This is a genomic window from Methanolobus vulcani, assembly GCF_006546655.1.
GTDB classification, from domain to species: domain Archaea; phylum Halobacteriota; class Methanosarcinia; order Methanosarcinales; family Methanosarcinaceae; genus Methanolobus; species Methanolobus vulcani_A.
The window spans coordinates 288,137-345,807 of sequence record NZ_VIAQ01000006.1 but is presented as its reverse complement, the minus strand read 5'-3'; the positions used below and the strand labels follow the sequence as shown (position 1 = coordinate 345,807).

The following is a 57,671-nucleotide window of genomic DNA, read 5'->3' as shown; positions in this document are numbered from 1 at the left end:
AGCACGTCTTATGGTCTTGAATGTTCATGATAACATGGAAACCGATGTCTCTATAATGGAGATCGAAAATGAGATGTCGGTCAGGGAAATAATGTCAAAGGATACCTTTGGCATTGATACCAATGCCAGTGTTCTCGATGTTGCGAACAAAATGGCAGAAAATGGTACTGGCAGCATTATCGTTACAGAAAATGGTGACAGCATCGGTATCATTACTGAGCATGACATTCTGGTAAAGACCGTAGCAAAGAATGTGCTGCCCTCTGAGATGACAGCTGGAAAGATAATGTCATCCCCTATCATAGCAACAAAGCCTACGACAAATATAATCGAGGCTGCTGAAATGATGGTCAAGTCTGAAATCAGAAGGCTTGCTGTGATGGAAGGAGATAAAATAGTGGGAATGATAACGGACAGAGATATACTAGCCATAGCTCCGGGTCTGAACACTATTCTGGAAGAAATGATCGAACTGCATCATGAGAACAACATACATCAGGAACCCGAACTCGAACGTGGCATTTGCCAGCGTTGCGGAGCTCTGGTAGACAGCCTGACCAATGTTAACGGATTGATGCTTTGCGAAGACTGCAAAGAGGAAGAAGGTTACTATGACTAGTTCAGACTGGTCAACTGATAAAGGACACTTCAAGTTGGTGAAACAAATGTCTGTCCCGATATATCCTAAACGAAGAAATGTATCGATCTTCAAAGCAACACCTGTGTTTCGGCCGGGGAAAATAATTAGTTCCTGGTATTTCGTGTTAGCTGGACTAACTGTTACTTCAGACAGGCACAGAATATTACCTGTATTTTGAGAAGAAATTCGCTATATCAGCAGGTAAGATATCGTTAACCAAGAGTTTGGAATGTCTTTCGCAAAACATCTGCACATTATTATTGAATGCTGCCAGTAATTTTGCGATGTTAAGGAGCACAGTGGTTTAATTGGAAATAAAATATCAGGTCGTAGAACCAGGGAGAATACTCCCATCCTATATAAGAGACCAAAAAACACAATACTCCAGAGCTGAAGCTATGCCTTTGGTAATTATAAACAGCGTACATGAAAATGTTGCTGTATCAGTTGACGCTAATTATTGATCAGGAGGTGGAGAAGAAAACCCGATACCAGCGGGAATACCACTTAAGGTGGTAATCAAAAACAATGGGCTTATTCCTTTCGGAAAAGACCATATTTAGGGCAGAGTTGAGAACAAGGAGCAATAAAGGCCAAAGAAAGGGCTGTGCTCTTTGCAGAATAGAAATAAGAAATATCCTGCAGGTCTGAACAATTGAGGTTCAGACTTTCAATAAGGAGGAACAACATGAATGTGAAAGACATTATGAGTTCACCGGTATACACCATTGCACCGGAAGAAACCGTAGCACATGCAAGAAAGCTTATGCTTAAGCATAAGATTAGCACCCTTGTGGTAGCTAATAAGGAAGAGATGGTCGGTATTGTCACAAAGACAGACATCGGAAAGAGGCTTGCACAGGCCGAACCAATGTGGAGAAGGAGACCAATTGACAAAATACCGGTGAGCATGGTGATGCAAGAGGACCCTATTACGATTTATCCTGGAGCTACACCCGCCCAGGCATGTGAACTCATGATAGATAATGGAATAAACTCACTTGCTGTTGTGAACAGAGAAGTGCTTGGAATAGTTACAGGAACGGACATTATGAGGTATTACTCCGAGCAGGATATTAAAGCCAAGGTTTCAGAAGTAATAACAGATGATATTGTGTTCGTTCACAGGCACCACACAATAAACCATGTGATCCATGAAATGGAAGAAAACCAGACCAATTTCGTCATTGTAAATGATGATGCTGACGAAGCGGTTGGAATGATCACAACAGCCAGCGTGGCATTCAACCTGATGTCTGATAACGAGGGAAATCTTCCATCAAAGAACATTAAAATGACAAGACGCTCAACACCTGCAGGAGTGAAAGAGTATCGCTATGTAAAGGAAGTGCCTCTTGTTGCAGAAGATATTATGACAGAACTTCCTCATATAATCGACACAAATAACAAGGCAACAAATGCAGCAAAGATAATGCTCTCAGAGCATACAATTGCCCTTCCGGTCTCTAATGGAGGGAACATTGTCGGACTCATTAGCAGACGTGACATAATAAGGGCAGTACAGCAAGAATAAAGCAGACCATGGAAACAGAACAAAGAAGAGGAATTGATATGGAAGTTAAGGAAATTATGGCAGAGCCGGTAGCTGTAGATAAGTCAGATACTATTTCCCATGCACTTGACATTATGGACAAGAAGGGAACAAGACGTCTTCTGGTAAAACACGATGGAAACCTGCTTGGGATACTCACAATGAGAAACCTTACAAAGGAACTCGGAACACGTAAGAAGGGAACAAAACCTGCTTCATCCCTGCATGTTGCAACCGCTGTATCCGATAATTTCGTAAAGGTACTCCCGGAAACAAAAGTCACCGACGCTATAACTCTCCTCGTAAAGAACGGGGGAGTAGTTGTTGTGGTTGAGAATGACCAGATAGTAGGATGGGTGACACCTAACGAGATACTTAAGAATAACAATTTCAGCGGATTTGCCGGAGAGATTATGCAGAAGAATCCGATTGTTGCAGGGCCTGCAGACCGTGTTATTCACGTAAGGAGAGTAATGCTGGACAACGACATAGGAAGAGTTCCAATTGTAGAAGGAGACAAACTTGTAGGAATTGTAACTGAAAAGGATATTGCAAAGGCAATGCGTTCTTTCCGTGACCTTGTGGAAGGAAGTAAGCAGGAATCCCGAATCAAGAACCTCATTGTTGAAGACATCATGAAGATGGGTGTTAAGACCGTTTATACCAATACGGCTACAAATGATGCGGTCAAAATGATGCTCGATGAGAATTTTGGAGGAGTTCCGGTAGTCAATCTGGAAGGACACATGGTAGGACTTATCACCAGAAGGAGTATAATCCAGGGAATGGCAGAATAATAACCCGGGAGTTTGGTGATGAAAAACTGCGAAAGAACTGAACTGGATATTGAAAAGGCGGCAGAGTTCCTGGAACTCCCGCCTTCTAAGGTTTCAGAACTTATTGAAAAAGGAAACCTTAAGCGCAATTGGGATGAATACTACGACATTTACAGGTTTCAAGGGCATGCACCCCATATGGAAGATGGAACAGTACTCATCGACCACCATGGAAACTTTGAACTGGTGCGTGGTTTCCCAAAGATTAAAAGAGCAATGCTCCTTGAGTCGGCTGTGCTGAATAATTTTCGGGATATTCCTTCGGTTGCAGTTGAAGAGAAAATGAACGGATATAATGTCCGTGTTATAGAATTCAGAGGAAAGCTCATTGCTTTTACCCGCAGCGGTCATGTGTGTCCTTATTCTACTGAACGCGTGCAGAATTTTTTGAAACCGGATTTTTTCAGGGAACATCCTGACCTTGTATTATATGGAGAAATGACAGGGCCTGAAAATCCGTATGTCCAGAAAGAAATCTATGGAATCGAATCACTGGATTTCTTTGTCTTTGACATACGTTACAAGAATACAGGCGAAGCTCTGCCGGTTCATCAACGAAGAGAACTTGCTGATGAATATGGATTCAACCAGGCTAGGCTCTTTGGAGATTTCAGCATCAATAGCGCCTATTCCAGGATAACGGAAATTATCAGGGAACTTGGAAAAGAAGGACGGGAAGGAGTTGTTATCAAAGATCCAGCAATGGTATTGCAACCAGTAAAATACACGTGTTCCGAAAGTAATTGTTCTGATCTTAGGCAGGCATTTAAATTCTACAATGAAGCCGGAAGAGATTACCTGTACTCAAGAGTCATACGCGAAGGTTTCCAGTCACATGAATGGGCGGAAAGTGAAGATGAATTCAGAGAAAGGTGTCTTAGACTTGGGGAAAGCATACTTCGCCCTATGAAGAAAACTATCGAACAGGTAGAGAGTGGAGAGAGAATATCCGATGAATTCCGTATTCGTGTAAAGGACAGGGAGACTATTTTCAAATTCAGAGACTACCTTGACAGGTTCGGACTCTATATTGACCTGGGTGAAATTGAGAGAATTGGGGACGAATATGTGGCTGAAATCAGAAAAATGAATAAAAGCACAAATGATAAGACAGTTGCAATGCTAGAAGGTCAGTTGTGGTCATGAAAAAGACATATATCTGAATAGATTAATTCGTAAACCACAACAAAGGTGCCTATATGACAAAGATTGCTATCATCGGAAGTGAGAAAAGCGGTAAGACCACTCTTGCCGGAAAACTTGGAAAGAAAGGAAACGTTACTGACGTAACAATGTACGATTATGCCAAGAACGACAGCATACTCACAACCATTGATGCCACCGGCTATCCGGTATCTGTTAAACCTCTTATCACAGCACTTAATCTCTCAGACATTGCACTGTTATGCATTCCTCCTGAAGGACTTGACCCACAGGCAGCAGAATGTATCATTGCACTTGACCTTATGCAATACAAACATGGTATTGTAGTTCTCACAAAGGCAGATGCCACATATCCATTTGCTGTTGACGAGCTGAAAGCCAAGCTTCAGAACATTACAAAGGGAACAGCACTTGAGAACTGGGATTATATGTCAATTTCCACAACTTCCTTTGAAGGAATGGAAGAACTCAAAGCGCTCATTTTTGAGATCGGTGCTAAAGTTGACGAGGAACAAAGGGAACTTGATGGGCTTAGCCCCAGAATAATGATAGACCAGTCTTTCAACGTGACAGGTATCGGTTGTGTTGTTCTGGGTGTTGTGGACCAGGGAACTATCAATATCAAAGATAAAATGATTGCATACCCCACAAAAAAAGAACTTGAGATCAGGTCAATTCAGATGCATGATGTTGACGTAAAATCTGCTCCTACTGGTGCCAGGGTAGGACTTGCACTGAAAGGCATCCAGTCCAAAGACATTGACAGGGGATTTGTAGTCTCAAAGGAAGAGACAGTTGCAACAGACTTTGTGCTAAGTTGCAGAGTTTCACCTCTTGCAAAGTCATTTAATGCAAATGATATGTTACATCTTTACGTGGGACTCCAGTCCTCACCTGTAAGAATTGTGGAAATCACTGAAGGTGGAAACACAGTTGAAACCGCAAATCCTGGAAAGGAATACACATTAAAACTTGAGGGAACAAAGGAAATTTCCTATACTAAAACTGATAGGTTCATCCTTTCTAACCTGGATGAAAAACAAAGGTTCATTGCCTACGGGCATGAACAATAAATTTTTTCGAATATATTACTTCTTTTTAGGTGTCAGATGCTTTGGCCCTTCCAAGAATGATGGTCTTTCCACAACTTTAGCTCTTTCTACATTGCCGGGAAGATCCACAAGCGTGGGCTGGCTTGTCATGTCTGATGAACCGGAAAATGAATAATCGACATTATTATAGCCGGACTTGATATTGGAAACGGTGGACTCAGCTGTGGTTCTTTCAATGGTGATATTTGCAGGAGCTTCTGGTTCCACCTTACTGCTTCCCATTCTGGAAAGTCCGGATTTTGTATCACGGTCTTTTGCCTTGGAACCCTCTTCTTTTCCATTATCATAATATTCTTTTACAAAATCCCGGAGACCATACTGATCGGCATAGCTATATAGCTGAACCAACTTCTCGCGGACCCATCCTATTTCTGAATGCCGATGGTAGCCTACTTCAAAACCTAGCCTTCGTGAAGCATCTGCAAGCTGGACTTTTCCGTCATGAGGAAGGTCTTTCTTCTCAGCATCCTGTTTTTTGAATATCCTTACCATAACAGACAACCGTCATTCAAGATAGCCTTCTACTTTCAATCCTTTTTCCGAAAAAGAAACACTTCTCATATTACAATCATGCTTTGTTCCACGCATCTTGATTACCTGTACAGCACGGGTCATAGTCCTGTCATAAAGGAAATTATGCATGAAAATAACACCATGTGCAGCGAACTGTTCTGTAGAATAGGCAGTCGGATCAGTCATTTCAGAAAGAATCAGTGTAGTACAACCTAATTTCTTGAGATTGCGTATGAACCTGCTCATTTCTTTTTCCTGAAGCGATAGGTCCCTTGTTGTGAAACGGATAGCTGACATTGAATCAATAACAAGCCTTTTCACATCATATTCTGAGACATACGCAGCTATTTCTTTAAATACAATTGAAGGAGAAGGAGCCTCACTCTCAATTGAACTTGTCCCTACATCATAATCTGTGGTTATGAACTCGTTTACTTCATCCATATAACCATATTCCATACGAGGACCAAGATCTGCAAACAAGAGCTTTTTCATCTTGATCAGACCGGCAACGTTCATGTCGTAATTTGACATGTCATTGATAATGTTCTGCGGAGATTCCAGCAGAGTCACATAGAGTCCGACTTCCCCGGCACTTGCACCGCTGGCAAGGAACTGAGTCCCAAAAGTTGTTTTTCCACTTCCGGGAGGGCCACTAAGTACGTAAACCCTCTCTGTAAGCAAACCGCCCTGTACAAGGTCATCAAAACCCTCTATTCCTGTAGGTATTCGCATCTATATACTTCCCAAACGTAATGAATAGTAATATACTAGTATAGTAATATAGTAATACAATTATATAATACATAAAGTATTTCAATGCATCGATTATTTAAAAACTGGTAAAAGTGCTGCACATGAGAAGTGAAGGAAACAAAAACATGAACAAGTTCAGTATCGGTGCAAAGGATATCGTATGGACATGCAAAGTATTTCTGTTATCTGCATTTTCTGCATTCGTCCTTGCCATGATAGCTTATGTCCTGACATTCATTTTTGCAGAACATGAACCTGTGAGCGAAGTTATCATGAACACCGCTTCTGCTGCAACCTCGAAAGTTGAAGTGACCTCGAATTACATTAACCCCATGTGGGCGATATTTTTCTTTAACAGTATTGCAGCGTGTTGTGCAGTTATCGGTACAGGTCTTTTCATGATGGTGCACAAACTATTGATAGGTGATATTGCCATGAGACCGAAGAACAGGTATTATGCCGGTCTTTCAATTCTCATGGAAAAAACAATGATGCCTATTTACAGATTACTTATTCGTATTGCATCGGCACTTGACCCCGACATGTCACAAATAAAAAATGAGAACAATGAAAATGCAGGCACCATCTGGCAGTATTGCGGATATGGAAAATACGAATATCGTATGTTCTCATATATGCTCCCTTACACAGTCCCTCTTTTGATACTGATAGTAAATGGAATGCTTATGGGAATTCTACTTGCATTCTTTACGTTCAACGGAGCATTAACTGGCTTTGAATTATTTGGTGAAAAAGGAATCATTATTGGATTGTTCTATAATATTGTCTACTTCAGTATCTCAATAATACCTCATGGAATCATAGAAATCCCAACAATTCTTGTGGCAGCAGCAGTTGGATATCATTTTGCGTATAGCCAGGCACATGATGTTATCAGAAACAAATTTTTTACCGGTGATGAAATCGAGAGCCTTCTGACCGATTCCGGGCACATTTTTAAAACAACAAAAGATTACCTTCTTTCAGCATATACATGGAAAATGGTAGTGCTGATTATTCTGACACTTCTTCTTGCAGCTTATATCGAGACCTATGTCACACTTGGAATTGTGGATAAAGTGATGATGATAATTGATGGAAGTCTTGAACCATTTCTTGCCTGATTTGTCACGATTTATATTTTATAGGTATAAAATTAGGTATTTATATTTGGTTTTACAAATTACACCATAGAACATTTAATATGGTGGTAAAATTGGATAGGTATATAAAAACATTTTTCACACTAATAGCGGTGAGCATGATGATTATTGGAACAATGGCACCTGCCATGGCTGTCAGTTCCAAAGCGTATAGTTTTGAAGATAATCTTGAAATCGATGTACTCGATGCTTCTGACGAGCAGTTGTATGTGCCGGGAGAAATACTGGTTAAGTTTAGTCCCGGCGTATCTGAGGCAAAGATAAAAGACATAAACTCAAAGAATGGCGCAACTGTAACCTATACAAGTCCTTATGCAGGCTTTAAGAAACTCAATATCCCAAAGACGAAGTCTGTGGAAGAGATGGTGGAGATCTACAGTAAGAATCCTAATGTGGAGTATGCGGAACCAAACTATATCGCATCCACATTTATGGTGCCAAATGATCCATATTACAATCTACATCAATGGAATCTCGATAACGACGATTATGGAGGAATCAATATGGAGGCTGCATGGGAGATTTCTAACGGAACTGGAGTGATCGTAGCAGTACTGGACACAGGTGTCGCATATGAGAATCTATATGAGGAAGTGAGATTCCGCAATAAATATATTGAGAAACTGGTTTACGGACTGGCTCCAGATCTTGCAGAAACTAATTTTGTACAAGGCCACGATTTTATCAACAATGATGAACATCCAAACGATGATGAGGGACATGGAACACATGTTACAGGAACAATTGCTCAGAGCACAAATAATGAGTTAGGAGTTGCAGGAGTTGCATATAATTGCTCAATAATGCCTGTAAAAGTGCTCGATAGCCATGGCAGTGGTAGTTATGATGATATTGCAAACGGGATTTATTATGCAGCGGATAATGGTGCACAAGTAATAAGCATGAGTCTTGGAGGAAATGATAGCAGCACAACTCTGGAAGATGCGCTTGAATATGCCTATAATAAAAACGTCACCATAGTCTGCTCTGCAGGTAATGAGTATAATGCAACGATTGGAGGCAATTATCCATCCTATCCTGCAGCCTATGATGATTACTGTATCGCGGTTGGTGCTACCAGGTATGACGAAAACCGTTCCTATTATTCAAGCATTGGTTCCTATCTGGATATAGCGGCACCAGGCGGGGATTTAACTGTGAACCAGAATGGAGACAGTTATGGAGACGGCATACTACAGCAAACATTTGGAGATGATCCTACAGATTTCGGTTACTACTTCTACCAAGGAACATCCATGGCCGCCCCACATGTATCAGGTGTCGTTGCTCTCTTGCTTGCTACCCCTATTCCATCAGAATATGACACTAACAACAACAACGAGTGGGAACCTGCCGAGATTAGTCAAAGATTGTACGACACATCCGATGACATTGGTGCAGAAGGTTGGGATGAAGAATATGGATGGGGACTTTTAGATGCTTATGCAGCCCTGAACTATGTACAGCCGGAGCAAGAAAACCAAGCACCTGCAGCAGTAATGGATATGCCTTATGTTGCCTATATTGGTGAAACTGTCAATTTCAATGCTTCAGATTCAACGGACCCTGATGGTTCAATAGAATCATATTACTGGGAATTTGGAGATGGAACAAATGCAACAGGAATGAATGTGGAACATGTTTATTACGATTTCAATGACTATATTGTGAACCTGACAGTTACAGATGACAAAGGTGCAACAGATACTGTTACCGAACCAATTGCAATAATCCCTCCAAATGAGGCACCGATAGCAGTAATGAATATACCCGGAAGTACAAATGTAGGTGAAATGGTCAATTTTGATGCTTCAGGATCAGAAGACCCTGATGGCGGGATCATGGACTATAGCTGGAATTTTGGTGATGGCAGTTTAGGAAACGGCATCATTGCAACGTATACCTACAATATTGCTGGAAATTACACTGTAGAACTGACGGTCACGGATTATGAAGGAGCATCTAACACCACTTCAGCATCAATTGCCGTAATTCAACCAAATAGGGCACCTGTAGCAGCAATGGACATGCCTTCAAGTGCATATATAGGTGAAACGGTCAATTTTAATGCTTCGGGTTCGACAGATCCTGACGGAGACATCTTATCGTTCTCATGGGACTTTGGAGATGGAAGCAGCACAACCGGTGAAAATGTGACATATGCCTATGATGATGAAGGAACTTATGAGGTAAACCTGACAGTTTCCGATGGTGAACTAATGGATACCATCACAGGATTTATTGAAATAACTGTGATGCCAGTAAACAATCCTCCAGATGCTGACGCAGGTGGCCCGTATGACCCGGTTAATGAAGGTTCTACGATAAGCTTTAATGGAAATGATTCAGTCGACTCTGACGGAAGCATTGTTTCATACCAGTGGGATTTTGGAGATGGAAACACATCAGAGGAAATGAATCCTGAATATGTCTACGCAGATAATGGAACCTATACAGTGACACTTACAGTAACAGATGATAAAGGCGATACAGGAACCAATACCACCGATGTGACTGTGAATAATGGTGCACCAGTTGTGGATGCAGGAGAAGACCTAACCGCCGAAAAGGGTACACAAGTCTATTTCTCCGGCAGTTTCGCAGACCTGGGTGCAGCAGATACCCATACGATACTCTGGGATTTCGGAGACGGAAACACAATTCTTGGTTCATTGACACCCACATATACATATGCACTTGAGGGTGAGTACACTGTGATGCTCACAGTAACAGACGATGACGGTGGCATCGGTTCAGACACTATAAATGTAACTGTATATGACCCAAAGACAGTTTATGTTAATGTTGAAATAGAAGAACCAGAAGTGTCTAAAACAGCAGGCAAGAATGTTTTCGCTGTTGCAACAGCGACAATTACTGTAACCGATGCAAACGGATATGTAGGAAACGCATCTGTCATTGGTCACTGGGAGGGTTTAACAAGTGATACGGATACTGCGACAACAAATGACTCTGGAATAGCTACTGTTGAGTCAGATCTAGCAAAGTATCTAAAAGGCACAGACCCGGATTTCAACTTCCATGTTGACTCCGCACATGTTAATGGCACACTTTGCACAATAGTACTTCAATAAAAATAGTGTCCTTCGGGACACTAATTCTTTTTTTCGTGTGTTTGCTTAAAAGTCAGTTATTCAATAAAATCTGCGCTTGCTAAGATTTATTACAGAATCAATTCCAGAATATAGAATTGCAGACATGTTTTTAGTGAAAGAGTCTGATTAAACAGACTGCTTATTGATATCTATATTCTAAAAATCAGATTTTATGGAAGAAAAAAAGAAGAAATCGCTGTAATCCATCTGGATAATCACAAATAAAACGTGAGCTTTCCAAATATCTTACAACCCTTTCCTGAAATCACTCATTCCCTTTGAAACATTACTCAATAACTGAGCAGCTATCTCCTGGGAAGGCCAGGCTCCAAGACCACAGTCCGGACCTGCATACTTTATGGATTCTTCGAACATGGAATATGCCTTTGAAAGTCTCTTTGAGATAATATCCGGGGTTTCCATATCATTTATGATCTCAGGGAAATACCGGGTTTCTTTCCAGACATTTGTGTTGTATTTGTCGTTAAGGACAGAAACAAGATTGAAAATGTCTGTTCTTGCAACTCCAACCCTGAGATATGAATCTGCATCTTCAAGTTCCTTTTTGTCTATAAGATCAAGATATGATGGAGTAGCTGCTGATTCAACACCTATGACACTGATATTCTCTGTCTTGCAGGCAAGTTTGTAGTGCAATGGTGAATGTAAGTGGATTTCTACATCACAGCCAGCTTTTTTAGCTGAGCTGCATGCAATGTCCATGGCTTTTATGAGATCATTATCTGAGAACATTACCTGAGGATTTATGCCTATACTGGGTTCGTCAATTGAAACGGTCTTAATATTGAAATCTTTGGCAACAGAGAGTGAGTTCTTCACAAAGCGGTCAACACTTTCTCCAAATAGATTCAATATGTCCACATATTCGGTTCCTCCAAACTCCTTAAGATAGAGTTCCAGAGGACCGGTTACACATACACGGACATTGAGCTTTTCACCGTTCTCTTCCCTGTAGGCTTTTGCAACTTCAGAGATGGCTTCGAGTTCAATAATACGGGCATCTGATAATTTAACCTTGAAAGGTTCTTCCGTACAATTTGAATCCCTGATGATAGAAAGAAACTGCTCATTCATGTCCTGGTACTGCGGATATGTTGGTACCTCAACACCAGCTTCCACTTTCATCATGAAAGCATCATTTATGACCTTGAACAGGTCTGCATCACTTTTCTTCTCCGAGAACTTTCCAGCCATCCACTCTTTTGATAGTCCCGCTGGAAGAGGAAAACTACCAATATCATCAAATATTATCTCTGCCATGCCAATATTATTAGCCTGTATTTAACTTATAAGTTTTGAGTGCAGCTCGTAGAAACTGAGTTTACAGCGGCAAGTAAGCTACTGAAATGGAAATAACAAAAAAAGGAAATGAAACTGAGTAAAAGTCAGTTACTTTTTGATAGTAGCAGAGATCTTTGACACGTAATAATTGATGCACATCTGGGAATAATCCATGGATTTAGATGACATGTGAGAAATAATCTCATCTGCATCTCTTTTTGGAGCTTGGCTGCTACCTGGCATTCCATACATTTCACGGTGTTTGGAAACTTTTTGCAGCATTATATTCTGGAAATCGATTACATCAATCTTTTCTTCTGCATTGAGCTCTTCAAAGCCCTTCTTCAGGGAAGTAAGCTGTTCCCTGTTATCTTCGGTCATTTCAATATCTAATATAGGGTTTTTTAATTCCATTGGTACCACAATAAAACATATTAGAGTAACGTTAGATATAGTTTTGGTAATTATAATTATTTAATATATACGAAGTTAATATTTACAGAAGATGCTGATTTTTGAAATAAACTCAATAATTGAGAAAAAAATAATACATAATGTACAATAAAAGAATAAATCAATCTGTTAGAAAAAAATAATTGCTTCGGATAAAAATACCGAAGCTCAAAGTTCTTATTTTAGATTTAATTTTCTGCTGGCAATGTCAACAACAATCCAATGTTTGCAAATGCCTCTGCAGCCTGTTTGAAAGCAATAAGGAATTCCTTTTCACTCAAATCTATGTCAGCTGCCATTGGCTCTGCTGCAAACCATATCTCCTTTTCACTGTCTCCACGGGTAAGTGAAACACAGGAAAGCATATCAGCCCTGGTGAGCCTGTACACAGAATTCCTGCCTGTTGGAGTTACCCAGGATGGGTGAATGTTCTTGAGTTCATTTACAAACTTGTCCCAGTTAATTGTTGCAGATGCTTCCAAATTGAGTTTGACAATTGCACGGTCTCCTGTAACTTCCTTTTCAATAACCTTGACAAGCTTCTTGTATTCCGGATCAGACTCATCAACAACCATAGCCTCCTTCTCAAGTTTCTCTGCCTCGTCTGCAAAGAACGGAGCAAGGTTTACAGTATCAGATGGTTTTGTTGCCAGTGACACACCAAAGAAAGCTACTCCACTAAGAAGCATTCCTAAAATAACTCCATGGTTTGAAAGTACCGGATGCAAGGTTGTAAGGTAAGGTAATGCAAATGGAGGGGTGTTTGCAAGATCAACGGCTGTCAGTCCAATCTGTACTACTGCACCAACAATAAGTCCTGCAAGAGCACCTTGCTTTGTTGCACGCTTCCAGTACAAACCGCCCATAAGAGGGAAGAAGTAGGCTGCACTGGCGATGAAAGTTGCAATGTGAATTACATCGATAATACTGTCAATGTAGAATGAAAGAACAGTTGCCAGTGCTACAATAATGAGAACACTGATCCTGTTTATTGTCATCATCTGTTTCATCGTTGCATCAGGTTTTATGTATCTCTGGTAAATGTCACGTGAAATACATGAACCACCTGAAGTTGCAAAAGTATCGGCAGAAGACATTGCAGCTGCTGCAAGACCAACAGCACAAAGACCGACTGCTACTGGTGAAAGTGAGCTTACAATGTATACAAGAAGAGCTGGTTCTGCATCAGCCATTGCACCCATTCCTATCTCTGCAAATGAAGCCGGGATCTCAGGATAGATATGATTGAGACTAATGGCTATTGCTGTACATGCAACTCCGAAGATCAAAAAGATCAGGAATGAACCAAGTATCATACCGTTCCTTGCGGATTTTTCATCCTTAGCTGCCCATATTCTTTGCCATGGATCCTGCTCTGTGATCCATCCTGGAATAATAGCAAAGATAGCAATCAGGACTGCCGGAACACCAACAGATATTGGGTTCCACCACCCGGAAGGCACATCACCAAATAGATCTGAACTTGTCATGGCAGATGTATCCGCAGTGCCTGTTGTTGCTGCACCCACAAGCACAAATGCGATGATAAGTGAGAATGTAGCAAGCATGATGAACTGTATCATATCGGTCCAGATAACTGCTGAGAAACCTCCGAGTGTTACGTAAACTGAGATTGCAAGGGCCACAATTGCTGCTGCATAGATCGGTTCAAGACCAAAGAATATGCTGAGTACAAGTGAGAAACCTTTGATATCCGCAACAGCGAAAAGAGCCATTACGATTGCGATAACAATGGCAACCGGTGCACGTATTGAACTGCTGAATCTCTGTTCAAGCAGTTCAGGCTGTGTGATTGCAGGCAGGTGTTTTATCTTACCTACAAGCAGTGCGATCAAAAGCAATGCAAGAATGTTCGGGGCTACAAAGTCCCAGATGGAACCCATTCCAAGCAGCATGTAAAGAGCAATGACCGATAGAATTCCACCGGCTGTCATCCATGAAGATGCTGCTGAAAAACCAATACCAATTGCACTGATTTTACGGCCCGCAAGCCAGAAATCAGTTACAGACTTCTGTTTTTTTGTGAAATATAATCCTATACCTATCAGTCCAAGCAAATAGACTGCCATTAATATAAGGAATATCTGATAACTTTCCATAATAACTACCTCTAATAATGATTAATAGACTCCGACAGAAACTATCGAAGGCCTTTATATATGTAATTACTACTCTTATTATGGTAAGTATATAAGGGTTTTCAAAAAATGTACTTTATGTTTAGTCAATTTTATTTACTAATTCTAATTAAACATAATCTGTTGATATCTATTTTAGCTGAATTATTCCAGGATACAAAATTAAGTTGAGTTAAGAAAATGAGATTTTTTTCACATGAATAACTACAATTAATACTCAATTCAATGCTCAATCCAAAATAATATTATCATTCAGATACTATTTCCTAGCATGACCCTTGAGCCGGTTCACATAAAAGAGATACATGAAATCGTCGACCGCATCGATAAATGTTTCAAAAAAGATGAGAACGACAGCGATGATAATGAAAAAGTGAGGAATATACTTGATAGGCTCAGGAAACTTGAATTCAACGATAAAGTAGTTTTAAGGTCAATAGGACCTGTCAGACGTGGAAAAGCTAGCATAGAGAGAATGCTGCAGTCTGAAGACCCGTATCCTGTCTCCTACTCATGCGACAGTGGAAGTACCACTGCCAAGACATTTGATAATGGACTATACATCGATTTCTGCCATTGTGCAATGGCATGTACACCTACTGACCTTGATATTCACAGCAAAAGGACAATTGTTGCAGCAGCTTATACTCTGAGTGATAAGGTCTATCTTAATACCAGCCACAACTGGGAATCTTTTGACAGAGGTTGCGGGAGAATGAAAATAGTTCGAGTACAACCCGGACTGCTCAATAAAAAGGTCACTGATATTTTACATGATATTGCTCTCTATCTTTCAGAGTCAGAGCACATACTCTGGATGCTTGACAGCATCGGGAAGGATGATTTTTTCATAATGGATGGTCCCATTTATCCTAAAAGGATAATGTACTGGATGGTGGTGAATTCCGAAGACGTGGACATTAGCATCGACCCCAGCAGCAGGAAGATCATTCAGAATTACATCGACATAATGGACCATCATATTGAGAATATGAAGCCTCTGGTGGGTTTTGTAAAGAACCCTGAGGACATGCAAATTATGCTGGCACTGAGGAAGCAGGAACCTGAACTTGACCTCCCGTGGCTTGTGGATGCACAGTTCTTCAAGAACGCACTTTCGCTTGAAAGGACCGGGATGAAAAGGCGGGAAGCTGAGAAATATATCACTTACACTAACTGGTTCATGCAGCCAAACCAGTTCTATGAAAAGATGTTGAAATCAACATCACCTCTTGTAGCTGAACTTGCCAGCAGCAAATTCGATGCAGAGGATTATGCGCTCAGTTTCTTCATGGCATATGTCCCAAAGCTTAACACAATTTTTAAAATCGAATCACCTTACGGACTTGTGAAGAACGAAGAACTGAGAAACCGGATGACAAGAAAAGTGCTCTATGACCTGGCACTTAACGGAATACCAAAGACACTTTCAAAAGCTGATTCAATAGCAAAGATACCGGTGTCTGAAAGGAAAAATATCATTGACAGATTCAGGAATTCAAAAATTGATACTAATTATAACAGCATAAGATGGGATGAAAAGAATGAGAGATAAGGACATACTTTCTTTTGCAGGCGACATGGACGATGAGCTGGATATTGAGATTCCGGCAACTGACGAAAAAATGAGTACAAAGGAAGAAGATGATTTTGAGGAGCTAACATTTGAAAATGATAGCAAAGGACAAAATCCAAATGGAGTTTCAGATGATGCATTCGGTATAATCACCACAGGAATAGACCCGCTAGAGATCACAGAAGCCGGAGCAAGAATTACCGGATATATTACAACATCACACCGCCAGAAAGTGAGACTTGGAACCTATGTCATGGTTCCATACGGAGATGAAGACCTGTTCGCAAGAATATGGAAACTCCAGTACCTGCAGGAATATGCTGTTGACGATGCAACTGAGATTCACTCACGCAGGATGCTGCAATCCAATACAACAGATGAGGTTGACTACAAGTTTCTGGCTTATCTTGACCCAATCTGCATCCTATACGAACCAAGGGGAAAGGGAATCCTTGACAGGAGAATGAGCGACAGGATTCCACGTCCAAATACTCCCATTTTTCCTGTAACTGATAAAAAGAAGATACAGACAGGGCTCAATATTCCGGAGGAAGGAATCTTCATGGGACACCTGAGCGTTGGTGGAGAACTTGTCAAGACACATGCGGTTCCTCCTACAGTTCCATATTACCTGAGAAATGACTATTCAATGGGTGACCCTTTGATTTTCAGGCATATGCTGGTCTGCGGAAGTACGGGTACGGGAAAGACTTTTCTGACAAAGAACCTGCTGCGCCAGTTCATGAGTGAGAATAACCGTTACAAACTCCGTGGTTCTGAGGAAAGGAGAAATCCATGTCTTGTGATTATGGACCCGCAGGACGAGTATTCTCAGCTTTTTGAAGACAATCCTGAGATCACAGATGATGACGATTTCAAATTCAGGGCTGAAAAAGTTAATTTTGGTGCCTGCAAGAACACCAAGACTTTTGTTGCAAAAATTAATGGTGAAGCCTACACTGGGAGGTCCAGAGCAGAGCAAATAGAGTTCACAATTCCTTTTGAAATGGTAAAGGAAAACTCGTGGCTCATAGCACCAGTAGGCATGACCGAATTGCAGTATGTAGGAGTTGACCTACTGCTTGAGGATTACTTCAAGAAAACCGGACAGCACACTTACAGCGGTTTCATGGACTTTATCGACAACGAAGATAGCAGAGGAAAATATGTTGATAGCGGCAAGATACACGAATCATCCTATGACGGTATCGTGCGCAGAGTAAAGAACCGTGCTCTTGCCAGGGTGTTTGATCAGCCTGCAAGACCAATAAGTGAGATTCTCGAACAGATATTCAAACCGGGACAGATTAGTGTTTTCCCTACCGAGTATATCACTAACTCACGCATACGTGACATTATTACTCTCACTTTGATGAGTACTATAGTGGACAATAAGCTAAAAACCTCAATAACTGAATCAGGAGAAGCTGCTGTCAAGGAAACTCCGATAATCCTGGGACTTGATGAAGCTCACCGCTATCTTGCAAAGGCAGGGGGAGAACATTCAAGGAGACTCATCTCCAAATTCGCTGATGCTGCTCGCCAGGGAAGAAAGGAAGGACTGGGACTTTTCCTTATAACTCAGGACCCACAGGATATTGATGATACCATCTTCAAGCAGATCAACACGCGCATAATTCTTAATCTCAGTAACGATGCGGCAATCAGCACAATGAAGGTTAAAAAAGAATTTGAGAAGCGTATTCCTTACCTGAAAAAAGGACAGATGATCGTGCAGAGTCCTGATAATAGTGATATGGTTGAGATAATGGGACTCTCAAGGTGTGTTGTGAAGCATGTTTGATTTTCATGTCAAACTGCTTTTTACCGAAACGTATATATGAAGCTAGTACGTATGGGTGTCTCGCTCAACTGAGCATGACAACGCGGGCCGGTAGCTTAGCCAGGCAGAGCGACGGACTCTTAATCCGTAGGCCAGGGGTTCAACTCCCTTCCGGCTCGCATTTTACAATCTCTTTTAATTGTTCTAATTCTTCTGATACTTCTAAAAGATTAAATGCCATCAGATTAATCTATCTTCGTCTCAAAGGTGAAACCATGCCAAAAGTGAGTGTTGATATCCCCCAGGAACTTCTTGATGACTTGAACCAGCACGTAGGTGACAATAAGAAGTTCGTTACACAGGCCGATGCCATAAGGACAGCTCTGCGGAAGATGCTGGACCAGCTTGACGATATAGACCGCAGGCATGGCAGGCTGGACGAGTAAATTTAAAAAATTGATTTTAATTTTGTGTCTAAACGACACTTTTCAGATTAGTGCTCAGAGACTTTTCAAATACTCAATACACTGCCTGCCTTCGTCGACACTTCCCATTTCGGTGACCATGAGTCCCTTGTAACCGGACAGGCTTTCCATAAGCTTTTTCCAGTCGATATTGCCCTGTCCTATTGGAAGATGTTCGTCGTGTGCTCCGTTGTTGTCATGGATATGCATGTGTGAGAGTTTATCCTTGCACTTTTCCACAAACTCATCCAGAAGTCCCATGGTGTTAGCATGTCCAACATCAAGGGTCATACCCACATTAGCCCTATCCGTCTGTTCAAGTATATCCAGCATCTCGTCGGGATAGCGACCAAATATCTTTGGGAAATTGGGCATGTTCTCAACGGCTATTGTAATTCCCATATCTGCCGAGTGTTCACAGAGGATTTGAATTGACTCTATACATGTATCCCATGCCTTTTCAGGCAATTTGGAACCGTATGGAGACAGGTAACCCGGATGCAGCACAGCCACTTCAACAAAACCTGATGCCATACTGAGGTAATGTTTCATCTGCCTCATGACCTCTCCGTGAATACCGGGATTCAGGCCTGCAAGGTTCATATCTGAAAAAGGAAGGTGCATGCTTAGTTTCAGGTTAGTGGTTTCCTTGATATCCATGACCTTTGGAAGATTATCTTCTGTCAGGCACTGTGAACCCTCCTGAACTATCTCCCAGCCAGTGTACCCGACATCTTCAAGGCTGTAAGCCCACTTAAAAGGGTCCTCCAAAACTGCACGTGATGAAAAACTCAGGTTCCTGATATTCATATTTAAACATCCCTTATATCCATTTCAAAATCAGGAACACCATCTTCTGTTGGTGGTGTCAGCCAGTCGAAGAACCTTTGCATTTCTCCTTCATTATCGGCTGTTACGGTGACATTGATAGAACCAAGTGTTTCTTCCTGTGCAGGATAATTCAGGCGACCGACACTTGCAACCTGCTTGCTGATGATAAAAGAAGTTGACAGTCCGTCCTCTGACCGACCGACATTAAGTCTTGTGCGTGAAGTGTCAATAATCTCCTCCTCTCTTATCTGGAAGTGAATCTTTTTCAGCGCATAGATGTCGCTCTCACCGGTGAATTTCCCGCTGTACTCTGAGCTTTCCTCGCAATCAAAATCAATCTCAGGGAAAAGCTGCTCCAGAGCTGAGAAGACTTTGTCCTTGCTCTCTGTTGGATTCACGACTGCTGAAACTGTAACTTTTATCATGGTAACTTTCCTGCCGAATATTACTGCAAGTTTTTACGGAATTATTTCTAAAAACTATCCCTTATAATTGTTCCTTACTTCACAAGTGCCATGATCTTGTCCCTGAACTCATCAAGGGTGTCATTGTTCTCAACAACAACGTCTGCAATTTCCATTGCTTCACCCATTCCCCAGCCAAGTTCACGCTCATCCCTTACTTTAAGCTCACTTATATCCTTCATGTCATCGCTTCTCTTACGTGCAAGCACACGCTCAAACCTTATCTCAAGAGGAGAATCCACGGAAACGAGAGTAAAATCTGAACCAAAGGCTTCTTTGAACCTTTCAACTTCAGGAACGCTGCGAACACCATCGATTCCGATAAAGTCTTCATTTGCAGCCTGGATCTTTGGGATACATCTCTTTGCAACAGCGTCCCTGCCTTCCTTTTCACGCAGGTCAGTGCCCACACCGCCGGTGTTGACATCGGTTGGCTCAAGTCCTCTGCGTACAACCTCTTCCCTGATGACATCTCCCATATTGATAACAGTAATACCTTCCTGGCGCAGAACAGATGCTGCCTCTGATTTGCCTGAGGCCGGCATTCCAACAAAAGCTAAAATCTTAGTCATAGATGAACCTGTCTTCTTTTATTAAGTTAGTAAAGGATAAGTGTAAAAACTCAATTTCTGGTGATTTTAATAGATTTTTCCATACATCCTACTTATATATTAGTATACCCTTCGATAGGACAATTCCCATGAAAATTGCTGACATCAAGATTCCCGGAAATATCCTGCTTGCACCAATGTCCAATGTGACAAACCTGCCGTTCCGTCTCATGTGCAAAAAATACGGTGCATCACTTACATATTCTGAAATGATAAGCGCGGATGCGGTCATCTATGAAAATGAGAAAAGCATTAACCGGGGAATGAGCTGTGAAGAAGAACGGCCTCTTGGGATTCAGATTTTTGGTAACTCTGCTGAAAATATGACAGAAGCGGCTCTTAAGATAGAAGAGATCTACCAGCCTGAGATAATAGACATCAATTTTGGATGTCCTGCAAGACTCCTGACAAAAGACGGCTGCGGATCTGCACTTCTAAGGTCGCCTGATCTTATTCATGAAATAGTTACAGGACTTGTAGACAACCTGTCAACTGCTGTGACCGCAAAGATACGCATTCTTGAAGACATGGAAAAAACTCTGGAAATCGCACACCTGATAGAAGATGCAGGAGCAGATGCTTTGACAGTTCATGGAAGGACAAGGCAGCAACAGTATTCCGGAAAAGCTGACCATTCATACGTGAAAAGTATTAAACAGGAACTCGGTATTCCTGTTATTGCTAACGGTGATATTATTGATGAAACATCAGCCCAGCAGGTGTTGGATTATACTGAATGCGATGGTATAATGATTGGCAGAGCTGCAATGGGTAACCCTTTTCTTTTCAGGAGAATTTCTCACTACCTTGAAACCGGGGATATGCTGGAATATAATGAATGCAGCCAGAGAATTGCAGACCTGAGAGAGTATTTTGGTCTTTTAGATGAATATGATTTGATGCATACTGTCAACATAAAGGCGCAAGCACAATGGTTCACCCGTGGGATGAGAAATGGCAGACATATAAGGAGAAGTATTGCCAGCTCAAAAACTATCGCTGAAATTATTCAAAGTTTGGATGAAATGTGCAAACATGCCGATTGATACTATTTATATAGTAATTTAAGCGACTTTAATATGTGTATTTTTATTAATATCCAGCACATTAACGGTGTAAATTACCGAAAGACTAAATAGTAATTAATCGATTCTACACAATTAAACATTGCATTTAACGTCAGTTGACGAAAAATTTGATGCTTTTTAGTATCTATTTTCGACACTGTACGCGCGATGTTTACCGATAAAAACGTACATGAAAATCGGATTGATTTGTTATATCTATTATTACACATGGTTTATGGAGAATTCTAGATGAAAGAAATACGCATACACGGTCGAGGTGGGCAGGGCTCTGTCACAGCTGCTGAGCTTCTCGCCGTTGCTGCTTTTGCAGATGGTAAATTCAGCCAGGCCTTCCCCGCATTTGGTGTAGAAAGAAGGGGAGCACCGGTCCAGGCATTCACAAGGATCAACAATGAACCAATCAGGCTCAGAAACCAGATCTACGAACCTGATTACGTTATTGTACAGGATCCTACACTCCTTGAAGTGGTCGACGTTGCGAGCGGTCTCAAGGAAGATGGCATACTTATCATTAACAGTGACTTTGATGCTGACAAGTTTAACCTTGACACCAAGGCAAAGATAATGACTGTCAACGCAACAAAGATCGCATTGGACATTATTGGAAGACCTATCGTTAACACCGTCCTTTTGGGCGCTTTTGCAGGGGCAACAGGCGAAATCGAGCCAAAATCAATTATGGATGCTGTAAAGGAAAGGTTCCCTGGTAAGGTAGGAGAAAGGAACGCTGAAGCTATCCAGGAAGCATACAAGATGATGAAGGAGGCTAAGAAATGAAGATTCTTCCAGGTGGAGTCTGCGAAGCAGGCACAACCAGAGTAAACAAGACTGGTGGATGGAGAACTTTTAAGCCGGTTTACGATTACGAAAAATGTATTAAATGTAAATTATGTGAACTCCTTTGCCCTGATAGTTCAATACATCCAAAAGACGATGGGTTCTTTGAGTTTGACTATGATTTCTGCAAGGGATGTGGAATCTGTGCAAACGAATGTCCAAAGGACGCAATCACAATGGTTCTGGAGGAGAAGTAAATGACACCGGAAAACAAACTTGATAAAAGCAAGATGGTTGTTGTCGAAGGTTCATATGCAGTCGCACATGCTGTAAAAGTCTGCAGGCCAAACGTAATTTCAGCATACCCAATTACACCACAGACCCACATTGTTGAGGATCTCTCACAATTCATGGCAGACGGTGAAATACCAAACTGTGAATACATCAATGTAGAATCTGAGTTCTCAGCACTCTCAGCACTTGTCGGTTCTTCAGCTGCAGGAGCAAGATGTTACTCTGCAACAACCTCACAGGGTCTTGAACTCATGCACGAGGTACTTTTCAACGTATCCGGTATGAGACTTCCTGTTGTAATGACCATTGCAAACAGGGCAGTCAGTGCACCAATCAGCATCTGGAATGACCATCAGGATGCTATTTCCCAGAGAGACACAGGATGGATACAGATCTATGCAGAAAACATCCAGGAAATCTCAGATATGACCGCACAGGCATACAAGATTGCAGAGGATAAGGATATTCTGATGCCTGCAATGACCTGTATGGACGGTTTTATCCTTTCACACGTTTACGAACCTGTCGTACTTCTTGAACAGGACCTTACTGATGAATTCCTGCCTGCTTACGAACCAGAGAACATTCTTGATCCAAAGAACCCACTGAGTTTCGGTGCATTCGCAGACCCTAACTACTACACAGAGTTCAGGTACCTGCAGGAGCAGGCAATGCAGAAAGCTCTTAAGAAAATAGAGGATGTAGCAAATGAATTCTACGACGTATACGGAAGATACTACGGAGGACTTATTGACGAGTATCGAACAGACGATGCAGATATCATCATCATGGCAATGGGATCCATTGTCGGAACCATTAAAGACGTCATTGATAAACTCAGGGACAGGAATGTAAAGGTAGGTCTTCTCAAGGTCAGATCATTCAGACCATTCCCTGTTGAAGCTATCACAAATGTACTCAAGGATGCAAAGGTTGTTGTCGTACTTGACAAGAACATTTCACTCGGACTTAACGAAGGTGCACTCTTCACCGAAACAAAGTCCTCACTCTACAACACAGACATCAGAGTACCTGTAGTAGGATATATGATCGGCCACGGTGGACGTGACATCAAGATCGATACCATCGAGAAGATCATCGATGAAGCGACAGAGGTCATGAAGACAGGTATTAAGATCGAAAGCCAGTTTACCGATGTGAAGGAGGAACTGATATGAAATCATTGTTAGCCCCGGGACACAGAGGATGTGCAGGTTGCTGTGACGCAATGGCTGCAAAGTTCACACTTATGGGCGCCGGAGAAGACTGTATTGTCGTCAACCCTACCGGATGTCTTGAAGTTATGACTACCCCGTTCCCTGAAACTTCATGGGAAGTACCATGGGTACACTCACTTTTCGAGAATGCAGCTGCAGTAGGTTCAGGTGTTGAAGCTGCCCTTAAGGCACTCGGCAAGAAAGGAAACACAAAGATAGTTGTTATGGGTGGAGACGGTGCATCGCTTGATATCGGTATGCGCTCCATTTCAGGTGCCTTTGAGAGAGGACATGACCTCACTTATGTCTGTATTGACAATGAGGCTTACATGAACACCGGTGTGCAGAGAAGTGGTGCAACACCATTCGACGCATCAACCACAACAAGCCCTGCAGGAAAAGTTTCTTTTGGTAACCCAAGACCAAAGAAGAACATGCCAGCTATCATAGCTGCACACGGTTCACCATACGTTGCAACAACCTCCATTGGATACCCAAAGGATATGATCAACAAAGTCAAGAAAGCAACTGAAATTGAAGGTCCAACTTACATCCACGCACATGCTCCATGTACAACCGGATGGGGATTTGACACCTCAAAGACAGTAGAAGTTGCAAAGATGGCAGTTAATACCGGTCTGTGGCCACTCTATGAGATGGAGGACGGCGAGGTCACAAAGGTCAGGAAGCTCGGCAAGAACATCAAGCCTGTAGAGGACTACCTCAAGATGCAGCGCCGTTTCAGGCATCTTTTCTCCATGGAAGGTGGAGAAGAAGAGATCGCAAAGATCCAGGCTATCGCTGACAAGAACATTGAAGTTTACGGGCTCTAAACCCGTATCTCTTCTTTCTCTTTTTTAGTACGTTTCTTATCCGTAATCCTTATATTCCAATAATCCTTTTTGAGGTAATAACTATAGCCTTTTCAGATAACATACTGGACATGTCAGTGTACGTAGATACACATCTCATATTTATTAAGCTGAATTGTATTAATAGCAATATATTGAGATTTAATTATTCTTGAGAAAATATTGTTCTTGCTATTATTTTTAGTTCGAGTGGAAACACTGGGGTTAACAATAAAGCTAAAAAGTATCGTACCGTAATCCTGCCCATGGCCACAATACCTCCTGTACCTGACAATACTGAAAATTTCAATCATGTATTCAAACTTCTGCAGGGGGAGTATCCAGATGCCGAGCCGATGCTCCATTTCAAGAATCCGCTGGAACTGCTTATAGCAACGATACTTTCGGCCCAGTGCACAGATAAGCAGGTGAACAAGGTCACACAGGTTCTCTTCAAAAAATACAGTAGCGTGGAGGATTTTGCCAATGCCGACATCAATGAACTTGGAAAAGACATCTACACCACGGGATTCTACCACCAGAAGGCAAAGCACATAATTGGAAGTGCACAGCTCATTCTTACAGAATTCGGTGGAAAAGTGCCTGATACAATGGAAGAACTCCTGAAACTTCCCGGTGTTGGCAGGAAGACAGCCAACATAGTCCTTGCCAGAGGTTATAACATCATAGAGGGGATCGCAGTGGATACACACGTTACACGGCTATCACAGAAACTCGGCCTCACCCAGAACAGTGACCCAGGGAAGATAGAACTCGACCTGATGGAACTTGCAAAGAAGGAAGACCTTGAGAACCTTTCCATGACTTTGATATTGCACGGAAGGAACGTGTGTATCGCAAGGAGACCTAAGTGCGGTGTTTGTGTTGTGAACAAATTGTGTCCTTCGAGTGAAGTTTGAAGATTTAAAAACTCTTTAACAGCTTTTATTTTGCTGTTAAAGAGCAGTATTCATAATTACTTTTCCAGCAAATCTAGCTGCTGTTGATTGTATTGGTTTATTTGCTGGAGATACATATCAAGTGGAATAAGAGGACGAGACACAATGTTGAGAGTTTCCTGTGACATCTTACCTTCAGATGCAAGTTGCCTGCCTGCATCCTTTGCAGCTTCAAATACATCATCTAAGGACATTCCCATCTCCATCAAACCTGGCATTAGTATACCGTGTGGACGAAGTAAGGCTCCGGCATAATCAAATGATGCATTCTTACAGAAAGCTTCCATTTGAATGACCAGAGGATCAAAATTCTCCATTTCCCAGAAGCCACAATTAGAAACCAGTACCATCTTACGTTCTTTTGCAGGACCACGTATGAGATGTCGGCAACGACCATCTCGCAGTTCCATGAAAGGTTCTACTCTTGGAAGCATACGATCGATTACATTTTTCATTGAACCGTTAACATAATCGACATAGAGAGGAGAAGCAAATACGAATACATCGGCTTCGGGTACTTTTGGATAAATCAATTTCATATCATCATCTATGTAGCATTCCCCGGGAGTCTTATACCAACAATTATACTCACCGGTACACGATTTTACATTCATCTTTTGTGTGTAGAAAAGGTCTACATCAGCTCCTTTTTCTTTCATTCCTTCAAGAAATGGATTCAGTATCATCGCAGTGTTGCCATTTTCCATTTTGGGACTGGAATTTATTGCTAAGACTTTCATTTCCTATCATCACCTATTTCATTACTACAAATTTAGGTTAGGGAGAGGTGAATACGTAATTAGCAAAATGGAAAGTCGTTATACCTCAAAAAATACAGAAATCAGATGTTTGCCTGACGTTGCACCAAAAATTAACCCCATTTATAAAAATACTTTTCCTAATATAATGTTTTCTGTATAAAGTATTATAACTTGCAGAGATTTTCAGTATGTGACGGCATTATTTTACCAGGAAAACATTGCGTAACTTATTAATACTTAAATAAAAGAATATTAAGTATATTGAAAATTCTGGGTCTTTCATCTCGATTTTTATATTTGAAAGAATGTGAGACCTTAAAAAGCACATCCGGGTCTCACAAGAAAGTAATGGGGGTTACTTATGACACTACTGAGACCTTTCGTTGAAGAGGATAACAGCGATCTGCTGGAAATTGAGAAATTATGTCCTCATGGAAATGACAAAATAGCTGAAAGCGCGGACAAAAGTCCTAATGCAGTAGCCAGATACGATATGTATGACAACTGGAAAATCTATGTTGCTGTGGAAAATGATCGGACTGCAGGATGGATTGGGTGGACACTGAAAGAAGATGTAAACGGAACTAAATATGGTTATCTCATTGAAATAGCAGTTCATCCACAATTCCAGAAGCATGGGATTGCTACTGAACTTATGACGAAAGCCGAGGATGATCTGAGAGAGAATGGAGCTTCTTACGCATATGGTTATGTTTTTGAAGAGAATGATGCTTCGAATGCTTTGTGCAAAAAGTTAGGATATGAAATTGTCAATGAAATGCAGTTAAATGCATTCTTTACTTATAAGCAGCGCAATGTTTCGGATGATTTTTCAATCCGACTTGCAGACAATGAGGATATTCCAGATATTGTAAATCTCCTTAATGAATACCATGAGGGATGGGCAAACTTTGTACCATATACTCCTGAAAGCTTTGAAGCTCATATTAAGAGAGTTCCCGGATATGGATTGGATAAATTATGGATAGCACTTTCGGGAGAGAAAATAGTAGCATGTGCAGGACTATGGGATGTAAGTACTATTTACAGAATGTGCTATACAAAGGAACCTGCTTCTATGAAGATCTATGGAGCTTTGTTAAATTTCCTTAAACATTTCACCAATGTTCCAAAAATTCCTGCTGAAAATGAGTTTTTCACAAATCAAACAATGGTTGACTATGCTTTTGTGCCTGAAGCACCGGATGCAATGGAGAATCTGATAAATTACATGAATAATGCTACCCTTGACTTAGAAAGTATCTCTATCGCTGCGATGTTTTTCTCAGATGATCCTCTTTTCCCTGTTCTTCAGAGATTCAAACCGTTTGTTGAAAAATGGGGCTTTTATCAAAAATCACTTGATGGGGAAGACAGAAAATTCGAGTTAATTTATCCTGATTTCAGGGATTTTGTACTCTGATTAACTGATTTATGAGTTGAAAAATCGGAATTACACACAGTATAATGTTACTACAAAAAGAGAAAATCAAAAGGAGGGTGGAAAATGCGATTTATGGATATATGTACGTGGGATATAAAAGATAATCAGGAAGTTCACAGTCGATATGAAACATGGGAATATCCAAAAGGCTACAATGTAATATCAGAGTGGTTCGACATCTCATCATGCAGAGTCTTCATAGTTTATGAACTTGAAAATGCAGAAGCATATGCAAGGTCTGCATTCCCATTCAGAGACATCATGAAACTTGAGACTATTCCAATAATGACTCCGCAGGAAGCCATTGAGATTGGCGAAAAGATGGAAGAAGAAATGTCAAAGGCCTAGTTATTAGAGAAAAGCTAACCTGACATTCCTGTCAGGATTCTTTTTTATAGAGAAGAAAACAAAAACTGAGACTTGAACTGATTTTAAGTTACTATTTTTCCATCGCCTTAGCTCTCAATTCCTTGGGCATTTTCTCAATAGCATACCTGAGCGCTGTCCTTGGCATGACTTTCCTGTTCGCCACCACGTAGTCAAATACTTCCTGCTGGTGCTGCTTGCTCGCTTCCTTGAGCATCCACCCGTACCCTTTCTGAACCAGATCATCCTCATCAGTCAGCAGCATATCAGCAATCTCAAAAACATCATCCAGAAACTCTCCCCTGCGAGCCGCTAAAACGAGCGTTACCGCAGCAGCACGCCTGTACCAGCGATTTTCAGAAGCTGTCCATTTTTTGAGTGAATCAATATACTGAGGATACATGTCGATGAATGTACCTATGGTGTGATTGCAGAGAGTATCGCATTTCGCCCAGTTGTTGACATAATCCCCAACCCATCTCTCAAACATAGAAAAATCATCAGGTTTGTACTGCTTTCTCAGGTTGTACGACCATTCGAATGCAATGAACGCTTCCTCCATGTAATCAGAACTCAGGAGTTCTTCACATAGAGAAAATATCTCCTGCTTGCTTTTGCCGGATACTTGTTTGTAGTATGTTTTTGCTATTTTTCTGGCAACCGGAGTTTTCATGCCATAGCATTTTATTTCTTCTTTGAAGAAGCGGTTTGAGCTTGCTCTGGCTTCTTCGTCTGAGTTTTGTTCGAGTTCGGCTCGGAGTTGGGAAATTATGGGGTTCATGGGGTTTTATTGGGTGGATTGGGAGATAATTTTGATGGTGTGAATGAAGTATTGTGATAAAATTAAAATTGACAAAAGGACTTTGAAATACATAACCCAAATCTTTTTTACCTGATAATTTAAAGAGAATTATCATATGGGAATTCTGGATGAAATCGAAAATACTCGTTCTCTTTTATTAGGTATCCTAGTCTTAGTCGGGTTTGTTAGTTTTGCAATTCCTTTTATTGGAATGGATATTTCTAACCCTGACAAAACAGATGAAAATATGGAAATAATTGTTGAGAAAACACCAGATGCAATTATTCCAACAGAAATAACTTGGATTCAAAATGTATCCAATAAAGTTGACAATCCTTATGTTTTATTAATTTTGATTATTGGAATTTTCTGGTTTTTTGGTTATTTCAAAAAATAAGATTTTTCTCATAAATTCCAATAACATTTGTAACTTATTTTCATTATCAATCGGTTTTATATATTTAACCACACTTTAAGCCAGCATCATAACATTTTTGACGCGAGTCAGCTGGCTTTCAAATGGATATTCAAAACAGAGTCTCAAATTACCTTAAAGAATCGTTTACGAGTGATTTAAAGGCCGGATTTATCACGGCTGTTGTGGCATTGCCACTTGCTATTGCTTTTGCTATTGCTTCAGGTGTAGAGCCCCAGATGGGTTTATACACAGCTGTTATCGCAGGTATGCTGGTAGCAGCAAGCGGAGGCTCACGGTACTCCATTTCCGGACCAACCGGAGCGATGACCGTAATCATACTTTCAACACTGCACAGCTTCGGACTGGAAGGACTACTCCTTGCAGGTTTCCTCGCCGGTGCATTTCAGATACTGTTCGGAATCCTGAAACTTGGTAAAGTTGTCAAGTACATCCCTCTACCCGTCATATCAGGATTCACGAGCGGTATCGGTGCAATCATTCTCATAGGTCAGATACCAAATGCACTTGGACTTATCATACCTTCAAAAGAACACGTATGGGAAACACTATACGCCATAATTTCCAGTGCAAATCTCATCAGCAGCACAGCAATAACAATCTGTGTCGCCACAATCCTGCTTCTCTTATTCCTGCCGGGACTCATGGCTAGAATAAAATACATCAACAGCCTCCCACCTTCAATAATCGCACTCATTCTCTCAGTTCTCATAGTATACTACTTCGGATTCGAGATACCACTTGTAGGCAGCATCCCTGCCGGACTTCCACAGATCCAGATGCTCAACTTCAACTTTGAACTGCTCATGAATGTCCTGCCAGCAGCTCTCACAATCGCACTTCTCGGAGCCATCGAAGCCCTGCTCTGCGCAGTAGTCTGTGACGGTATGACCAACAGCAAACATGACAGTAACAAAGAACTCATAGGTCAGGGAATCGCAAACATGGCGCTACCCTTCTTCTCTGGAATACCATGTACAGCCGCCATTGCAAGAAGTGCTGTCAACATAAGAGAAGGAGCAAAGACCCAGATGGCAGGAATTATCCATGCCCTGATACTCCTAATGATATTAGTATTCCTGGGTCCTGTTGCAGCTTTCATTCCAAAAGCATACCTTGCAGGTGTACTCATTCTGGTTTCCCTGAGGATGATAAACATAAACGAGTTCAAGACCACCATGAGTATAAGCAAGATGGACACAGCTGTCCTGATTGTGACTTTCCTGCTTACTGTGCTCACTGACCTTGTATTCGCCGTCCAGATGGGTATGTTCCTTTCAATTATATTGCTCTTCATAAGGCTCACAAATGTTATCGATATCCACACCATGGAGAGCTACGACAGGACAAAAGGTATCAATGCCACCATCTTTGCTGACCCCTACCTTGAGAAAAACGTCTCAGTCTACACCATAAACGGACCGTTCTTCTTCGGAGCCATGAACGTATTCGAGAGCAAGATCAACGAGCATATGACAATCAGTAAACCTCATATTATCCTGCGCATGCGCTATGTGCCGTTCATCGATACAACAGGAATCGAGCGCCTCAAAAGCTTTATCAAGGCAAGCAGAAAACAGCATCAGAGAGTCTATCTCACCTCAGTACAGCCTGAGGTTATGAAAAGGATAGAAAGTGACGAGGAACTCACCGAACTAATGCAAAAGCAGCATGTGCATATCTGCGACAGCAGCCAGGATGCTCTGACCTTTTTGAAGAAAAAATACGGTAATAAATGAGATTTAGTTCTGATGTCGAGTTATATATGTTATAACTCACTTTTATTCCCAATAAGTATCTCTGATTCAGATCAGCTGGCTTTCACATGGAAATACAGAACAGAGTCTTAGAATATCTTAAAGGGTCATTTACAAGTGATCTAAAAGCAGGATTAATCACAGCAATTGTAGGGTTGCCACTGGCAATTGCTTTTGCCATTGCTTCAGGTGTAGAACCCCAGATGGGATTATACACAGCCATCATTGCAGCTATGTTAGTATCTGCTACCGGCGGCTCAAAATATTCCATAAGCGGCCCAAGCGGAGCAATGACGGTCATTACGCTTTCTACACTCCACAGTTTCGGGCTTGAAGGAATACTCCTCGCAGGTTTCCTTGCAGGAGTTTTTCAGGTATCTTTCGGATTACTGAAACTTGGAAAGTTCGTCAAGTACATTCCCCTGCCTGTTATCTCTGGATTTACAAGCGGCATCGGTGCAATGCTTCTCATCGGACAGATACCAAATGCATTCGGACTTGTTATTGAATCAAAGGAACAGGCATGGGAAACGATCTATGCCGTTGTATCGAACATAGATAACATAAGCAACACAGCAACAATAATCTGCATCGGTACAATCCTGCTGCTTCTATACTTCCCCTCTCTTTTTTCAAAAACAAAGCTTATCAGAAGCCTGCCTCCATCCATTATCGCACTGGTACTTTCAATTCTTATCGTTCTCCAGCTTCATACCAATATACCGCTGGTAGGCAACATACCTTCAGGACTTCCACAAATACAAATGCTGGACTTTAACCTTGAACTTCTCATCGATGTCCTGCCGGCAGCTTTTACAATAGCACTGCTTGGAACTATCCAGTCACTGCTCTGTGCTGTAGTCTGCGATGGAATGACAAACAGCAAGCATGACAGCAACCGTGAACTGGTGGGTCAGGGAATCGCAAACATGACACTGCCTTTCTTCTCAGGAATCCCCGGAACCGCAGCAATTGCAAGAACTGCTATCAACATCCGTGAAGGTGCAAAAACCCGGATGGCAGGTATCTTCCAGTCCCTGATTCTTCTCACAATCCTGCTTTACCTCGGACCTATTGCAGCTTTCATTCCGAAAGCATACCTTGCAGGCGTTCTCATCGTGGTCTCCATGAGAATGATAAATGTAGATGAATTCAAAACCACTATGAATATCAGCAAAATGGACAGCGCTGTCCTCCTTGTTACTTTTCTGCTGACGGTACTCACAAACCTTGTATTCGCTGTCCAGATTGGAATGTTTCTCTCAATCGTACTGCTCTTTGTTAGACTCACAAATGTGATTGACATACAGACAATGGAGAATTACGACATAACAAGCGGAATAAACGCAACCATCTTCGCTGACCCATATCTTAAAAATAACGTTCTGGTCTACACAATAAACGGACCTTTCTTCTTCGGAGCCATGAACGTATTTGAGAACAAGATAAACGAACACATGAATATCAGCAAGCCTCACATAATCCTGCGTATGCGTTATGTTCCTTTCATTGATGCGACAGGCATGGAGCGCCTTAAAAGCTTCATCCGGTCAAGCAAAAAACAGCGCCAGAAAGTATATCTTACTTCTATCCAGCCCGAAGTCATGAGGGTAATGAAAAGTGATCAGGAACTTACTGAGCTTATGGAAAAGCAGCATGTGCATGTATTTGATGGTACACAGGAAGCTCTGGAGTTTGTGAAGGAAGAGAATGATGCTTAGAAAAAGTGAGTTTTTAACTTTGTTCCCAATTTATCAGGGATAACTAATAAATTCGTTCAGTTTATTTTTGTAGAAGGGGAATTAAATTGAAATTCACATGCCCTTTAATTGCAGTCAGTGACCTTGAAGCGTCAAAAAAGTTCTATGAAAATGTACTGGGCCAGAAAATAATACTGGACCTTGGATGGAATGTCACTTTTGAAGGTGGTTTTGCAATCCAGCTCAATTTTGCCGACATAGTATCGATTGATAAAGACTCTGTCATGAAGAAATCACATAATTTTGAGCTCTATTTTGAGGAAGATGACTTTGACTCTTTCGTCGAGCATCTGAAAAAGTTCGATGATATCGAATACGTCCATCCACCTAAAAAACATGACTGGCAGCAACGTGTTGTCAGGATATATGACCCCGATAAGCATATTATAGAGATAGGGGAATCAATGGCGGTCATCGCAAGACGATTCTTAGATGAGGGAATGACCATAGAAGAAACTGCAAAACTCATCCAGCATCCGGTGGAGTTCGTTAAAGCTGTAAGCTGTGATGAGATTAACAAAGATCCATGAGTAATACATTTTGAGTAATAATCAGAGGTATCATTGTGAGCCTTCAGGATGAATTGAATAATATTGCACTGGAAAACGGTGTCCAGTATTTTGGCGTGGCGGATCTTTCAGAAGCCACCGATTTCATTGTAGAGCAGGGTGGCAGCGACCTTTCTGCATATCCATACGCCATCTCAGTTGGAATAAGACTTATGGACCCTATCGTTGACAAACTGACACACAGAGATGAGAAAGCTGCATTATTGAATTACAAGCATCATGCATACGATGTTATCAACTCAAGACTTGACGTGATTACTTCAATCCTGAGCAGCTACATTCAGGATAATGGATATGCAGCACTTCCTCTTCCTTCATCAAAGAGAATCGATGATGAGAGGATTTGTGCCCAGTTTTCCCACAAACTGGCCGCCCACCTGTCTGGATTTGGCTGGATAGGAAAAAGCTGCCTCCTGATTACTCCAGACAATGGACCAAGAGTTAGATGGGCCACAATCCTGACAGATTCACCCCTCAAACCTACCGGAAGCAGTATTGAAAGCAGATGTGGAACCTGTAACGAATGTGTGAAGATATGTCCTGTCCAGGCTTTTACCGGAAGAAATTATGTTGAAGGTGAGAGCAGGGAAATGAGATATGACGCTAAGAAATGTGAGGATTATTTCAAGGAAATGGAGAACAACGGACAACTAGCTGTTTGCGGATTGTGTGTTTATGTGTGTCCACATGGGAGAAAGAAAGGTTAAGTTTTAAAAAGCAACTATTTATGGAATTATTTTGAAATAAAAGTGTTGAACTGAACTAAAATTCAATAGTAGTAAAATGTGAAATAAGACATTCATCCATAAAAAGAGAGTAACTTTAAGGAGAATAGCTCATGAGAAAAATACCTGTTTTTGTTTCGTGCCCAACTATCCTAAACTCTGAACAAGAATCTAAAAGAAAGGTCATTATTGATTTGTTAAACGATTTGCAGATGGAAGCACGATCTCTAGGGAGAAGCGATTATGCAAAAGACTACCCTTTGAAAGAAGTGTATGTTATTGCTAAACATTGCTCAGGAGGAGTAATATTGGGATTTGAACAATATTATGTGGAAACAGGTATTATGAAGAGAGGGACAACTGAGGAAAAATGATTGATAAATCAGATCAAGTTGTTATGCCTACTCCATGGAATCAATTAGAAGCAGGAATCTTATTTGGACTAAAAGTACCACTATTGATATTTAAAGAAAAAGGAATTGAAGGTGGAGTTTTTGATCATGGAATCTCAGACGTATTTATACATACCATGCCACCTACCAAGCCAAATAAAAAAAAGAAGGAAGAATTAAAACAAGTATTTCTTAAATGGCAAAGTGAAGTAAGTAAAAAATACTATGAGTATTAAACAAAAATTTAAGCTATGGCATTTAACCTCACAACTCCACCATCACCCTTTACCCATTCACCCGTTGGTCTCCTAAAAACTCTCTTCCTTTTGCCGCCATCAGACATATAAACAAATATTCCTGCAGGGCGATGACATCAACAATCAAATAAATGAAAACGGTTATCTCTCACAATACGGGACATACCAATGACTATGCCATTTTCTATTGCACAGATGCAGTAATTAGAGTTATTCAAGCTCTTCCCGATCTTTGTCATTGAGATTAAGCCAACCAGCAGAGGTCCACAGGAGTTTGTATTCTTCCACTGATGGAAGTTTATCTTCGATGGTATAATTGAGCATAATTAGACTCTATTTTAAAATGCAAAATTAATGAATATATCCTTGGTTCAAGGACTATAAATCCACACTCAGCCGTATGCAAAGAGAAATAAAATGGTCTCTGTAGAAATCTTTGAAATTCATATTCACGGAATTACAATTATCTATTATTGGTGTACGAACAGATATTTGCTTAACTCGCCGATATTGATTCCATCAGAATTTCTACAGAGGCGAGTAGTTACATTTTAGTGTTTGATAAAAGAAGATAAAACATTTTCCCTATAAAAATTACACAGATTGGTTTTTTAAGGCACTAAATATTAGCATGCTGCTGAAAATGGGAAACATCAAGCTTCCAATCTGTCCCATTTAACAAAACTCTTTTTCAATACAAACAAGGACACAGGAATCAGCAAAACTGACACAAGCACCAGATAAAAGTTAAGCTGAGCAAGGAAAATCATTCCCAGAACCACAGGACCGATAGCCAGCACATAGCTTGCAAAAGTACCGGCGCTGTATAGTGAAAATGTTGTGTTAAGACCTGTCAGATAGACGGTTACCGAAACAACATACATTGAAACTGCAATGAACAAAATGACCATATGAACAATATCGTTCAATCTCCCTGCATAGATGGTAGCTATCACAACCACCAGAAAAGGAACCACATTCAGAAGGGAATAACTGTTGAGCTTGCTTCTCAAAACATCAGCAACATTTAGTGGAAGGAAAGCGTATGAGCTGAACATATCGAACTCAACCAGCCAGTTATACATGGAAGATGCCATCATGGCTACTACTACTGTAAAAACCACAAGTGTATCCAGTCCGGAAACAGCTTTGAGTAACTGTGGCAGGAACAGCCATACCAGCAGAACAGGAACAAGAAATGAGAAGACTATTTTTCCGGCACCACCTTCACTGCGGCTGAAATCCAGATAATCTTTTGTCATAAAGTGAGAGTAAGCATAGAAATTCAATTGGTCAGAAATCTTCCTGAACTGGTTTTTGTAATGTTTCTGAGATTGCGGATAATCCACTTTTAGGAATATCAGGGAAATTATTGATGGCACAATAACAAGAGTGATACAGGTAATTAGAATATTCAGGGAAGGCTCAGTATAGAGAACAAATGATGGAAGCCTGTAGAATACCTCAAACTCAAGTCCCTGGAAGAAAACTAAAAACAATACCGTTATAAATACTAGCAAGAAAAGAGCCTTCTTTCCAAGATTCGCATAGATCGTTGAAAGCAGGAATACAAATGAAAGCCCGATGCAGAATGATAAGAAGAGGGTCATCAGCAACAGGAAAAATGAATAATGCATGTCAATTATGATGGCTCCTGCCACAAATCCCACGGTGAAAGGTAGCACATACAGGAAGAAATAATAGATTACATCCTTGACAATGAAATTAGCAAAAATAACTCTCTCTGATATTGGAAGTGTCCTTGATGAATAAGCCAGCAGACTTGCCTGCCCGAAACGCCTGTTCATAACCTCCCTGCCTAGCAGACCAAAACCGCCTACCATTGAACCCATGAAGAGTAACAGGTAATGAATGCCCAGCAGTACATCAGTCTGGCTGATTATTCTCCAGAATATTATCATGGAAAGTGATAGTAACATGGAAACTGCTGCAATAACAAGCGGAAAGAGAGCAAATCCCCTGTTTCCGAAGAATGCAGAATGCATCCTCCATTCTTCCTTCATCATGCTCCTGAACAGTTCAAACATTACCGACACCTCAGTTCACAAGTTCAAGGAAGAAATCTTCAAGCGGCCTGTCACCAATCGCAGGGTCGTCCATATTCCCTGAGAAAACCAGCTTTCCCTTGTAGATTATACCCATGCTGCTGCATATTTCCCTGGCAATTTCCAGAATGTGGGTCGATATGAACACCGTGCCTCCTTTGCTGACATAATCCCTTAAATAATCCTTGACCTTGCGCTGCATCAGTGGATCGAGATTAATAAGAGGCTCATCGATAATCACAAGTTCAGGTTCATGCAGGAAAGCCTGTGCCAGCATCAGTTTCTGTCTTGTTCCCCGAGAAAGATCTTTGCATAACACATCCTTCTGGCCTGCAAAATCAAGATACGAAAACCACCACTCACACTTATCTTCAAAACCTTCGAGCTTTCTTATTTTAGCAACAAAATACAGGTATTCTTCAGCTGTAAGGAAGCTTGGTGGCGTTTCCTGCTCAGGAATGATTCCAGTAAGCTCTTTTACTCTCAAAGGATCAGCAAGAACATCGACTCCATGCACTGAAACCTCACCTTCGGTGGGTTTTATCTGACCGGTGAGCATCTTGATCATTGTTGTTTTGCCTGAACCGTTCGGGCCCAGGAGACCGAATAACTCACCTTTTTTGATTTCAAGGTCTACAGCATCCACAGCTTTTGTATCACCGAAATTCTTTGAGAGATTCTTTGCGGTTATCACGGGTATCTACCTGCAAGTATTGGGTTGTTTCTCTTTGTCTTATTATTATAGTTTTAAAAAGTATAAATAACTAAAGAAAAGAAAAAGCTCTCAAACAGAGAACTTCAACAACTATCATCAGCAAACAACTGTTTTGCAAAGGCAATCCTCTCTTCCAGACCCGGACCTTCAAACTCCTCTGCAACCTTCTCAAGCATATCGGGTATCGGAATCTGCTGAGGGCATGCATCCAGACACTGGCCACACTGTATACATTGTGAAGCGAAGTTTGTTTCTGCACCTCTGAGGATTCCCCCCATCTTCGCAGCATACATCATCTTAAGTCTGTCCTCACCACCGAACATGTGCAGGTTGTTGTAAACTTCAAAACATGCAGGGATATCGACTCCTTCAGGACATGGCATACAGTATCTGCATCCAGTGCAGTTGATCTTCATGAGCTCCCCGTACTTCTCTGCGGCTCTTTCCACAAGCTGAAGCTCTTTTTCAGTCAGTGAATTTGCAAGACCTTCTTCTGCAATCCTCAGATTCTCTTCAACATGTGCAGGTTCACTCATACCTGAAAGAACAACAGTAACTTCCGGATGATTCCATACCCATCTCAAAGCCCACTCAACCGGACTGCGTTTAGTATCAGCCTCATCCCAGATATCCAGAATTTCCTGCGGAACAGGATCAACAAGATTTCCACCACGCAGAGGTTCCATTATCACAACAGCAAGACCTTTTGATGCAGCATATTCCAGACCTGCTGTTCCTGCCTGGACATTGGTATCAAGGAAATTATACTGAATCTGACAGAAATCCCAATCATAACCATCAACTATCGATGCAAAATCCTCTGGTGCACCATGATACGAAAAACCTGCATTGATTATGCGACCATCAGCTTTTGCTTTGTCAAGAAATTCAAGTATACCGATTTCTTTTATCGTTTCCCAGCTACTACCCACAAGACTGTGCACAAGATAGTAATCGATATGATCGGTGTTGAGTTTCTCAAGCTGAGCATTGAGGAACTTATCCATATCCTCCGGCTTTTTAACCATCCATTGAGGTAATTTTGTGGCAAGCTTCACTTTTTCCCTGTATCCGTCTGCAAGTGCTTTGGCAAGGAAAGTCTCACTTTCTCCCATGTGATAAGGCCAGGCTGTATCAACATAGTTCACACCATTATCGATGGAATAGCGAACCATGTCAGTTGCTGTTCTTTCATCTATACTCCCATCCTCTTTTACTGGCAAACGCATGGCGCCAAAACCCAGTACTGAAAGTTCATCCCCGTTTTTTGGCATTTTTCTGTATAACATCCTATTATGCTCCGAATTCAAATATCAAAATGACTATTCAGTCAGTTGACGCTTACATTACTTAAAGCCTCTGCAAAGGAAATATAAATAATAAAAAAGTCCATTTTCCTATATGCCTTCTGCTCAAGATCCTGAAAACAAAACTCCTAATCTTCCTGAGGATTACGATACTAAAATATCCTCTGTCCTTCCATATTACAAGTCTTTCCACGATGAAACAATCAATCTTGTAAAATCACTACCACAAAAACCAAAAGTTTGGATGGATACCGGATGTGGGACAGGGACATTCATTGCAAAAGCCATAGAACATTTTCCTGATACAAAGTTTCTCATGCTCGACCCTTCAGAAGGAATGCTGAAGCAGACAAAAGAAAAACTCTCCTCATGTCCCTGTGACAAAGTGGAAGTTCTCGAAGCCTCTGCAACCCAGGATTTCACTCAGGATCTCAGCGAACAGCCTGATGTAATTACTGCAATTCAGTGCCACCATTATCTTGACATGGAAAACAGGAAAAAAGCTGTTGGAAAGTGCTATGAGTTACTAAAAGATGGCGGATTTTTCATCACTTTCGAAAACATCAGCCCGCTTACTGAAGAAGGCATCGGCGTTGGTAAAAGATACTGGGGAGAGTTCCAGAGAGTTCACGGAAGAACTGAGGATGAGATCAGGATCCACCTTGAACGTTTTGGAACTGAATATTTCCCTATCACAGTCGAAGAACACCTTAAGCTTCTGAGGGAGACAGGGTTCAGAACCGTGGAGCTATTCTGGTATTCTTACATGCAGGCTGGTTTTTACTGCATTAGGTAAGAATTTGATAATAAGCTAAAACTGAGAGGTAAAAGCTCTCAGTATCTCAGTAGTGCACCAACAACATCATCAGAATCAAGGAAATCCTCTTTATCCACAAACTCAACCTTTGCACCTGTGCGCTGTGCTATCTCATAGAGTTCCTCAACCACATTAACGGCCGATGTCGGGCCTCCACACCTGTCACATTCTTTTGGTGGATTGGCATTTGCCTGTAGGTTCTGGCATCTTTCACATATCCAGCCCGCAACCGAGGAATCTTTCAGAATTAACAGGGTGTTGACCCTTGCCTGTTCAAGAGCAGCCTTTACATCTTCAATTCCATGTGCAGCAAGACCACCTTTTAATAAAGCAGTCTTGAGTTCTTCAGCAGCATGTCTGGATTCTGAATCCTTACTTTCCTGAAGCACAGCATCTCCGGCTTCCACCAGTTCATCCCTTGGAATATCAATGGAAACATCAATAACACCCAGAACCTTTTGCTGGAATTCATATGGCAGCAGTTCCATAAGCTGCTGTTTTGCTTCCCCTGGCCCTGCAAGAACAAAGCCTCTTGTCTCTAACTGGTCACAGGTTCCCTGGACATTTTCAGCAACTTCAGAAAGGAAAGATTTGATTGCTCCTTTTCTCAGGTGATTGAAGCGCATCTGGCTCCAGCCTCCTTTTTTGTGCTTGTTCATCAGGTCAGTTGAGAGGTGTTTCTTTTCTTCTGTGATATCTGAACGTATGCAAGTGAACCTGGCTTCCTGGGAATCAACCAGGAGCACGCCGTAATCCTCATAATCTGCTCTCATTTTTGCAAGTGGAAGCAGATAAGGGGAGGTGTCCAGAACAAAAGACTGCTCCGGTTCCACTGCAAGCCTGTAAACATGAATGAAGGAGTCCTTTGAGCATGCAAAAATTATTCTTCCTTTTTCGCCTGAAATTGGCTCGTCAAAAACTGAGGATTCTGCCATCTCAAATGTTTTTTCAAACTCAGAGCGAAGCTCAGGGTTCAAAGCTTTTTTGATAGCACTAACTCTTGAGTCCACAAAAATACGGTTCAGATGATCATTTTCTCTTCCTGATACAGGCAGGTAAACAGAAAGATAGACAGGTTTTTCATCATATATCTCCGCCAGTGCCCTGATATCAATATCCGTGACTGGAAGCAGTTCATCGCTAATTATCTCTTTTTGACCTTCTGATTGCATAAAATATCTAAGATGGAGTTCTATTTAAATTTATTTAGCATAATTTATGGATTGAAATGGAAACAAAAAGAACTAGGTCTCATTCTTAGAGCTTATTTTTAATTTACTACCTCTAAATACGACATTAAACTGAAAAGAACCTTTCATAATTCTCTACTGGAAATAAAGGGGTCTAACACAGTTCCGCTCATTAATAGAAGCTTTTTGGCTACATCTATTAGTTTTTATGATTACATGCACTAAGATTCTTTGTATTCGGACCTATACCTCAGCACTTGCTGATTTTGAGCAGTGACGAGCAATCAGGCAGGAGCAACTTTTCACGTGTCAAATTGATAACTGCTCTTGCGTATTTTATTAAATCATATAAATTTAAATCCAAAACCTATATATCCCATCAAATTCAACTTTTATTTGGGAGTAGTAGAATACAAAATCTGTGATGCGGAGTTATGACTCTGTTTTTCCGGGTTCCTTTGTTGCCGGGACATCTCGTAAAAGTGATCGGAGGCTTGCATGGTAAACATAAGACCGTTTAGGGAAGAGGACAACGATTCTCTGTTGGATATTGAAAAATTGTGTCCTCAGGGAAATGAAGAATATGCAATGATCACTGACAAGGGACCGGATATAACAGCAAGATATGAGCTTTACGACAACTGGGAAATCCGTGTCGCAGAAAAGAATGCCGCCGCGGTGGGGTGGATAGGCTGGACAATTAAACAAGGAATGGATGAACCATATCTCTACATTGCAGAAGTTATGGTTCATCCTGACCACAGAAGGCAGGGAATTGCTGTTGAACTTGTAAGGGAAGCAGAGAAAGCAGCACATAAAGCCGGGATTTCATACATCTATTGTTATGTATATGAACCAAATGAAGCGTTCATGAATCTTATTGAAAAACTTGGCTACATCAAAGAGAAAAACATACAGGAAATTTCAATTTCAGCTTATAAAAAGGAAAAAATCGATAGTGGGTACGAAATTGAAAGGATAAATCCTGAAGACATCCATGAAACTATCAAGCTTATCAATAGCTACTACTACGGAAATGCACAATTCTATCCATTTACCACGGAGAGTTTCAGGGACTATACTAACAAAATACTTGGATACGGTCTTGAGAATTTTATTGTGGCAAAATGGAAGGGACATATCGTTGCATGTGCTGGTTTTTGGGATGCCTCGGTCCTTATGGAAGTTACCTACACAAAAGAGCCAATGATGTGGAAACTCATGGCTAATGCATACGGAATACTTAGACACTTCACTAGGATGCCGGATATACCAGTAGAAGGTGAGGTCTGCAAAATGCATTTAATTGTTGATTTTGCATTTGAGCAGGAACACAGCCTTGCAATGGAAGAGATAATTGACTATTGCAACAACCTGATGTTTGAAACAAACTGCAAGTTCTTCGGGGCCTACACTGACCCTGATGATTCGGTTCTTGGAGTCATGAAGAAGTTCAAGCCAATTCATGAAAAACTGTTCCTTTATGCAAAACCAATCTCAGGAAAAGTGCCTGATTTCAGCCGCATTTATGTTGATTGCAGGGATACGATCCTTTAAGGTTAATGCATTCCAGCCTTGTGTGTTATCAAAAAATATCACAAGGTATATACACTTTTAAAAAGATTATTGTTGCGAACTCAAAAAACAAAGTTCGTATATGTAATATTCAGATGATTCCACATATTCTGGTACATGTAAATCTGAATATTGGTTGTATTCATTGAATTACCTGATTGATGTCTGTTTCAACAGGATTTCATTATAATTCCTAACTAAATACTTGAAGGTTATTATGGGTAAAGAGAAGAAAACAGATAACCAATTTGATATGTCACTCTTAAACTTTGAAGTTGTGACCAGAATCCCAAAGGAGAAACTCATTCATATTATTTCCAGTTTTTATCAGAATCTAGGTTACACTCTGATAAATCTAAGATTGCAAAATCCAATCAAGGAAGAAGATTATGATTTCATTAGATATGAACCGGACTTTAAAGTTGATGCTAAGTATTCAATAGATGAAATCCATGTTGATACATACGAAACAAAAAATAGGCGAAAGTTTGACAAAATAAAATTTCGATTTGAAAGTTTACCGCCACAGAAGACAATAATAAAAGTAAATTTTGAAATCTTTGTTCTTCCAATATGGTTCATGCTTTATCTTCTAATTGCTCTTTTAGTTGGATTATATTTCACCCATATTTCATATGACAACTATCCTTATACAGCAAAATATATAGGAGCTTTAGCTTTTGTTTTAATACTGATTCCCGGGATAATCATTGTTGAACTATTCAGAATGCCTAAACTAAAAAAGCTAAAAAAACATCCCGATTTTATGAGATATAAGTATGAATTCGAGGAGCATATTAGACTAAAAGAAAGGGAACTGTTCCCTGAAAGTTAATTGACTGGTGCTTTTTGAATTGAAGAGTGTACTCATGCATCAGTTAACCATAAAAAGCTCCTGAACATTCTTACTAACTGATGGAACGTGTGATAATTCATGTGGACATGGACTACTTCTATGCTGCAATAGAAGAGCGGGAAGACCCGACACTCAAAGGAAAAGCTGTTGTTGTCTGCATGTATTCCAACCGTGGAGAATCAGGCGGAGCTGTGAGCACTTCCAATTACATTGCAAGAGATGCCGGAATACGTTCAGCCATGCCATGCAAGCTTGCGAAATCCAAAAAGCCTGATGCTGTTTTTCTTCCGGTTCGCAAAGCTTTCTATGAAGAGGTTTCTGCAAACGTGATGGAAATCCTCAGATCCAATGCGGACAGCGAGGAAGCCTTTGAAAAGATAAGTATTGATGAGGCTTTTCTGGATATCACTGAATCCTGTAATGGTGATTATGATATTGCAAAGGAAATTGGTCTGAGGATCAAGGAAGAAGTGAAATCACAGGAAACAATAACCTGCTCAGTTGGCATCGGTCCAAACAAACTCATTGCCAAAATGGCATCGTCTTTCCGCAAACCTGACGGAATAACTGTTATAAAGCCGGAAGAAACAGAGGATTTTCTTAAACCGATGCCGGTGAAGAAATTATGGGGAATCGGCAAGGTAACTGAGGATAAACTTTCTGAAATGGGGATTACAACTGTTGAAGAACTGGCTGCTTTTGATGTTATGGAACTTATTTCCGTTTTTGGGAAGAACAAAGGCATGTGGCTCAAAAATGCTGCATCGGGTCAGGATGACAGTCCTGTTAAGGAGAGAACTGCAAGCGACCAGATAGGCAGGATGGCATCACTGAAAAATGATAGCAGAAATGAAAATATGATATTATCTTTACTGGATGAGCTTATGGATGATGTTATCGGCAAGGTCAAAAAAAGGAAAGTATCGTTCCGTTCTGTAACAGTAACCGTTATATTCTCAAATTTCAAAACTTCAACAAAAAGTAAGACCTTCAACCACGCTGTAAGTGAACGTGAAATTCTGGCTGGAAATGCTGTGGAACTGATGAAACAGTTCCTTGAAGAAAGCACTATTAACTTCAGGCGTATCGGAGTGAGAGTTGGCAACCTGCAGGAAAGTACGGGACAAAAAAGCCTTTTTGATTTCTGAGGATTACAATGGCTGTATATGAGGATAAATATTCAGATAATAAACCGGGTGAAAACAACTGGAGAAGCCGGCTCTATGAAGTGATATTCGAAGCGGACACTCCTGCCGGAAAGAATTTTGATATAATCCTGATAGTAAGCATCCTTATGAGTGTGCTGGTTGTCATGCTGGACAGCGTGAAATCATTCAGGCTTGCACACGGTGACCTGCTCTATAATATAGAGTGGTTCTTCCATACTTTTTACAATTGAATATATCCTTCGGATGCTTTGTGTCAAAAGCAAGATAAGGTATGCAAGCAGCCTTTTTGGAATTGTTGACCTGCTGGCCATCATGCCTACATACCTGAGTCTTTTCCTTCCGGGAAGCCAGTTTTTGCTTGTTATCAGGATACTCAGGGTGCTGAGAATATTCCGTATTCTCAAACTTGTTAAATTCCTCAATGAAGCAGAAATGCTGATTAGCGCATTAAAAGCAAGCAGCAGAAAAATCACTGTTTTCCTGTTCACAGTACTGACACTTGTTGTTATCCTGGGTTCACTCATGTATCTTATTGAGGGAGAAGAGAACGGTTTTACCAGCATACCCATGAGCATCCACTGGGCAATCGTGACACTTACAACGGTAGGTTATGGTGATATTGTTCCAAAAACACCGCTTGGAATTGCACTTTCCTCGGTTGTTATGATTATTGGTTACAGCATAATTGCTGTTCCTACGGGTATTGTCACAGCAGAGATCAGTTTTGCTTCCATTGAAGACAGGGAAAAGAAAAGACCTAAGAATGTATGCAATAATTGTGGCAATGATAAAAACGATATCGACGCACGCTTTTGTAAGCATTGCGGAACGAAATTATAAGAGAAATATCATATCTTGATTTGTAGTAAATATATGAGATTGGATATATTATGACGTTATAAAATTATTGATTCTCTGCATATAGATTTTACTCATATTTTTTTAGAAGTATACAAATAATGATTCAATATATCACGCTCATACTCATCATCATATAAGCAAATCCCGGATACATATAAATAGCAGAATTCAAGACAGTTTTCATTCTGATTCGGTCTTATAGCATTATGCTAATGATATAATGTTCCAGTAATAAGTTACCTGCACCTGAATCACAATAATTGGAAGTATCCGGGGGATTCACATTTCAATCTGTGACGTGAAAAACGATGAGCTGAACAACAGTCAACTCAATTTATTGAAAAAAACCCTGTCATCAGTACAGGATCTCATAGTTGTAATAGACCGGGATATGCGGATTGTAATTAGCAACTGGAAGAATTGTGATTCTATAGCTGCTAATGAAAAAATGGGTCATCCATTATGTTACAGTTGTCTCATGAAGCAGACAAAACCCTGTGAATCATGCTGTTTGCTTGAGGTTTTTGCTACCGGAAAATGCTGCAAATTCGAGATTGAAGATCCTCTTGACAACAAACCAAAACTCATTGAGCTTTCACCTCTTTTTGATGATAATGGCAATGTCTCAATGGTAGTGCGACATGCAAAAGACATCAGTGAATGCAAATCCATTGAAAGCACCCTGAAAATGAGAGAAAAACAACAGGCTGTTGTTGCAAAACTGGGACAGGAAGGACTTGCAGGTGCAGAACTTGATAATCTCATGCAGGAATCTGTCAGACTTGTTACAGACACTCTTAATGTGGAATATTGCAGAATCATGAAAAAAGAAGGCGATAATACTGTCATGGTTGCAGGTGTTGGATGGGAAGAAGAAAACAACACCAAAACTGAGAGTGAAGACAGCAAGAATGACATTGTCTGCTACACCTTGTACTCTGACTGTGAGGAAAAATCAGCTATACAGGGCGACATTTCACAGGATAAATACAACTATACAAGCAACTATACAAGCGGATTATCATTACTGAAAGAGAACGGTATTGTCAGTGGTATGGATGTTACCATCGGAAGTCGGGAAGACCCTTACGGTGTCATGAACGTACACACCACGCAGAGAAGGGTGTTCACTAAAGATGATATGCACTTCATGCAATCTGTGGCCAATGTACTTGCAGATGCTCTCAGCAGGAAAGAGGCTGAAGAGAATCTTAAAAAGTATGCAAAACGTCTTGAGGATGCAAATCACCTGAAAGTGCTTTTCACAGATATATTAACACACGACCTTCTCAACCCTGCAAATATAATTCGCGGCTTTACTGAGGAACTGATAATCATCGAAGATGAGAATAGCAAACAGAACCTGCTGGATAAGATTCACAAGAACAATGAAAGAATGATCTACATGATAGAATCTGCTTCAAAGTTCATTAAACTGGAATCTGTAGATGATATCAAATATGAAGAGCAGGACTTTTTGCCCATTCTTGAAAAAGTTGTCAGGAACCTTAGTTCTGAAATGAATAAAAAGGATATCCATTTTGATATGAAAGCAATGGGACCTTATCCCTCATTTATTAACCCTATCATGGAGGAAGTATTCCTCAACCTGCTTTCCAATGCTATCAAGTTCACTCCTCCGAATGGAAGAATATCAATTGCTATATCCGATGCAATGGATAAATGGAAAATACAGGTTACTGATACCGGCTCAGGGATAAATAACGACGACAAGGACATGATATTCGAGCGTTTCAGACGTGCAGACAAGGGAAGCATAAAGGGAAGCGGACTTGGTCTTGCAATTGCAAAAAGAATAGTGGAACTTCACGGTGGAGAAATTGGAGTTGAAAACAATCCTATAGGCCATGGAAGTGTTTTCTGGTTCACAATCAGAAAAGCTTCTTTCTTCTGATTATGAGAACTCTGAAACTCCAGTAAATTGATTTTCATTGGTGTTTTGTTGATTATTACTTTTTTCTCTTTTTACTGAGTTCAATATCTACTTTTACCTTTCTTATTGCAAGGTCGGTTGAAAGTCCTCTCAGCATCCACCTGAGTGCTGAAGCCTGCTGACCTGAATTGTTGGGAAATTCCTTTTTGGAAATGGCTGAAGCTTTTGAACCTGCTTCCTTCTGCAAAGTCTCAAGTTTCTTCCTTGAAAATGAGTCGAATCCTCCGACCTTAAGCTGTGCAAAGGACTTGAAACCAGGTGATGGAGAAGTATTAAACTCATTGATCTGAAGTCTCAGTTTTGAAGAAACAGAAGATGAGTTCACATCTGCAACGAACTTCCTGTTCTCAGGTTTTACAGAACTGGCTTTAGGTTCTGTTTTTGAATCCGATTTTGACACTTTGTTGCGTCTGGATTTAGGCAATGCAAGCCTGTCAGCAATACTATTCTGCTCTCTGGGAACCCATGTGAATTTGACCTTGAGATTATGTTTTTTGATTATGGAATCCGTTTCTTCTTTAATCTTTGCAAGGTTCTCGTTATTGACTTTCCATTTTCCTGACATCTGACTGATGACAAGTTTGCTGTCACCGTGGACGTGGAGAGGGCCTTTGCCTCCGAGTTTCAGGTAATTATTTATGCCTTCCTTCAGGGCTGTGTACTCGGCAACGTTATTGGTATTGGATTTTGAAGGTTTCTTTTCCTTGCTCCCTTCTGTTGGTTTTTTGTCACTGCTCCAGTTAATTATCCATCCGAATCCCATTATGCCTCCTGGGTTCGGGTCGCATGAGCCGTCAAAATTCAGTGTGTCCATATTTAGTTTTCAAGGTTGGTCATTGCTTTTGTATCTGCCGGAAAACTGAATCTAATAAGAGAAAAAAGAGAAAAGGAAAGAAAAGGAATCATGTGCCCTTTACAGATTTCTTGAAACTCAATGCATCCTTTGGACAAATATCAATACATCTTCCGCATTTGATACAATCGGGATTATGTGTCATTTCCACAATATTCAGGTGCATAGGACATATCTTTTCACATTTGTGGCATTTGATACATTTATCCAGATCCATCTGAAGAGGATACTTGTTCACACCTACTATGCTTTGAAGTGTTCCCATGGGACAGAAAGTACACCATGTTCTTGGAGCTATCGTAACTCCCAGAATGATTGCAATAGAAGATGTTACAAGGCACATTATTACAAGTACCATACCAACCTGGTTCACAATTCCGTGGGTATTCATTAGCCTGTAACCCATAAAGACCATCATGAACATGAAGAGGGGAACTCTTATCCAGTAGCTTTTCAGGAATTTAGGTATCTTTCTTTTTTCTGAGACTTTGCCTACCCAGAAATCCATGAAGCTTCCCCTGGGGCAAAGGTTTCCGCAGAACCAGCGGCCTCTGAATGGTGCTATCAGAAAAATGGCACCAAATACCAGTAGCATGAAGTAACCAAGAAGCGGGAACCATAGTCCTGCTATTGAAACGATAATAACAAGCGGTCCCATATAGGGAGTTATCTTTAACATGATATCACCTATATAATTTGTTATAAGATTTATAGAAGATTAATCTTTACTAATAGTTTTATCTTTGAGAATAATAAATAAAAATACAAGGTCTTCCGAATTACTGCAATGGACGAAATGATTTCAATAAATATATATATAAATACAAATCAACAATATATAAGCTATGGATATTCTCATACCCGATATTGTTGATACAGCTCTCATAAGTGGTGTAATATCGCTTTTCCTGATTGCAGACATCCTGATAAAAAATTACATGAAGATCAATCTGAGAGATGTCGGAGCTGATCTTGCTATCGGTGCAGTGGTTATCCAGCTTGGATATATTTCCATTATACTTGTCAATCAGCAGATGGATATTTTTAGAAATAATGTTATTCTTGCTGTCTGTTTCGGACTTTTGTGGGCAGCCTGCCTCTGGCTTGCAAGCAAGAGAGATGCTCTGACAGATATGTTCTCTTACACCATCGGAACCTTTATCCTGGCAGCATCCATCATGCATTTCCTTGGAACTTTCAAACCAATGGGAATGATTATGCTGTTTGTATATTCTCTTATTCTCTCAGTCTTGGCTTTCCTTTTAGCTGATTATCTCAGAACTGAAGTCGTGAAAAAGAACTTTGAGGAACTGACCAGAGACCTGCAGATATATGATATGAATGAAAGTTACAGGAAACTGGAAGCAGGGAAAGAGAATATTGATCCTCTTCAACCTGTTATCGACACAATACGAGGAGCGGTCAGGAATGATGATGACTTCACCGCAATCGTGGGTGTAAAAACAATTCCTAAGCTAGCCTCAAAAGTTCTCAGTTCCAGTGGAAAAAAGAACCTCATTATAAAATATATCAATATACACCTGTATCAGCTTGCCATCCTTGCAAGGCAAGAAAAGAACAGGTTCGTATTGATGGAAGTTATCGATGCCTTCGGTTCCATTGGAAAAGAATGCTCACAGGCCGGTATAGAAACTTTTAGTTTACAGACTCTGGACAAGATGACTGGTTTCTTCGAATTGCACAGGGAAAGAAATCATTTCCCTCCATTAGACAAACTCACACTCATCAAACGTTCAAAGGGCATCAAGGAAATAATTGGCATTTTCAGGAATAAAATGGTGTCAAACCCACTTCATAAACTTGCAATTGCCACTGGAGATATCGGAGTTGCATCAGCTAAAAAAGACATGCTGGACAGTACTGAAAAATCAGTTGTCCTGCTTAAGAAAATAGCACTTGACGCAGCAGTTAACAGGGATACTGCAACCCTGAACAATATACGGGAAGTCCTGCTTGAACTTGCAAGAACAGTTGACAATAAGAACCAGAGACACCTGAAGAAGCTCATAATATATTCCTTAAGAGACATCGGAATTAAGACTGTTCAGGAATCTCCTGAGAGAGAAAGACATGATTGCCTCGATAAAGTGATTGAGGCACTTGAAGAAGTCGGACAGATATTCGGAGAGGAATCTCTTGCTGATGTTACAGCTGCACTTAAAGACATTGGAGTTGTTGCCGCAAGGAAACATTCGGATGAAAAGGTCTCAAGGATCATTCCTGTTATGGAACATTTCTGTACTGTTGCGGCATCAGATAATCAGCCTGATAACGTCTCTCTTGCTGTCAATGCAATTGTCGAAGTATGCGAAATCTCAATAAAGGAGCAGATGGTCACATCTACTGCCAGTTCGTCAAAGAGTCTTGCAAACCTTTCAAACATCGAATCTATTTCTGTTATTGTCAGTGAAGCTATTTTTGAGATCGGTAAGTATCAGACCGTTGACAGGGAAATGTTTGCCCTTTTTGATAAGACATACCGCAAGTCAGGCGGAAGGTAGTCTTCTTTTCGAAGAGTATATGTATTGTAATTGTGTTGTATTACTGCTATAGTTAGTGCAACATGTGAATGTTGCCGGCTTAATTTTAACTTAAAACAAGGGATTATTATGGAAATCAATGGAGTAGAAATCGAAGATACTTTTGCAGAAGCGTTCCCAATCAAGATCTCAAGAGTACTTATCACCGCAGCAACAAAACGCTGGGCAGAGATAGCTGCACTTGAAGCAACAGGATTCGGTACCTCTGTTATTATGTGCCCTGCAGAAGCAGGTATTGAAAAGTTCGTAGGTCCTGATGAGACTCCTGACGGAAGACCTGGTGTATACGTCCAGTTCTGCACCTTCGGATACGAATCACTTGAACACCAGTTACTTGAGCGCCTTGGCCAGTGTGTACTTACAGCACCAACAACAGCTGTTTTCAACGGTATGCCAGATGCTGAGAAGCAGTTCAACGTAGGTTTCAAACTCAAATTCTTCGGTGACGGAATGGAATCCGAAACTGAGGTAGCAGGTCGCAAGATGTTCAGCATCCCAATCATGGAGGGTGACTTCCTTGTAGAAGAAAACATCGGCGCTGTAGCAGGCATTGCAGGCGGTAACTTCTTTATCTTCGGTGACAGCCAGATGACAGCACTCACAGCAGCAGAGGTTGCAGTAGACGCTATCAAGGACCTTGACGGTACAATCACTCCATTCCCAGGCGGAATTGTTGCAAGTGGTTCCAAGGCTGGTTTTAACAACTACAAGTTCATGAAGGCAACTGCAAACGAGAAGTTCTGCCCATCCATCAGAGATAAAGTCGAAGGAACTGAGATTCCAGAAGGCGTAAAAGCAGTTTACGAGCTTGTCATCAACGGTGTTGACGAGGATTCAATCCAGAAAGCAATGAAGGCCGGTGTTGAAGCAGCCTGCGCAGTTCCTGGTGTCGTAAAGATCACCGCAGGAAACTACGGCGGTAAACTCGGTAAGTACCAGTTCCACCTGAAAGACCTTTGCTAAAAAGGCTCTTTCATTTTTCATATTTTTTGTATTTTAGTCATGTTGGCTTTTTTCTCAAAAACAGCAAACCAGCTAAGAAAGAGACCAAATAATAGAATACAGATGATATGCAAAATGCCGAATATTTGATTCTCAGGAATGTATGTCTTTGAAAAATGATTTACTAAGAAGTTAATGGTAATTGATGCAGTCATAACTATCGAAAGTGCAATGGGTATTCTCATTACTTTTCTTCTGATGTCCGACATTGAGAGGACGAGTAGTATAGATGATATTGAGTAAAATATTGATATAAAAGCCAATCCTATTTTTGAGTCAAAGAAAGGCAAGCTGATAGTGTCTGAAATGAATGAGATCTCATAGAAAAGGCCCATATAGAGATAGTCTCTAAGATACGTTAGCAAGAATATTGATAGTAAGAAGGGAATTGCCAAAAACCATCTATTTGAGTTTCGTTTTACATCGTTCATAAATAACAGTGTCCCTATAACTGGAAGGATTAAGGAGAGTATATAGAAGAGGACGAGTGCGACGTGGTTCGTTATATCAATGGGGATGTTTATTTTGAGTGTAAATGGAATTAATACATGTGCAATTATACCTAAGACCCACATTGATAAGTAACTAAATGAGATCAATAACAAAGGGATGTTTGTTCTATTAACTATTGATTTGAATGTCAATTCTATTTCTCCAGAAGTGAGATTTTTACGTAACTTTATGGTTCCTTATTGAAAGTTAAAAAAGAGATTAAAGGATTATATCAATGGATATCTTCCTTCTCCTGTTATAAGTTCACCTGATACCTGACTCCATCCGTTCTGAGGACCAGTCAGAGTGGTCATTATTGATTCCCTGAAACTATTTGATCTCCAGCCACTAGTGAACCATTCATTTAAACCATCTGAGGTTATGTATATCTGGACTTTGGCATCATCCGGTGCGTCATATTGAGCATATATCATGCTATCGAAGTCATATAATTTCACATTTGGTTTATTATAAAGTTCAACCATAGATGCTGCTTTTTCTTCATTTTCTACAACGTTGAATTTTGGCATCAGGACTTCGGAAGTACCTACAGGGTTTTTGGTATCAATAGTATCATTGATTATCGCTCCTGCGGATAGGTAAATGTTTTCGTGGGGGTTAGGTGTTTCTTCTGAATAGGTGTCTGATTCTATGAAAGTTATTTCCATTTCACCGTGAGAATCTGGAACAGGTACATCAATAGGTTCTGAATAAAATATTGGTGTAACCTTGTCTATGCTCATAGCCAGCATTGCTCCATATTCTGTGTATATTATGGAACAATTCCATGAAGGGTAATCATCTGAACAACGTTCCATAAGGTTTGGACTAATGGATGATGTATTATTTTTAGCAGGGATAGGTATGTAAAGAGTTACATTACTTATCTTTGAGTCTGAAGTGAGTATAAGGTCGTAATTATAGCTCTTTATATCATAATCACTGTCAGTGTTACTATTATCACCAAATAATGTTGGCGAGAAAATCAATGAAATGATTATGAGTAGATATAATCCAATTTTGTATAGTTGCTTCATTTTTATTTTCCTGTATAGCTGTTGAAATAGTTTTATTTGTCATCGCAAGTCGATATCATCTGAGAGTCCTCCAAGCAATTCCCACTTCACTTCTCCATAATAAGGATGAGGATACGGCAGCTCTCTTCTCAATTTAACTTCAACATTATACGCATATGTCTTTCCAGATTCCAGATCAATTGTACATTCATAATGATTAGAACCCAAGTACTCTAAAATTACTTGTTCTTCATGTATCAACTCTGTATCTTCATCTGAATATGAACCATCAGCTGGCGTGGAAACACTTACCTGAACAAAGACCGGCAGGTTATCAATCATGTCACCAGTATTGTTTGTATGAAGGTAAGCATCCTTATTTTGATAGTTCAAGTTCATTGAAATTGTTACTCTTGAATGTGTTTCGTTTATGGAACTTGAATTGGCATCTAAATTCTCAACATAAACATTGTTTGCAGGCAAACTGGACTCGAATGGGAAATACCATACAAGAAGCAAAATAACTGATATTATGATCAATATAACCAAACCAAAAAGTCCCTTCTTCAACCAGGATAAACCGAAATGAAAAGCAATTATAGTTAGTATTATCAGAGTGATGATTACAATGAGGATATCCTGTAATGGACTAAGTTTTATATTTTCAGCACGGTTGTCTGCAAATGAATTATCCTCAATGGTATTTTTATCGTCTGGAAATCGATGGTAAATAGCATATTCTTCATTTGACCGGAACTTATTATCTTTAATAATATTGTTGTCAGTGCTTTCGATGGTTATCCCGTTCAGATTGCTGTAGAAACTATTTCGCTCGAATATGTTGTTTGAACTCAAGGAAATTAAGCGTATTCCTGAGTCCTTATTTTCTGAAAAATAATTATCTGTTACTGAATTTGAGTTTGAATGCCATACATGGAGACCATATTGCTTGTTCTCATTGAGATTGTTGCCAAAGACTGTGTTTTCATCAGATGATGTCAATGCCAGGCCGATATTATTGAGAATCAGTTCATTCTCGGTAATTGTGCAGAATGAGGATTTCCTGAGGGCTATTCCATACATCTGGTTATTACTGACGTTATTACCTTCAATGGTAATCTGATCAGATTCATCCACATAAAAACCACGTTTGTTATTCTGAACATTGTTATTTCCCAGAATATTCAGTGTAGAATCAAAAAGATAAATCCCATGTTCAGTATTTGAAAGAACAGTATTAGATTGAATCTTATTAACTGAAGAGGACTCGATGTAAACACCGTTCTGCGTGTTAGAAATCATGTTGTTACTTACATCGCAACTCTTTGCATTCTCGATGAATATACCCGCAACAGAAGGATTGGAACTATCTCCTGTAATAGTCAGTCCAGTTATCTTAACATTATCTGATGTTATACGAATTATTGGAGCAGATGAGTTATTAGAAGTAATAACAACATCTTCAGGGTCAAGCGAAAAAGAGCTTATGCTTAAAGGTTTGTCCACCGTGAGAGTTTCAGAATATGTTCCACTGTAAATGATTATAGAATCATCCTTTTGAGCCTGATCTATCGCATCCTGTATGGAACTGAAAGAAAGATTTGTGTTGCTGTTGTCACCTACTGTTATTGTAGTTGCAGAGACACAACCAACAGTAAGGAAAAGAAAGAGCATTAATGTGATTATTCTAAGATTCACGGTCTTTGTCCTTTAAACTCAGATAATATCAGAAAATTTGTTTAACTTTGTACTAATTTTTTAGCAAACTATATATTTTTTATGGCCAATGCATCCAATCAATCTATTTGCCAGTCCTGACTTTACCCTGCTGAAAACATTAGTTGGATTGTATGACCATAATCAATAAATAAATTGCATGTAATTTTTATTTAATTTATGAACTTATTTAAGAATATAGTAATTTTTGTAAAAAATATGGAGTAATTAAATGACAGAAAACCGAGGAAGATACCTGGCAATAATTGGTGGAATTTTAGGCATCTGCATAAGTTTAGGCTTCTTCGGCATAGTTAAAGGAATAATACATACCAATGGTATTGGTATAGCCTTTGTTTATGGTGTGACACCAGTACTGGGAATATCTGACCCAGGCACAGTGCTGGCAATCTATACATTTTCATCAACAGTACTTGCAGTTATTGGAATCATAGCAGCTTACAGATTATCGGAAAATGTTCGTAATTCTGCACTCATCATAATTGCATCGGGTGTAGTTGGATTCATATTCATGGGATTTTTATGGATTCCAGCAGGATTTTTGCTTGTACTTGGCGGGATACTATTAATGAGAGATATGAAGGTTGTTACCTCAGCTTAGCATTATACAAATTGAGAACTGCTTGAGAAAAAGAAGTGGTACTATGCCAATTGAGAAAAAAAACTCGATGAAAATAAGAAAAATTCATATGTTTCGATAGCAAAAGCACTTGGATTGTTGATTGTTGTATTTTTCCTGCTCTTTGCAGCCTTCTTTATGTGGAGTGCTTACAACCACATGTACTCAAAAGAAATTGATGCCAGACTACTGGATACTGTCCCTGATGAGTTTGTCATAGTTACGGAAGAAGAACTAAATGACTATCCAGCACTCAAAGAAGCAATAGATACACAGAGTTATGTAAAAGCAAATCCTCATGAATGGAGCAAAACAATAGATTTTCTTGACGAAAAGGGTTCTCATGTAATCAAATTCAGGGACGAATACTATCAAATCATGTTTGCAACTGCATAGGGATGATTTTAAATGGATTCTATAGCTCAATTCATCTCAGAATTTGGAAAGAAGATGCCTTTTGAATCTATTCTTTTTTTCACATATCATATATGGCTTTTTATAATGATACTATCAGCAATCCTGATTATAGGAACAGGTATTCATTCCGGTCTGGAAGTATCCCTGGTACTTGTTACACTGGGTTTGTTCTTATTGTATATCGTTCCGATAGTTGCAATTATACAGAATATTGTACGGAGTAGAAACGATCTCAAAAAAGTCCTGTACTGCATGCCTTTACTGATCGTGGGTATAATCCATACTTTAACAGCTTTTGCTGTACAAATCAGAATTGTGATGTATGTAAGAGAAACTGACCCTTTTACCTACACATTGTTAATCCCTGTTCAGAGATTGGTCGAACTTGTGGCAAATCCCTTAATTGAATGGATATTTAATATGAATTTCCCATACAACTTACTAATTCCAGATGTTTTCTATGTTGTAATTCTCCCTGCCAGCCTGTTGATCTACCTGTTGCCCTCAATAGATTATGATAGGGAGAAAATTACAAAAGAGATGAAACAAATTGCCCTGTTGCCATTGATCTGTGCCATTATCCCAGTTATTTTACAGACAATCCGACTCAAATTTGGTTTGATTGATGACATAATGATCAAGTTCTTCTGGACTGAGATTTTAATGAACATTGGAAAATTCTTGTTCCTTTTAGTTCCAATATTAGGTATACTATACATCAAGCACTACAACAAAGTGATGATAACAGATAGCTGATACGATGAATACGATAATCAAATTATAAATCTGAGATAAAATGAAACAGAATACCAATCTAAAGACCATTGCAGGAATATTCGTATTTTTAGCTGTGTTCTTGCTGGCCATCTTCTTTTCAGTGATATACCACCCCGGAGCAGGCCTTTATGTGTCGGCAAGGCAAGTCCAGGAAGAACCAAACAATTTTGTGGAATTTACTCAGAAGGAACTGGAAAACTATCCCTATATACTCAAAGCGGTGTCCTCTCCGGGGGACGATATTAAAGTTCCTTATGAGGATGAAGAGGTTATGGATAATCTGCATGAATTTGACTTGATTCTGTACAACAATGATACTGAGTTCATGAAAATTGGAGATAACTATTACCATATTAATATTGTGTGGGCAGATTGAAATGATGTTGTAGAGGGTGTTTAGGAATGAGCCTAAAAATCAGTAAGAATAGAATGTTGATATTATTCCCAATATTAATTGTTGCATGCATGGCCTTTGTATTCACAGTAACTTCGTACTCTGGAAACACCAATTACGAGCATCCTGAAGGATATATTCAAAACATTGATCCGGCATCTTACGAAGAAAGCAGCATTGATATTCCATCAATAATAACAAAATACGAATTAATCATAATAGATGCTGCAAAATTTAAACAAACCGCAGATACTGGAACAATGAATCTCAATCTTGCAGGTACAAGTTTCGTTTTAGAGATGGAACCCGGTATCTGGGTAAACGAAGACACAAAAGAATTATT

58 protein-coding genes and 1 tRNA gene (1 of these 59 cut by a window edge) are annotated in these 57,671 nt (G+C 40.2%); 40 read left to right on the top strand and 19 right to left on the bottom strand.

The genetic code is table 11. From position 1 onward, the window contains the following. Positions 1–10: 10 nt before the first annotated feature. The gene (locus FKV42_RS02160; RefSeq protein ID WP_154808582.1) at positions 11–619 is read left to right on the top strand and encodes a CBS domain-containing protein; all 609 of its coding nucleotides are present in this window, start codon (positions 11–13) and stop codon (positions 617–619) included. A 555-nt stretch (positions 620–1,174) separates the two neighbouring features. Here the strand turns inward: FKV42_RS02160 and FKV42_RS02155 are convergent. Then, positions 1,175–1,345 carry a hypothetical protein gene (locus tag FKV42_RS02155; RefSeq protein WP_154808581.1) on the bottom strand — a complete coding sequence of 57 codons (171 nt, stop codon included), beginning with the start codon at positions 1,343–1,345 and terminating at the stop codon, positions 1,175–1,177. Here FKV42_RS02155 and FKV42_RS02150 point away from each other — a divergent pair. Genes FKV42_RS02150 through FKV42_RS02135 form a run of 4 tightly spaced genes read left to right on the top strand, consistent with a single transcriptional unit; the run spans position 1,329 to position 5,265 of the window. After that, complete coding sequence (locus FKV42_RS02150; protein WP_154808580.1) at positions 1,329–2,174, top strand: CBS domain-containing protein; 846 nt, start codon at positions 1,329–1,331, stop codon at positions 2,172–2,174. The genes FKV42_RS02155 and FKV42_RS02150 overlap by 17 nt on opposite strands. Positions 2,175–2,212: 38 nt before the next feature. Continuing rightward, positions 2,213–2,989 carry a CBS domain-containing protein gene (locus tag FKV42_RS02145; RefSeq protein ID WP_154808579.1) on the top strand — a complete coding sequence of 259 codons (777 nt, stop codon included), beginning with the start codon at positions 2,213–2,215 and terminating at the stop codon, positions 2,987–2,989. Between the two features lie 18 nt (positions 2,990–3,007). Further along, positions 3,008–4,174 carry an RNA ligase gene (locus FKV42_RS02140; RefSeq protein ID WP_154808578.1) on the top strand — a complete coding sequence of 389 codons (1,167 nt, stop codon included), beginning with the start codon at positions 3,008–3,010 and terminating at the stop codon, positions 4,172–4,174. Positions 4,175–4,227: 53 nt separating this feature from the next. Beyond that, a complete protein-coding gene (locus tag FKV42_RS02135; protein ID WP_154808577.1) occupies positions 4,228–5,265 on the top strand; it encodes an EF-Tu/IF-2/RF-3 family GTPase in 1,038 nt (345 codons plus the stop codon). A gap of 15 nt (positions 5,266–5,280) precedes the next feature. On the opposite strand, the gene FKV42_RS02130 is transcribed toward FKV42_RS02135, so the two are convergent. Together FKV42_RS02130 and FKV42_RS02125 are read right to left on the bottom strand one after the other, a co-directional pair. Then, complete coding sequence (locus tag FKV42_RS02130; protein WP_154808576.1) at positions 5,281–5,796, bottom strand: hypothetical protein; 516 nt, start codon at positions 5,794–5,796, stop codon at positions 5,281–5,283. A gap of 12 nt (positions 5,797–5,808) precedes the next feature. Continuing rightward, the gene (locus tag FKV42_RS02125) at positions 5,809–6,552 is read right to left on the bottom strand and encodes an RAD55 family ATPase (RefSeq protein WP_154808575.1); all 744 of its coding nucleotides are present in this window, start codon (positions 6,550–6,552) and stop codon (positions 5,809–5,811) included. Between the two features lie 122 nt (positions 6,553–6,674). Here FKV42_RS02125 and FKV42_RS02120 point away from each other — a divergent pair, with 122 nt between their 5' ends. Both FKV42_RS02120 and FKV42_RS02115 read left to right on the top strand, forming a co-directional pair. Further along, complete coding sequence (locus tag FKV42_RS02120) at positions 6,675–7,697, top strand: stage II sporulation protein M (protein ID WP_154808574.1); 1,023 nt, start codon at positions 6,675–6,677, stop codon at positions 7,695–7,697. Positions 7,698–7,834: 137 nt separating this feature from the next. After that, positions 7,835–10,831 carry a PKD domain-containing protein gene (locus tag FKV42_RS02115; protein ID WP_328287503.1) on the top strand — a complete coding sequence of 999 codons (2,997 nt, stop codon included), beginning with the start codon at positions 7,835–7,837 and terminating at the stop codon, positions 10,829–10,831. A 267-nt stretch (positions 10,832–11,098) separates the two neighbouring features. Here the strand turns inward: FKV42_RS02115 and FKV42_RS02110 are convergent, their stop codons facing one another. From FKV42_RS02110 to FKV42_RS02100, 3 genes are all read right to left on the bottom strand, one after another. Continuing rightward, a complete protein-coding gene (locus tag FKV42_RS02110; protein ID WP_154808572.1) occupies positions 11,099–12,133 on the bottom strand; it encodes a methionine synthase in 1,035 nt (344 codons plus the stop codon). 129 nt (positions 12,134–12,262) lie between these two features. Continuing rightward, the gene (locus tag FKV42_RS02105) at positions 12,263–12,568 is read right to left on the bottom strand and encodes a hypothetical protein (protein ID WP_154808571.1); all 306 of its coding nucleotides are present in this window, start codon (positions 12,566–12,568) and stop codon (positions 12,263–12,265) included. Between the two features lie 227 nt (positions 12,569–12,795). Beyond that, on the bottom strand, positions 12,796–14,727 hold the full coding sequence (locus tag FKV42_RS02100) for a sodium:solute symporter family protein (RefSeq protein WP_154808570.1): 1,932 nt from the start codon (positions 14,725–14,727) through the stop codon (positions 12,796–12,798). A gap of 310 nt (positions 14,728–15,037) precedes the next feature. Between FKV42_RS02100 and FKV42_RS02095 the strand changes: the two genes are divergently transcribed. From FKV42_RS02095 to FKV42_RS02080, 4 genes are all read left to right on the top strand, one after another. Next, positions 15,038–16,321, top strand: a complete 1,284-nt coding sequence (locus FKV42_RS02095) for a DNA double-strand break repair nuclease NurA (RefSeq protein ID WP_154808569.1) — start codon at positions 15,038–15,040, stop codon at positions 16,319–16,321. Beyond that, a complete protein-coding gene (locus FKV42_RS02090) occupies positions 16,311–18,146 on the top strand; it encodes an ATP-binding protein (protein ID WP_154808623.1) in 1,836 nt (611 codons plus the stop codon). The genes FKV42_RS02095 and FKV42_RS02090 overlap by 11 nt, the downstream gene beginning before the upstream one ends. Before the next feature lie 84 nt (positions 18,147–18,230). After that, positions 18,231–18,304, top strand: a tRNA-Lys gene (locus FKV42_RS02085). Between the two features lie 96 nt (positions 18,305–18,400). Further along, positions 18,401–18,571, top strand: coding sequence for a ribbon-helix-helix domain-containing protein (locus tag FKV42_RS02080; RefSeq protein ID WP_154808568.1), 171 nt, complete (start codon positions 18,401–18,403; stop codon positions 18,569–18,571). Positions 18,572–18,625: 54 nt separating this feature from the next. Here the strand turns inward: FKV42_RS02080 and FKV42_RS02075 are convergent, their stop codons facing one another. The 3 genes from FKV42_RS02075 to FKV42_RS02065 form a co-directional block, all read right to left on the bottom strand. Then, positions 18,626–19,399: a sugar phosphate isomerase/epimerase family protein gene (locus tag FKV42_RS02075; RefSeq protein WP_154808567.1), complete on the bottom strand. Its 774-nt coding sequence runs from the start codon at positions 19,397–19,399 to the stop codon at positions 18,626–18,628. Positions 19,400–19,401: 2 nt separating this feature from the next. Continuing rightward, complete coding sequence (locus FKV42_RS02070) at positions 19,402–19,845, bottom strand: RNA-binding domain-containing protein (protein ID WP_154808566.1); 444 nt, start codon at positions 19,843–19,845, stop codon at positions 19,402–19,404. A 74-nt stretch (positions 19,846–19,919) separates the two neighbouring features. After that, positions 19,920–20,456: an AAA family ATPase gene (locus FKV42_RS02065; protein ID WP_154808565.1), complete on the bottom strand. Its 537-nt coding sequence runs from the start codon at positions 20,454–20,456 to the stop codon at positions 19,920–19,922. Between the two features lie 128 nt (positions 20,457–20,584). On the opposite strand from FKV42_RS02065, the gene dusB reads away from it, so the two are divergent. From dusB to nth, 6 genes are all read left to right on the top strand, one after another. Then, positions 20,585–21,541 carry a tRNA dihydrouridine synthase DusB gene (gene dusB / locus FKV42_RS02060; protein WP_154808564.1) on the top strand — a complete coding sequence of 319 codons (957 nt, stop codon included), beginning with the start codon at positions 20,585–20,587 and terminating at the stop codon, positions 21,539–21,541. Between the two features lie 270 nt (positions 21,542–21,811). Further along, positions 21,812–22,360, top strand: a complete 549-nt coding sequence (locus tag FKV42_RS02055) for a pyruvate ferredoxin oxidoreductase subunit gamma (RefSeq protein ID WP_154808563.1) — start codon at positions 21,812–21,814, stop codon at positions 22,358–22,360. Further along, positions 22,357–22,617 carry a pyruvate synthase subunit PorD gene (gene porD, locus FKV42_RS02050; RefSeq protein WP_154808562.1) on the top strand — a complete coding sequence of 87 codons (261 nt, stop codon included), beginning with the start codon at positions 22,357–22,359 and terminating at the stop codon, positions 22,615–22,617. The genes FKV42_RS02055 and porD overlap by 4 nt, the downstream gene beginning before the upstream one ends. Continuing rightward, complete coding sequence (porA, locus tag FKV42_RS02045) at positions 22,618–23,832, top strand: pyruvate synthase subunit PorA (RefSeq protein ID WP_154808561.1); 1,215 nt, start codon at positions 22,618–22,620, stop codon at positions 23,830–23,832. Then, entirely contained in the window at positions 23,829–24,704 is an 876-nt protein-coding gene (gene porB / locus FKV42_RS02040; protein ID WP_154808560.1) for a pyruvate synthase subunit PorB, read from the top strand. Before porA ends, porB begins: the two co-directional genes overlap by 4 nt. A 284-nt stretch (positions 24,705–24,988) precedes the next feature. Further along, entirely contained in the window at positions 24,989–25,642 is a 654-nt protein-coding gene (gene nth, locus FKV42_RS02035; RefSeq protein ID WP_154808559.1) for an endonuclease III, read from the top strand. 56 nt (positions 25,643–25,698) lie between these two features. Here the strand turns inward: nth and FKV42_RS02030 are convergent, their stop codons facing one another. Then, positions 25,699–26,421, bottom strand: coding sequence for a flavodoxin family protein (locus FKV42_RS02030; protein WP_154808558.1), 723 nt, complete (start codon positions 26,419–26,421; stop codon positions 25,699–25,701). Between the two features lie 382 nt (positions 26,422–26,803). Here FKV42_RS02030 and FKV42_RS02025 point away from each other — a divergent pair, with 382 nt between their 5' ends. Continuing rightward, positions 26,804–27,865 (top strand): GNAT family N-acetyltransferase, encoded by a 1,062-nt coding sequence (locus FKV42_RS02025; RefSeq protein ID WP_154808557.1) that lies wholly within the window; start codon positions 26,804–26,806, stop codon positions 27,863–27,865. Between the two features lie 84 nt (positions 27,866–27,949). Then, complete coding sequence (locus FKV42_RS02020) at positions 27,950–28,234, top strand: DUF3303 domain-containing protein (protein WP_154808556.1); 285 nt, start codon at positions 27,950–27,952, stop codon at positions 28,232–28,234. Positions 28,235–28,325: 91 nt separating this feature from the next. Here FKV42_RS02020 and FKV42_RS02015 read toward each other — a convergent pair whose 3' ends face one another. Next, positions 28,326–29,033, bottom strand: a complete 708-nt coding sequence (locus tag FKV42_RS02015) for a DNA alkylation repair protein (protein WP_154808555.1) — start codon at positions 29,031–29,033, stop codon at positions 28,326–28,328. Between the two features lie 136 nt (positions 29,034–29,169). Here FKV42_RS02015 and FKV42_RS02010 point away from each other — a divergent pair, with 136 nt between their 5' ends. The 7 genes from FKV42_RS02010 to FKV42_RS01980 all read left to right on the top strand — a co-directional run bounded on the left by FKV42_RS02010 (position 29,170) and on the right by FKV42_RS01980 (position 34,929). Then, positions 29,170–29,451, top strand: a complete 282-nt coding sequence (locus FKV42_RS02010; protein WP_154808554.1) for a hypothetical protein — start codon at positions 29,170–29,172, stop codon at positions 29,449–29,451. 122 nt (positions 29,452–29,573) lie between these two features. Next, positions 29,574–31,229, top strand: coding sequence for a SulP family inorganic anion transporter (locus tag FKV42_RS02005; protein WP_154808553.1), 1,656 nt, complete (start codon positions 29,574–29,576; stop codon positions 31,227–31,229). 86 nt (positions 31,230–31,315) lie between these two features. Next, on the top strand, positions 31,316–32,968 hold the full coding sequence (locus FKV42_RS02000; protein WP_154808552.1) for a SulP family inorganic anion transporter: 1,653 nt from the start codon (positions 31,316–31,318) through the stop codon (positions 32,966–32,968). Positions 32,969–33,054: 86 nt separating this feature from the next. Further along, positions 33,055–33,537 (top strand): VOC family protein, encoded by a 483-nt coding sequence (locus FKV42_RS01995; protein ID WP_154808551.1) that lies wholly within the window; start codon positions 33,055–33,057, stop codon positions 33,535–33,537. A gap of 35 nt (positions 33,538–33,572) precedes the next feature. Then, positions 33,573–34,283 (top strand): 4Fe-4S double cluster binding domain-containing protein, encoded by a 711-nt coding sequence (locus tag FKV42_RS01990; protein ID WP_154808550.1) that lies wholly within the window; start codon positions 33,573–33,575, stop codon positions 34,281–34,283. A 131-nt stretch (positions 34,284–34,414) separates the two neighbouring features. Further along, the gene (locus FKV42_RS01985) at positions 34,415–34,675 is read left to right on the top strand and encodes a hypothetical protein (RefSeq protein ID WP_154808549.1); all 261 of its coding nucleotides are present in this window, start codon (positions 34,415–34,417) and stop codon (positions 34,673–34,675) included. Then, positions 34,672–34,929 carry a hypothetical protein gene (locus tag FKV42_RS01980; protein ID WP_154808548.1) on the top strand — a complete coding sequence of 86 codons (258 nt, stop codon included), beginning with the start codon at positions 34,672–34,674 and terminating at the stop codon, positions 34,927–34,929. The genes FKV42_RS01985 and FKV42_RS01980 overlap by 4 nt, the downstream gene beginning before the upstream one ends. Positions 34,930–35,603: 674 nt before the next feature. On the opposite strand, the gene FKV42_RS01975 is transcribed toward FKV42_RS01980, so the two are convergent. The 3 genes from FKV42_RS01975 to FKV42_RS01965 all read right to left on the bottom strand — a co-directional run bounded on the left by FKV42_RS01975 (position 35,604) and on the right by FKV42_RS01965 (position 39,020). After that, positions 35,604–36,998, bottom strand: coding sequence for a hypothetical protein (locus tag FKV42_RS01975; protein ID WP_230375406.1), 1,395 nt, complete (start codon positions 36,996–36,998; stop codon positions 35,604–35,606). A 10-nt stretch (positions 36,999–37,008) separates the two neighbouring features. Then, positions 37,009–37,710, bottom strand: a complete 702-nt coding sequence (locus FKV42_RS01970; RefSeq protein WP_154808547.1) for an ABC transporter ATP-binding protein — start codon at positions 37,708–37,710, stop codon at positions 37,009–37,011. A gap of 104 nt (positions 37,711–37,814) precedes the next feature. Beyond that, positions 37,815–39,020 (bottom strand): aldo/keto reductase, encoded by a 1,206-nt coding sequence (locus tag FKV42_RS01965; protein WP_154808546.1) that lies wholly within the window; start codon positions 39,018–39,020, stop codon positions 37,815–37,817. A 112-nt stretch (positions 39,021–39,132) separates the two neighbouring features. On the opposite strand from FKV42_RS01965, the gene FKV42_RS01960 reads away from it, so the two are divergent. After that, complete coding sequence (locus tag FKV42_RS01960; protein ID WP_154808545.1) at positions 39,133–39,834, top strand: class I SAM-dependent methyltransferase; 702 nt, start codon at positions 39,133–39,135, stop codon at positions 39,832–39,834. 38 nt (positions 39,835–39,872) lie between these two features. Here FKV42_RS01960 and FKV42_RS01955 read toward each other — a convergent pair whose 3' ends face one another. Beyond that, a complete protein-coding gene (locus tag FKV42_RS01955; RefSeq protein WP_154808544.1) occupies positions 39,873–41,027 on the bottom strand; it encodes a baeRF10 domain-containing protein in 1,155 nt (384 codons plus the stop codon). A 516-nt stretch (positions 41,028–41,543) separates the two neighbouring features. Between FKV42_RS01955 and FKV42_RS01950 the strand changes: the two genes are divergently transcribed. The 6 genes from FKV42_RS01950 (at position 41,544) to FKV42_RS01930 (ending at position 47,421) form a co-directional block, all read left to right on the top strand. Continuing rightward, entirely contained in the window at positions 41,544–42,602 is a 1,059-nt protein-coding gene (locus FKV42_RS01950; RefSeq protein ID WP_154808543.1) for a GNAT family N-acetyltransferase, read from the top strand. 235 nt (positions 42,603–42,837) lie between these two features. Continuing rightward, positions 42,838–43,455 (top strand): hypothetical protein, encoded by a 618-nt coding sequence (locus tag FKV42_RS01945; RefSeq protein ID WP_154808542.1) that lies wholly within the window; start codon positions 42,838–42,840, stop codon positions 43,453–43,455. Positions 43,456–43,535: 80 nt separating this feature from the next. Next, the gene (dinB, locus tag FKV42_RS01940) at positions 43,536–44,624 is read left to right on the top strand and encodes a DNA polymerase IV (RefSeq protein WP_154808541.1); all 1,089 of its coding nucleotides are present in this window, start codon (positions 43,536–43,538) and stop codon (positions 44,622–44,624) included. 8 nt (positions 44,625–44,632) lie between these two features. Next, the gene (locus FKV42_RS14065; protein ID WP_230375403.1) at positions 44,633–44,875 is read left to right on the top strand and encodes a hypothetical protein; all 243 of its coding nucleotides are present in this window, start codon (positions 44,633–44,635) and stop codon (positions 44,873–44,875) included. Positions 44,876–44,888: 13 nt separating this feature from the next. Further along, on the top strand, positions 44,889–45,485 hold the full coding sequence (locus FKV42_RS01935) for an ion transporter (protein WP_230375400.1): 597 nt from the start codon (positions 44,889–44,891) through the stop codon (positions 45,483–45,485). A gap of 319 nt (positions 45,486–45,804) precedes the next feature. After that, positions 45,805–47,421 (top strand): GAF domain-containing sensor histidine kinase, encoded by a 1,617-nt coding sequence (locus tag FKV42_RS01930; protein ID WP_196214011.1) that lies wholly within the window; start codon positions 45,805–45,807, stop codon positions 47,419–47,421. Positions 47,422–47,476: 55 nt separating this feature from the next. Here the strand turns inward: FKV42_RS01930 and FKV42_RS01925 are convergent, their stop codons facing one another. Both FKV42_RS01925 and FKV42_RS01920 read right to left on the bottom strand, forming a co-directional pair. After that, positions 47,477–48,274, bottom strand: coding sequence for a ribonuclease HI family protein (locus FKV42_RS01925; RefSeq protein WP_154808539.1), 798 nt, complete (start codon positions 48,272–48,274; stop codon positions 47,477–47,479). An 88-nt stretch (positions 48,275–48,362) separates the two neighbouring features. Beyond that, positions 48,363–48,992 carry a 4Fe-4S binding protein gene (locus tag FKV42_RS01920; RefSeq protein WP_196214010.1) on the bottom strand — a complete coding sequence of 210 codons (630 nt, stop codon included), beginning with the start codon at positions 48,990–48,992 and terminating at the stop codon, positions 48,363–48,365. A 166-nt stretch (positions 48,993–49,158) separates the two neighbouring features. On the opposite strand from FKV42_RS01920, the gene FKV42_RS01915 reads away from it, so the two are divergent. Both FKV42_RS01915 and fhcD read left to right on the top strand, forming a co-directional pair. Continuing rightward, positions 49,159–50,835, top strand: coding sequence for a hypothetical protein (locus tag FKV42_RS01915; RefSeq protein ID WP_154808538.1), 1,677 nt, complete (start codon positions 49,159–49,161; stop codon positions 50,833–50,835). A gap of 108 nt (positions 50,836–50,943) precedes the next feature. After that, a complete protein-coding gene (fhcD, locus tag FKV42_RS01910; RefSeq protein WP_154808537.1) occupies positions 50,944–51,837 on the top strand; it encodes a formylmethanofuran--tetrahydromethanopterin N-formyltransferase in 894 nt (297 codons plus the stop codon). Positions 51,838–52,595: 758 nt separating this feature from the next. On the opposite strand, the gene FKV42_RS01900 is transcribed toward fhcD, so the two are convergent. Together FKV42_RS01900 and FKV42_RS01895 are read right to left on the bottom strand one after the other, a co-directional pair. Then, on the bottom strand, positions 52,596–53,405 hold the full coding sequence (locus FKV42_RS01900) for a hypothetical protein (protein WP_154808535.1): 810 nt from the start codon (positions 53,403–53,405) through the stop codon (positions 52,596–52,598). A 39-nt stretch (positions 53,406–53,444) separates the two neighbouring features. Beyond that, positions 53,445–55,082, bottom strand: coding sequence for a right-handed parallel beta-helix repeat-containing protein (locus FKV42_RS01895; protein WP_154808534.1), 1,638 nt, complete (start codon positions 55,080–55,082; stop codon positions 53,445–53,447). 250 nt (positions 55,083–55,332) lie between these two features. On the opposite strand from FKV42_RS01895, the gene FKV42_RS01890 reads away from it, so the two are divergent. The 5 genes from FKV42_RS01890 to FKV42_RS01870 form a co-directional block, all read left to right on the top strand. After that, complete coding sequence (locus tag FKV42_RS01890; RefSeq protein ID WP_154808533.1) at positions 55,333–55,722, top strand: hypothetical protein; 390 nt, start codon at positions 55,333–55,335, stop codon at positions 55,720–55,722. A gap of 114 nt (positions 55,723–55,836) precedes the next feature. Next, the gene (locus FKV42_RS01885; RefSeq protein WP_154808532.1) at positions 55,837–56,136 is read left to right on the top strand and encodes a hypothetical protein; all 300 of its coding nucleotides are present in this window, start codon (positions 55,837–55,839) and stop codon (positions 56,134–56,136) included. A 12-nt stretch (positions 56,137–56,148) separates the two neighbouring features. Continuing rightward, on the top strand, positions 56,149–56,913 hold the full coding sequence (locus FKV42_RS01880; RefSeq protein ID WP_154808531.1) for a hypothetical protein: 765 nt from the start codon (positions 56,149–56,151) through the stop codon (positions 56,911–56,913). A 40-nt stretch (positions 56,914–56,953) separates the two neighbouring features. Beyond that, complete coding sequence (locus tag FKV42_RS01875; RefSeq protein WP_154808530.1) at positions 56,954–57,310, top strand: hypothetical protein; 357 nt, start codon at positions 56,954–56,956, stop codon at positions 57,308–57,310. Between the two features lie 26 nt (positions 57,311–57,336). Then, positions 57,337–57,671, top strand: partial view of a hypothetical protein gene (locus FKV42_RS01870; protein WP_154808529.1) — the beginning only. The gene runs 577 nt beyond the window's last position; only the first 335 of its 912 coding nucleotides appear in the window; its start codon is at positions 57,337–57,339; its stop codon lies off the right edge, out of view.

Excerpts from the sequence above, each read along its gene's own strand:
- FKV42_RS02030 (WP_154808558.1), bottom strand. The coding sequence starts at position 26,421 with ATGAAAGTCTTAGCAATAAATTCCAGTCCCAAAATGGAAAATGGCAAC.
- FKV42_RS02015 (WP_154808555.1), bottom strand. The coding sequence starts at position 29,033 with ATGAACCCCATAATTTCCCAACTCCGAGCCGAACTCGAACAAAACTCA.
- FKV42_RS02160 (WP_154808582.1), top strand. The coding sequence starts at position 11 with ATGGTCTTGAATGTTCATGATAACATGGAAACCGATGTCTCTATAATG.
- FKV42_RS02125 (WP_154808575.1), bottom strand. The coding sequence starts at position 6,552 with ATGCGAATACCTACAGGAATAGAGGGTTTTGATGACCTTGTACAGGGC.
- FKV42_RS01965 (WP_154808546.1), bottom strand. The coding sequence starts at position 39,020 with ATGTTATACAGAAAAATGCCAAAAAACGGGGATGAACTTTCAGTACTG.
- FKV42_RS02010 (WP_154808554.1), top strand. The coding sequence starts at position 29,170 with ATGGGAATTCTGGATGAAATCGAAAATACTCGTTCTCTTTTATTAGGT.
- FKV42_RS02100 (WP_154808570.1), bottom strand. The coding sequence starts at position 14,727 with ATGGAAAGTTATCAGATATTCCTTATATTAATGGCAGTCTATTTGCTT.
- FKV42_RS02130 (WP_154808576.1), bottom strand. The coding sequence starts at position 5,796 with ATGGTAAGGATATTCAAAAAACAGGATGCTGAGAAGAAAGACCTTCCT.
- FKV42_RS01985 (WP_154808549.1), top strand. The coding sequence starts at position 34,415 with ATGAGAAAAATACCTGTTTTTGTTTCGTGCCCAACTATCCTAAACTCT.
- FKV42_RS01945 (WP_154808542.1), top strand. The coding sequence starts at position 42,838 with ATGGGTAAAGAGAAGAAAACAGATAACCAATTTGATATGTCACTCTTA.
- FKV42_RS01935 (WP_230375400.1), top strand. The coding sequence starts at position 44,889 with ATGCTTTGTGTCAAAAGCAAGATAAGGTATGCAAGCAGCCTTTTTGGA.
- nth (WP_154808559.1), top strand. The coding sequence starts at position 24,989 with ATGGCCACAATACCTCCTGTACCTGACAATACTGAAAATTTCAATCAT.
- porA (WP_154808561.1), top strand. The coding sequence starts at position 22,618 with ATGACACCGGAAAACAAACTTGATAAAAGCAAGATGGTTGTTGTCGAA.
- FKV42_RS02005 (WP_154808553.1), top strand. The coding sequence starts at position 29,574 with ATGGATATTCAAAACAGAGTCTCAAATTACCTTAAAGAATCGTTTACG.
- FKV42_RS01875 (WP_154808530.1), top strand. The coding sequence starts at position 56,954 with ATGAAACAGAATACCAATCTAAAGACCATTGCAGGAATATTCGTATTT.
- FKV42_RS01925 (WP_154808539.1), bottom strand. The coding sequence starts at position 48,274 with ATGGACACACTGAATTTTGACGGCTCATGCGACCCGAACCCAGGAGGC.
- FKV42_RS02065 (WP_154808565.1), bottom strand. The coding sequence starts at position 20,456 with ATGACTAAGATTTTAGCTTTTGTTGGAATGCCGGCCTCAGGCAAATCA.
- FKV42_RS02095 (WP_154808569.1), top strand. The coding sequence starts at position 15,038 with ATGACCCTTGAGCCGGTTCACATAAAAGAGATACATGAAATCGTCGAC.
- FKV42_RS01900 (WP_154808535.1), bottom strand. The coding sequence starts at position 53,405 with ATGAAGCAACTATACAAAATTGGATTATATCTACTCATAATCATTTCA.
- dusB (WP_154808564.1), top strand. The coding sequence starts at position 20,585 with ATGAAAATTGCTGACATCAAGATTCCCGGAAATATCCTGCTTGCACCA.
- FKV42_RS01920 (WP_196214010.1), bottom strand. The coding sequence starts at position 48,992 with ATGTTAAAGATAACTCCCTATATGGGACCGCTTGTTATTATCGTTTCA.
- FKV42_RS02120 (WP_154808574.1), top strand. The coding sequence starts at position 6,675 with ATGAGAAGTGAAGGAAACAAAAACATGAACAAGTTCAGTATCGGTGCA.
- FKV42_RS02055 (WP_154808563.1), top strand. The coding sequence starts at position 21,812 with ATGAAAGAAATACGCATACACGGTCGAGGTGGGCAGGGCTCTGTCACA.
- FKV42_RS01915 (WP_154808538.1), top strand. The coding sequence starts at position 49,159 with ATGGATATTCTCATACCCGATATTGTTGATACAGCTCTCATAAGTGGT.
- FKV42_RS01960 (WP_154808545.1), top strand. The coding sequence starts at position 39,133 with ATGCCTTCTGCTCAAGATCCTGAAAACAAAACTCCTAATCTTCCTGAG.
- FKV42_RS01880 (WP_154808531.1), top strand. The coding sequence starts at position 56,149 with ATGGATTCTATAGCTCAATTCATCTCAGAATTTGGAAAGAAGATGCCT.
- FKV42_RS02025 (WP_154808557.1), top strand. The coding sequence starts at position 26,804 with ATGACACTACTGAGACCTTTCGTTGAAGAGGATAACAGCGATCTGCTG.
- FKV42_RS02135 (WP_154808577.1), top strand. The coding sequence starts at position 4,228 with ATGACAAAGATTGCTATCATCGGAAGTGAGAAAAGCGGTAAGACCACT.
- fhcD (WP_154808537.1), top strand. The coding sequence starts at position 50,944 with ATGGAAATCAATGGAGTAGAAATCGAAGATACTTTTGCAGAAGCGTTC.
- FKV42_RS02090 (WP_154808623.1), top strand. The coding sequence starts at position 16,311 with ATGAGAGATAAGGACATACTTTCTTTTGCAGGCGACATGGACGATGAG.
- FKV42_RS02070 (WP_154808566.1), bottom strand. The coding sequence starts at position 19,845 with ATGATAAAAGTTACAGTTTCAGCAGTCGTGAATCCAACAGAGAGCAAG.
- FKV42_RS02080 (WP_154808568.1), top strand. The coding sequence starts at position 18,401 with ATGCCAAAAGTGAGTGTTGATATCCCCCAGGAACTTCTTGATGACTTG.
- dinB (WP_154808541.1), top strand. The coding sequence starts at position 43,536 with ATGGAACGTGTGATAATTCATGTGGACATGGACTACTTCTATGCTGCA.
- FKV42_RS02145 (WP_154808579.1), top strand. The coding sequence starts at position 2,213 with ATGGAAGTTAAGGAAATTATGGCAGAGCCGGTAGCTGTAGATAAGTCA.
- FKV42_RS02110 (WP_154808572.1), bottom strand. The coding sequence starts at position 12,133 with ATGGCAGAGATAATATTTGATGATATTGGTAGTTTTCCTCTTCCAGCG.
- porD (WP_154808562.1), top strand. The coding sequence starts at position 22,357 with ATGAAGATTCTTCCAGGTGGAGTCTGCGAAGCAGGCACAACCAGAGTA.
- FKV42_RS14065 (WP_230375403.1), top strand. The coding sequence starts at position 44,633 with ATGGCTGTATATGAGGATAAATATTCAGATAATAAACCGGGTGAAAAC.
- FKV42_RS01975 (WP_230375406.1), bottom strand. The coding sequence starts at position 36,998 with ATGTTTGAACTGTTCAGGAGCATGATGAAGGAAGAATGGAGGATGCAT.
- FKV42_RS02115 (WP_328287503.1), top strand. The coding sequence starts at position 7,835 with ATGATGATTATTGGAACAATGGCACCTGCCATGGCTGTCAGTTCCAAA.
- FKV42_RS02020 (WP_154808556.1), top strand. The coding sequence starts at position 27,950 with ATGCGATTTATGGATATATGTACGTGGGATATAAAAGATAATCAGGAA.
- porB (WP_154808560.1), top strand. The coding sequence starts at position 23,829 with ATGAAATCATTGTTAGCCCCGGGACACAGAGGATGTGCAGGTTGCTGT.
- FKV42_RS01890 (WP_154808533.1), top strand. The coding sequence starts at position 55,333 with ATGACAGAAAACCGAGGAAGATACCTGGCAATAATTGGTGGAATTTTA.
- FKV42_RS02140 (WP_154808578.1), top strand. The coding sequence starts at position 3,008 with ATGAAAAACTGCGAAAGAACTGAACTGGATATTGAAAAGGCGGCAGAG.
- FKV42_RS02105 (WP_154808571.1), bottom strand. The coding sequence starts at position 12,568 with ATGGAATTAAAAAACCCTATATTAGATATTGAAATGACCGAAGATAAC.
- FKV42_RS02155 (WP_154808581.1), bottom strand. The coding sequence starts at position 1,345 with ATGTCTTTCACATTCATGTTGTTCCTCCTTATTGAAAGTCTGAACCTC.
- FKV42_RS01950 (WP_154808543.1), top strand. The coding sequence starts at position 41,544 with ATGGTAAACATAAGACCGTTTAGGGAAGAGGACAACGATTCTCTGTTG.
- FKV42_RS01980 (WP_154808548.1), top strand. The coding sequence starts at position 34,672 with ATGATTGATAAATCAGATCAAGTTGTTATGCCTACTCCATGGAATCAA.
- FKV42_RS02000 (WP_154808552.1), top strand. The coding sequence starts at position 31,316 with ATGGAAATACAGAACAGAGTCTTAGAATATCTTAAAGGGTCATTTACA.
- FKV42_RS01955 (WP_154808544.1), bottom strand. The coding sequence starts at position 41,027 with ATGCAATCAGAAGGTCAAAAAGAGATAATTAGCGATGAACTGCTTCCA.
- FKV42_RS02075 (WP_154808567.1), bottom strand. The coding sequence starts at position 19,399 with ATGAATATCAGGAACCTGAGTTTTTCATCACGTGCAGTTTTGGAGGAC.
- FKV42_RS02150 (WP_154808580.1), top strand. The coding sequence starts at position 1,329 with ATGAATGTGAAAGACATTATGAGTTCACCGGTATACACCATTGCACCG.